Here is a 57,671-nt window from a genome sequence, read left to right as displayed (position 1 = left end):
AGGAAGTTCAGGCCGCAAAGTATGCGAAGGCCGTTGCAGGCGATGATTTCATCTTGTATGCAACTCCGTGGACTTCTCCTTATGCAGGTGCCAACCAGCACATGTCTTCGTCTAACTACCAGAAGTACGTGGACCACCTGAACAGCTTTACTGCCTACATGAAGAACCAGGGTGTTCCTTTGTATGCAATTTCCATCAGTAACGAACCGGACTGGTGCGGTGAATGGGCTTGCTGGAGCGCTGACGAAATATACAACTTCACCAAGGGCTATGCCGATCAGATGCGCAAGAACGGCACCAAGGTGATTTCGACGGAATCCTTCCGCTATGCAAAGAATCTTTACGACAAAGTCTTGAACGATGCGAATGCTCTCAAGAACTGGGATATTCTCGGGGCTCACTTCTACGCTTCCGAAGCGAGTACAGGCGACGACTTCTTCAAGTACAGCCTTGCCGACCAGAAGAATGTGGAACGCTGGATGACGGAACACTACACCGAAAGCCAGGGCAGCGGTAATGACTGGCGAGTGGTCCGCAATACGGGTGACCAGGCGAACCAGAACAAGAAAGATACGGTGCGCGCCATGGACGTGGCCTACGACATTCATCGTGGTCTTGCCATTGGTAACTTTAGCCAGTACACTTGGTGGTATATTCGCCGCTGCTACGGCCTGATTATGGAAAAGGATTTTGGCAACAAGCTCACCATTCCGAATAACGAAATCGGCAAGGTCTCGAAGCGCGGTTATGTGATGAGTCAGTTCGCTCGCTTTATCCGTCCGGGTGCTGTCCGCGTGGGTGCAACCATAAAGCCCGAAGCGAACGTGTTCGCATCCGCTTATAAGAGCGCCGGTGGCGACTCCGTGATCGTGGTGCTTCTGAACCGTGACTTCAAGAACAGCAAGAGCATTACCGTGAAGGTACCGGGTGTGTCGAAACTCGAATCTTTCCACATGTATACCACTAGCGAAACGAAAAATGCGAAGGATGAAGGATTTGTCGACGTGAAGAACGGCGCCGTAACCATTACCATGGAATCGGGGACGACCAATAAGGACTGCATCGTGACGCTCGTGGGTGAAATCGGGGATGTCGTCAAGACTCCGCGTGAACCGTTCGGCGGCAAGGCCGTGGATCTTCCGGGTAAGATCGAGGCCGAAAACTTCGATGTTCCGGGTTCCGGCAGGGAAAACAAGACCTATAGCGACGCTGATTCGGACAACCATTCTTGCACCGACGAAGGCAAGGAAGCGGAATGCACCGATTACCGCGAAGGAACGGGTGTCGATATTTACAAGAAGGCGACGGGCTACATCGTGGGCCACAACCAGGCTGACGAATGGCTTGAATACACCGTGAACGTGAAGGAAGCCGGTGAATATACGATGACCGCTTCTGTTGCGACGGGCAATTCGGATCCGGGCTTTACGCTTTCTGTCGACGGAAAGGTCGTTGCCGAAATTCCTGTTTCGGGTACGAGCTGGGACGACTTCAAGGATGTAACGGCCAAGGTCGAGCTCCCGGCAGGGGAACACATTCTCCGCTTGACGGTGACGACTTCCTGGTTCGATATTGACTACCTCAAGTTTGAAAAGCCTTGCGATGACTGCAACACGGGTATTGCAAGTGCCCGGCTGAACATGCCGACCGAAGCCGAAAACTTCCGCATTTTCGATATGAACGGCGGATACCTCGGAATGGTCCGTGCCACGGGTGCTCAGGAACTCCGCTCGAATGCGGCAAGGGTCGTGAAGCGTGGTGGCTCCTACATTGCAAAGTCTGCCTCGGGGACGACGCTGCGTCTCCAGGTGACAAAGTAAAGGGTGCCTTTAACGCATGAATCTTTCCCCGGCGTATGTCCGGGGATATTTTGTTTTATAAAAAAGTTGACGGGCGGCGGGCATCTTTTTAATTTTGCGGTATAATGAAGGATTTTTCCCCTGAAAAAAAGGAATACAGGTCTCCGGCAATGCGTATTATTGGCTTTCAGTCGCCGATAAACTTGCTGGGGGCAAGCGATACCCCGCCTTACGGGACTATACCGGTAATTATTATCTCTCGCAAGAATCCGTAGCGAATGTAAAAAAATGTTATTTCTAGGCCCTGGATTTGTATCCGGGGCTTTGCGTTTGTTGACTATTTATCCATAAATTATGGGCTTTTTAGCGTGATTTTGGCGTTTTTTAGGATAATTTTAGGGTAAAGCATAAGGAGTGTGTTATGGATTTCAAAAAGGTTTCGGAATTTCTGACTCCGGCCCTGTGGCTGGTAGGCGGACTTTTGATGCTCGTGACGCTTGCAAATGCGGCACCTAACCCCAATTTCCACATTTACATTGCATACGGCCAGTCCAACATGGCGGGTAACGGCGAGATTGATGTCGCTTTGGACCAGAATCAGTATTCTGCAAATTTTCTGATGTTGGCTTCCCATACGGCAAACGCTAGCCAGCGCAGTGGTCGCACCTCCCAGTCTATCAAGACTGGCGAATGGTATACGGCAATTCCTCCGATGTTCCATGCCTTCGAGAACCTTTCCCCGGCTGACTGGTTCGGTCGCTATATGGTGGATTCCCTGCCGGGCGTTACTGTGGGTGTTATTCCGGTGGCTGTCGGTGGTGTTAGCATTAGGGCGTTCCTTCCGGATCAGTACCAGTCTTATTTTGCTGGCGATGGCAAAAGCTTTGCGGGCTGGGCAAATGACTACGGTGGAAACCCGATGGGCCGCATTCTGGAACTCGGCAAAAAGGCCAAGGAAGTGGGCGTGATCAAGGGCGTTATTTTCCATCAGGGCGAAAGCGACGGCACCGACGACAACTGGCGCAACAACGTTTACAAGTCTTACAAGACCATTATCGATGAACTCGGCCTGGACGAAAACGAAGTCCCGTTTGTGGCGGGCGAAATGCTCCAGTCTCAGGGTGCTTGCTGCGCTAGTAAGAACTCGGGCATTGCCCTGCTCAAGAGTAAGTTTAAGAAATTCGGTTTGGCCTCTTCGCAGGGCCTGCAGGGTAATGGCAAGGATCCCTACCACTTTGGCCGCTCCGGTGTTGTTGAACTCGGCAGGCGTTACTGTGCTGAAATGCTCAAGTTGATTGACAGAACGATTGATCCTGATGCTCCGGCAGTAAACCTGGTAGACCCGAGCCAGTCCACGGTTCCCGACGAACCGCCTGAGGAATATGGCCCTTATGATGAAAACCCGATTGCGATTCCGGGCATGGTTCAGGCGGAAAACTACAACAAGGGCGGTGCAGGCAAGGCCTATAACGATTTGAACAAAGGTAACGAAGGTGGAAAGTTCCGCAAGGACGACGTGGACATTTACCAGCCGAACATGGGCCTTTCTGTGGGATATTGCCAGAAGGGCGAATGGCTCAAGTACACCGTGAATGTGGCCGCCGAGGGCGAATACGAAATTTCGGCCAACGTGGCGGGTGAAAACGGTACGGGCGGATTTGTTCTTTATATGGATGACGAACAGATTGGTTCTGAAATCACCAATCTGGGAAATGGCTTTGACACGTATGATGTTGTGAGTGGTGGCAAGGCTATCTTGAAAGCGGGTGAACACGAACTGAAACTCGAAATCACAAGCGACTGGATCGATATCGACTATGTGGAATTCAAGGCGGCGGGAACGACGGGCGGAATAGCGAATGTCCGCTTGAATATGACCGAGGCCGAAAGCAGCTTTAACGTGTTTGATTTGCAGGGAAAGCATGTGGCATCCTTCAGGGCATCCGGTATGGACGCTGCGGTGCGCATGGTCAAGGGCGGAATGAAGGGAATGCGTCAGGGAGTGTATCTGGTGCGCTCGGCGGGTTCTGCCGGCATAAAGCAGAAGGTGGTTGTCTATGAAAAGTAACGAAATCACTGTCGTCAAGCAGATTGTGGTATTTTCGATTCTCGCAATCGTGCTCGGTTTCCTTTACGGGTAGTTCTTTTTTCTCTCTCTTTGAATCACCCCTGATGATGATCAGGGGTTTTTGATTTGTCTACGGTTTCGTCATTCCCGAATTCATATTGTCATTCCCGCAAAGGCGGGAATATTGACGCCTTTGGCGGCTGCGGCTCGGTTATGTGCATTCAAGCAAGCTTGATGCCCGCAACTCTCGCCTTGCTCGCTTTTGACAATTTGTCAAAGGAGATTGATGCGCTAATGTGTCTTTTGGGTTGTTTTTAGGGTAATTTTAGGTTGTAAGATTATGCATGGGCGGTGGTGCGCCCGGTAAAGGAGTATAATATGGGATGGCTTAAAGGTTTGGGCGTTGCCCTTGTCAGTTCTTGCGCTGTGTATGCCGCAACTGTCAATAACCCGATCATGTATGTCGATAGTCCGGACCCTTCCATTGTCCGCGTTGACGACGCTTACTATATGGTGACGACGACGATGCATTTTGCGCCGGGTGTTCCCGTTTTCAAGAGTACGGATTTGGCCCAATGGCGCACGGTGGGGTATGCCTACCAGATTCTCACCAACAACGACCAGCAGAACTTGAATGGCGGCAAGGACGCCTACGGTAAGGGCTCTTGGGCTTCGAGCATCCGTTACCACAAGGGATTCTTCTACGTGCTGACCCCGTCCTACACGACAGGCAAGACGCATTTGTACAAAACCGCCGACGTGGAAAGCGGCCAGTGGAGCGAAGTGCAGCTCCCGTTCTATCACGATCCGTCCCTCTTCTTCGATGACGACGGCACCGTTTGGGTGTTCTACGGCAGCGGCGACCAGATTAGCTACGTGCAGTTGAACGACGACGCAAGCGGTGTAAAGGCCGGCGGCAAGAGCGGCAAGCTCGGCGGCGTTAGCATCAACCAGGTGACCGGCACCAGCAACTACTACGTGCAGCAGGAAGGCTCGCACATGGAAAAGGTGAACGGCGAATACTACCTGTTCACGATTTCCTGGCCGGCGGGCAAGAGCCGTAGCGAAATTGTTTACCGTTCCAAGAGCCTGCTCTCCGGATTTAGCGGAAGGTATTTCCTCTCCGATAACGGTGTTGCGCAGGGTGGCATCTTTGATACTCCCGATGGCAAGTGGTATGCCCTCCTGTTCCGCGATTCCGGCCCGGTCGGCCGTATGTCGCACTTGGTCCCGATGGAATGGAAAGACGGCTGGCCGGTTCCGACCAGTGGCTCCAAGGCCCCTTCTACAATTGACTTGCCGGAATCTCCGCTGCCGGGCTACGGCATGGTGACCTCTGACGATTTTGAATCTAGCGAACTTGCTCTCGAATGGCAGTTCAACCATAACCCCGATAACAAGAACTGGAGCCTCTCCGCAAATCCGGGTTATTACCGCATTACCACAAGCCGCACGGATTCTCGCGTAGTGACGGCGAAGAATACCTTGACACAGCGTTCCTTTGGCCCCAAGAGTTCTGGCCGTACGCTTGTTGATGGCACCGGCATGAAGGATGGCGACATGGCAGGCCTTGTTGCCCTGCAAGATGATAAGGGTTTTGTGGCACTTGCAAAGGAAAGCGGCAGCTACAAGGTGGTGATGTACACCGGTAACAAGGACGGCGAAAGCCTGAAGGATAGCAAGGCGATTTCGGGTTCCAAGGTTTACTTGCGTATCGATTTTGATTTGCCGATTGACCGCGGTACCGCATACTTCTATTACAGTACCGATGGCAATACCTGGATAAAGATCGGTAGCGACGTGAAACTCAATTACGACCTGCACATGTTCGTGGGCGTGCGTTGGGGCCTCTTCAACTTCGCGACCAAGCAGGCCGGTGGTTACGCAGACTTTGACTGGTTCAAGGTCGGTACCGACTACAAGGATGAAATTTACATGGACATGCTCCAGGATACGACTCCGCCGACTCCGTACAAGGAAGTCGCTGCAAAGCTCCCGGGTAGGGTGGAAGCCGAAAATTACGACGTGGGTCGCGTGGGCAAGGCCTACTATGACAGCGATAGCGAAAACCGTGGCGGCGCCTACCGTGAAGAAGGCGTGGATGTTGTCGGCTTTGACTGCTCCGATGAAGCAAATACCAAGGACTGCAAGGGATATGCTCTTGGTTATACGGTAGAGGGCGAATGGATGCGTTACACCGTGAACTTTGACGAAGCGGGCGAATACAACGTGCGCGTGAATATGGCGACTCCTTCTGAAAATGCGGGCGTCAAGCTCTACATTGACGGCAAGGCGGTTACGGACGAAATTATCGCCAAGCAGAACTCGGAAAATGACTGGAGCACCTATTCGACGGTGACGGCGAAGACGTCTGAAATCGCTGCTGGCGAACACGCCCTCAAGGTGGAAATTGTCGGTAACAATGTGAACGTCGACTGGATTGAACTTTGCAAGGGCGACTGTTCGACGACGGGCCTTGTGCAGAAGGTGCGTTTCGATGCGCAAAAGTCGCAGGCTTATCGCGTGTATAGCCTGAACGGAGCTTTCGTGGGCGCAGTGGAGGCTGTAAGTGCTCACGAGGCCCAGGCGAAGGTGCGCTCGATGGTTTCTGAAAAGGGCGTTTACTTCTTGAAATCTCGCGCCGGGATTCACCGCGTGATGGTGACGAAGTAGCGCCATTCTGGAGGGGTAAGGTTGGTGAGCTCGGTTGGTGAGCCTGCCGAACCAAGCCCTGATAGGATCCCATGCGAAATTATATAAGGAGTTAGAGTGATGTTTGGTTTCAAAAAGATGGGCGGGGTGGTGCTTGCCCTCACAAGTGTTGCGTTGCTTGCGGGCAATGCGTTTGCGGACAACATCAATGTGAACGGGAAGTCTCGTAGCATGAATGTGTACGCCCCTAAGAATATCGAAAAGGACCGCCCGCTCATCATTCAGATGCACGGCATGAATCAGGATGCAAATTACCAGCAGAATGCCGCCAAGTGGGAAGGCATTGCCGACACGGCGCGCATTGTCGTGGTGTTCCCGAATGGCGAAAACAAGGCCTGGGATATTTCCGGCGACAAGGATATCAATTTCCTGAAGGCAATCATCAATGAAATGTATACAAGATACGAAATCGATAAAAATCGTGTATATGTTTCGGGCTTTTCGATGGGCGGCATGATGAGCTACCATGCGGCAAACAAGATGGGCGACATGATTGCGGCCATCGCTCCTGTTTCGGGTGGCGGTGGCGTGAATTCGCCCAAGCGTGCGATGCCGATTATGCATACGCACGGCACGAGCGACGATGTGGTGAATTACAATAGCACCGTGAATACGGTCAAGAGCTGGGTTTCTGCTCAGAAGTGTTCCAGCAATTCTCAGAAGATTAAGCCGTATCCGACGACTAAGTCGGGCTCTGCCGCGTCTCTTGAAATTTGGAGCGGTTGCACCGACAATGTAGAAGTGCGCCTGCTGACAATCGAAGGAAAGGGCCACTGGTATTCCATGGACGAGGCCGTGAGCGTGAACACGAGCGTGGAAATCTGGAACTTTGTGAAGAACTATTCGCTGGATGGTTCGAGCATTACGCCTCCGGCCCCTGCGATTGTGGTGCCGACCAATCGCGATGAAATCTTTAATGGTGGATTTGATTCGAGCGCCGTGGCTTGGGACTTGCAATTGCATGGTGACGGCAAGGCAACGGGTGACGCTAAGGATGGTAAGTACGCTCTCGATATTTCTGCTATCGGTACGCAGAATTACCAGGTGCAGCTGATCCAGCATGACTTGCACCTCGAAAAGGACCAGTGGTACGAAATCAGCTTTGACGCAAGCGCAAGTGCTGCCCGTACGCTTGAAGTCAACGTGGAACAGCATACCGATCCGTGGGCGAGCTACCTCAAGGAAAAGCTGAATTTTGACATCGGAACGGAATCGAATACGTATACGCTCAAGTTCCAGATGACGGCTGCAACCGATACGAATGGCCGCCTGAGCTTTAATGCGGGCGCTGCCACGGGTACGCTCACCTTGGATAACGTGATGCTGAAAAAGATTGATGCTCCCGAAGATGAAACGGATGGCTTTGTAAAACCGCTCCGCATGAATGTTGACGGTGTTGCACAGTACAGTGTGTTTAGCATGAACGGAACATTCCTGGGCAGCGTTTCTGCTGACAGGGTCGGGCTGCATGATGCGACGAAAACGTTGGTGAAACATCCTGGAATGTATTTGGTGAAATCCCACAATGGGAATGTGTTGCGTTTGAAAGTTAAATAGGAGTCAGTATGAAAAAGTTCTTAATTGCCACCGCAGCGTTTGCTGCCTGCACCGCGACGGCTTTCGCCAGTGCCGACACTTTGGTGCTTACACCTCCGCTGGGGTGGAACAGCTGGAATGTGTTCCACGAAAACATCAATGAAAATCAGATTAAGGAAGTCGCCGATGCGATGGTCGAATCCGGCTTGAAGGATGCGGGCTACGTTTTCCTTAACCTGGACGACAACTGGATGGATACCAAGCGCGATGCCAATGGCGACCTTACGCACAACCCGAAGACTTTCCCGAGCGGCATGAAGGCGCTCGCCGATTATGTTCACGCGAAGGGCCTGAAGTTCGGTCTTTACGGTGACCGCGGTAAACGTACCTGCCACCATTACAATAGCAATTGGCAAAGCGAAAGCGGTTCCAATGGCCACGAAGTTCAGGATGCCAAGAAGCTTGCCGAATGGGGCGTTGACTACTGGAAGTACGATAACTGCGACTCTGATCCTACGACCCAGGAAAAAGATTACACCGCGATGTCCAACGCGCTCCGCAATTCCGGACGCGACATTGTGTTCAGCATTTGCATGTGGGAATACAAGGACTGGATGCCCAAAATCGCAAACCTCTGGCGTACCACTTTCGATATCGGCCCCGCATGGATTTCTAAATCCTGGTATCGCGGCGTCTATGAAATTATCGATGCGAACAACAAGTATTGGCAGATTGCAAAGCCAGGTCATTGGAATGACCCGGACATGCTCGAAGTGGGCAACAATGGCCTCTCTTACGAAGAACAGCGCTCTCAGATGACGATGTGGTCAATTATGGCCGCTCCCATCATGATTAGTTCCGATATCCGCAAGATGAGCAACGAAACCAAGGAACTCTACCTGAACAAGGACATGATTGCTATTAATCAGGACTCCTTGGGCGTTCAGGGACACCGTATTTCCGACGTGAACGGCAAACAGGTTTGGACTAAGCCCTTGCAGAATGGTGATATTGCTGTGGCGCTTCTCAACAACAATTCTTCTACTCAGACGGTGGAATGCAACTTTGCTGACATTGGCGTAGAGGGCGAAGTGGAAGTCCGCGATGCCTGGAAAAAGAAGGACCTGGGCGCGCTCTCCCATGTTTCTGTGGAACTCCCGGCACATGGTTCTGCGCTGCTCCGCTTGATTGTCAAGCCGGTTCCTCGCGGACTGTTCAAGGGCGAAGCTTTCGCTATTCCGGGTAAGATTGAGATGGAAGATTTCGACATTAGCGGCATAGGCCAGGGAAACACCAGCTACAATGAGCTTGATTCCGAAAACCATTCCTGCACCGACGAAGGCAAGGAAGCGGAATGCACCAATTACCGCGAAGGTACGGGTGTCGATTTGTATAAGAAGGCATCCGGCAATATTGTGGTGGGGCACAATCGCGCGGGCGAATGGCTCGAATACACCGTGAACGTGAAAAAGGAAGGCGACTACGTGATGCTTGCCTCTGTCGCGACGGATAATTCGACCGCTGGCTTCACGCTTTCTGTCGATGGCAAGTCGGTGGCTGAAGTTCCTGTTTCCGGTGAAAGCTGGAGTGACTTTGTTGACGTAAAGTCGAAAGTGAATCTCCCCGAAGGTGAACACATTCTCCGCTTTACCGTCACCGGCGACTGGTTCGATATCGACTACATCAAGTTCTGCGAAACGGAAACCTGCGAAGACCCGACTGCAATCAGCAAGGTAATTCCCGCTATGCGTACGGGAGCCTCTGCGACGCGCCTTGTCAAGAAGGGCAACACGCTTTTCATCGAGAAAAACGGCAATCGCTTCGACCTGACGGGACATCGCATCAAATAAACATCGCCGCACTAAAGTCATTACCCCAAGTTGGAGAACAAGGGTGAACAGGGAAAGGCCTTGCCTTTCCCTGTTTTAAATTTTTTTTCAAAATCTTCTTGACATTTGACACGTAAATGTCGATAAAAAAAGGTAACTTTTTGAAAAAAGAGGCTTTTGACTATGAAATTCATCCATACTTCGGACTGGCATCTGGGTAATACGATGCACGACATTGACCGCACCAACGAGGCTTCCGCTTTCCTCGATTGGCTCAAGAATGAAATCGATGCGGCCGGTGCGCAGGCGCTTGTGGTGGCGGGCGATATTTTCGATGTCGTGAACCCTTCGAACGTGGCGAAATCTCAGTATTACAGGTTCTTGGCGTCTCTTTTGAATACGCGCTGCAAGAATGTCGTCGTGGTGGGGGGTAACCATGACTCCGGTGCACTTCTCGATGCTCCGTCCGAAATATTGGAAGCCCTGAATATCAAGGTGGTCGGTAGCATCAACAACCGCAAAATCGAAGATATGGTGTTCGAACTGAAGGGTTCTGACGGAGAACCGATCGGTATTTGCTGCGCCGTTCCCTTCATGCGCGACATGGAGCTGGAACTGTTCTATAAGTCCGAGGAAAATGGCGAGTCCTCTGCCGATGAAAGCCTGCTGAAACGCCTTTATTCGGATGTGTACCAGAGGGCACTCGAACTGCGTGGAAGTAGAAACATTCCGATTATTGCGACGGGTCACCTGTATGCATGCGGGCTTTCGGGTCGTGAAAACGAGGAAGCGCAGGAATCTTTGACAGTGGGTTCGGATGGTGCCACCGACGACGGTGTTCGCGAAGTGGTGGGAACGCTGGGTAACGTCGACGTCAGCGTGTTCCCGGCCGACTTGGATTACGTGGCGCTTGGCCATATCCATTATGCGACCAAGGTTGCCGATAATCCGAAAGTATGGTATTCGGGCTCTCCGTTCGTGATGGGTTTTGACGAGGCAAATTACAAGCGTTACGTGTTTGCGGTCGATTCGGAGGCGGGAAACCTTCCGTCTATCCAGAAGGTGGTTGTTCCGCGGACGATCCGCTTTGAACAGTACAAGGGCGACCTCGATACGCTCAAGAAAAAGCTGCGGAACCTGGAAACGGAACTGCTTGTTTCGGGAGAAGAAACCTATGTGGATCTTCTTTTGACGAGCGGGGAGTTCGTCAACCTGACCGCGGCTCTCGAAGTCGAGGAAAAGGACAAGCACTTTGTCGTCAAGCGTCACCGTCTTGCCAGGGAAATTCTCAGAAAGGGGGTAGCGGGAATCGACGATGCCGTGGAATCGACAAAGCAATACACCAAGGAAGACTATTTCAGGATGCTGATAGCGAAGAATATGAATGAATGCAGTGATTCTGAACAGGTCAAGGCTCAGTACGAAAAGTTTATCGGACTTTTCAATGAAGCAGTGAACAAGGCTCACGAAAACGTATAAGGGGGAGAAAATATGAAAATCAAGAAACTCGAATTCAGCAATATCAATTCACTTGCCGGCGAATGGACTATCGACTTTGAAAGCCCGGCATTTGCGAACAAGGGCATGTTCTGCATTTCTGGTGCGACAGGTTCCGGGAAGACATCCATTCTCGATGCCATTTGCCTTGGACTTTACGGTGCGACGCCCCGACTGGACGCCATCAAGGGAACGTCCAATGAATTGATGACGTACGGGACGATGAGTTGCTACTCCAAGGTGACTTTCGAATGTGGTGGCGTGGTGTATACCGCTCACTGGTCACAGCACCGTGCCCCGAGAACGGGAAGGCTCCAGAACTACAACTGGGTGCTCAGAAACGAGACCGCGGGTACGCAGGTGTACACTTCTTCGAATCAGTCCGAATTCAAGAACGTGATTGCGGGGGTGATTGGCCTTGATTTCGATCAGTTTACCAAGTCGATGATGCTTGCCCAGGGCGAATTCAACAAGTTCCTGAAGTGTAAGGAAAGCGAGCGTGCAGCGATCCTCGAAAAGCTTACCGGCGACAGTATCTACCGCAAGATTGCCGTGGCCGTTCATGAACTGTACGAGGCTGCTGACGATGCGGTCACGAATATCGAAAACAAGATGGAAGGCGTTCATCTGCTGAGCGAAGAGGAACTTGCGGAGCTGAATGCGAAAATTGAAGCCGCCCAGACGTTGCGAAAAGAATTGAACGCCTCGTTGGAACGCTGGGGTAAGATTTGCTCGTGGTATGAATCTTCGCGTGACATCGAAAAGCTCTTGAACGAAGCGAAAAATTCGCTTGCTCTGGCTGAACACCGAAGGGATGAATTTGAACCGAAGCGTGAACGGCTTTCGCGTGCACTCTTGGCACACGACATTGAAACGCTGTTTACCGAATTTGATTCTATCCGCAAGACCCTTGCCGAAATGGAAAGCAAACTCGGGGAAAATGAAAAGAACCTTCCGGATGTCCTGTCGAAGCTAGAAAAGGCGACAGAGGATAGCCGTCAAAAACAGCAGGCTCTCGAAAAGCTCAAGACGGAATATTCCGAAAATGAAGCGCTGTGGGAGAAAGTGTCTGCCCTTGACGGCGATATCCGAAACGCACACCAGAAGGTGGACGAAACGAAAAAGAGCGTGACGGGAATCCAAAATGAGGTGAAGGGCTTTAAGGCTGCTATCGACGCTTCGGAAGCGAAAATCGCGGAATTTAGTCGCCTGCTGAAAGAGGCCGAAGACTATATCGCGGCCCACCAGAAGGAAGAATCCATTGATGCCGAGCTTTCGCTCCTGAAATCGCAGGTATCCGACTGGAAGTCGAAAAATGGAAACAAAGCCACGCTGAGTCAGAAAGTGGGCACGGCAAAGGACGAACTGCAAGAATTTGATGCGGCGCAGCTCGAACAGAACAAGAACCTGCAGGCTGTGCAGGGGTATCTGGCCGCACACCAAGCCGATGCGGACTTGGTGAATGTCTTGCCCGAAATGAATGGCTGTATTTCCGATGCGGAGCGCCATCACGGTGAACTTACGCGGTTGCAGCAAGAAATTGGTGAAAAACAGAAGAGTATCGAAACGACCGCGAAAACTCTCGGCGAAATTCGTGAGAACCTCTCGACCTTGCAAAAGGAAAAGGAGACTATTATCCAGAAGGATATTCCGGTCGTTGTCGAGGAGTTGCGCCGTAACCTGAAACCGGGCGAAGCATGCCCTGTCTGCGGCTCGTTGGAACATCGTTCCTGCGAAAAAAATGTCGAGGTGGCAAACGGTGCGAATAGCCTGAACGATTTTGCGGCCAAGTTGCGTAAGATCAATGCCGAAATGGAAAAAGTCCAGCGGAATTTGGATAATCTTGAGGGCGAACGTCGTCATGACGAAGAAATCGTTCGTGAAAATACGCTGAAGGCCGAAGATGAGGCTAAGGCAGAGGCTCAATCGCTTGAGACTCTGAATGCGAAACTGGAACCCTGGAAAAAGTCGGTGACTCTTGAGACGGCCCGTACCGTTTTGCAGGAATTGCTGAAATCGAAGGATGCTTATCAGCAGAACAAGACCCAGGCGGAAACCTTGCAGAACGAAGTCAACCAGGCGGCGGTTCGTCGTGCGACTCTTGAGTCGGCGGTGAATACGGCGCAAGCTGAAGCCGAGAAGGCAACGGCGGAAGTTGATGAACTTTCTCGAAAAATCGAAAAGGCGCTTTCGACCTGGTTCTCGAATGTCCGTATGGAAGATGTAGATGCCTTGCTTCTGCAACTCGAAGGAAAACGTGCCGACTGGAAAAAGGCGAAGGATTCGCAGGCGGAAAACGCCAAGAATCTGGATGTGGAGAATTCGACTAAATCGCAGAATCAGAAAAGTCTGGACCAGGCAACTCAAAAGCTGAACGAGGCGGAAAACCTGCAGAAGACCCAACAGGACGAATGGAATAGGCTTATTGCGGAACGCGCAAAGCTTTTCGGCGAAAAGTCCGTAGAAGAGGAACGCAAAAAGGCCCGCGAACAGCGCAATTCCGCTGAAAAACTGGCTGAAACGGCGAGAGGCGAAGAACAGAAGCGTCGCGAAGAAAAGAATGCGCTGGATGTTTCTATCGCAGATTTGAACGACCGTATTGCGAAGGCGAAACCGGAGATGTCGCAGAAACAGGATGCCTTTACGGAGGGGCTTGCTTCTAAGGGCTTCGCTAGCGAAAATGAATTTGCCGCAGCTCGAATCCCCGAAGCGGAACGCAAGAGTCTTCAAGACGAACAGAAAAAGGTCGAAAGTGATTTGACTGCCGCAGAGACCGCTGTCAAGAGCTATGGCGACCAGCAGAAGGCGCTACAGGATAAACGCGATTTCGAAGAATCCGAAGAGGTCGCGAAACAGAAGAGCGAAACTTCGAAGGCGCGTCTTGAAGAATGTAACCAGAATCTTGGTACCTGGACGCAGCAGAAAAAGACCGACGAAAAGGATCGCGAACGTTTCAAGACGTTGCAGGCGGAACGCGACCAGCTCAAGGAAAAGCGGACCGACTGGGAACAGATGCAGCACTGGTTTAACGGTAACAGGCTCGACACGGGTAACGGTGACGTGTTTGTCAAGTTCATCCAGACCATTACCCTGCGCAACCTGCTGAAAATCGCGAACGGCTATCTGCACGATATGTTCCCGCGCTACGAAATGATTGCGGAAAGGGATACGCTGAATATCCAGCTGATCGACCATGACAACAGCGATGCCGTGCGCCCGATCGACAACATTTCCGGCGGTGAAGGTTTCTTGGTGAGTCTTTCGCTTGCGCTGGGCATTTCGACGCTTGCAAGCCGGAACGTGAGAATCGATTCCATGTTCCTGGACGAAGGCTTCGGGACGCTCGACTCCAAGATGTTGCAAGAAACGGTGCTTGTGCTCCAGAAAATGCAACAGGAACGCGGCAAGCTGCTGGGAGTCATTACGCACTTGGACGTTGTTAAGGGCGAACTGGGTGCGCGCATCGATGTGACCCCTCGTGGCGGGCGCAGTGTCCTCAGCGGAGCGGGCGTAAGCTGATTTTCGGTGCGATTTTGGGCCGTGGGGCGTATAAAAGTGGGGCAAGGCCTTCTTTTATATGCCCTTTTTTTTGTTTCCGCCCGCCCCATGTCATCCTGGCGACATGAATGTCGCCGGGATCCATAATTGTTGTCATTGACATTTTTTCAAAGGAATTTTTGGTATAGACGGTTTTTACGGGGGAGGAAAGTATATTTTATAGACTGGAAGTCTTTTCGAGAACGCGCCTATGCTGAATATCAACGAAATTAGCGACTACAGGGATCTGCTCAAGAATTACTATACCCAGCGCAAGCTGGATATGCCGCTGTATTCCTATAAGATGATGGGGCAGAAGCTGGGGCTCGATACGAGTCAGATTTTCCGCGTGCTGAACAAGGAACTTCACCTGCCGAACCATAGTATTCCCCTGGCGAAGGACCTGCTGGACCTGAAGGGGCGTAGCGGCGAAATTTTTGAAATCTTGGTGGCGGCGGCAAAGGCGAAGTCGCAGTCGAAAAAGGAAAAGCTCTATAAGATGGCGCTTTCGCTGCAGGACGTGGACTTGCGCAAGTTTAGCGCGAGCGAGTACCTGTTTTTGAGCAAGTGGTGGATTCCGGTGGTGCGTGCGCTGATCGAGATGAACGGGGGCCATGCCGAGGTTTCTCGCCTGGTCAAGCAGATTACGCCTACTGTCTCGGAAGACCAGGTGCGCGAAGCCATCACGGTGCTTAAGGACTTGAAGCTGATTACGCCGCTTGCTTCGGAGCGTTATGCCGCGACAACGGCGAACTTTACATCGGCGGGGTCGGCTACAAAGACTGCGGCCATACGCAGTTATCAGAATCAGCTTTTGACGCTTGCGCAGAATGCGCTGATTGCGGTGGAGCCTGCGAAGCGGAATATCTCTTCGCTGCTGGTGGGTGTAGACGATGAATGTTTTGATGACCTGAACGAGATGACTTTGGAATTTAGACGACAGGTGCAAAAGAGAGTGGCCGAGGTGAAGGACGTGAATCGCGCGATGCAGTTTGTGTTCGCCTTTTACCCGGTCGCCGAAGTGGCTAAGGAATCTAAGGGTACGCAGACTAAAAAAGTGGGGGCGAAACGATGAAAAAGTTGCTTTTACTCCTCGCTGTTTTTGCGCCGTTTGCGTTCTGGGCCTGCTCCAACGATAAGGTGGCGGGCATCAGTACCGTTGAAACGGAAAATGCCTTCTTGATTCAGGTCGTCCGCGAAGATTCTTTGCCAGCTGTGAATGTGTTGGCGCGTATGCGCTCGGTGGAATTCGTTCGGAATGTCGAAGAGGGGGGCGCTGTGGGTGCCGTCGCTGAAAATTCTGAAAAAAGCGCCGATGGAAATTCCGCGAAGCGCGGCTTCTATAATGAATTCGTGACGGATTCCCTTGGTCGTATTCGCATTGATTCCCTTGCCGTTGATGTGGCGACGCTTGAAATTGTGGACGATGGTGAAGGCCTGTTCCGTAAGATTTCTTCGGAGGATGTGAAGGAAGGCGATTCCGTGAAGTTTGTCATGGAAAAGACGGGTGGCCTACGTGGAAAAGTGTATTTGCCCGAAGGTGTCGAATACGCCTGGGTGCAAGTGTACGGCACCGATCGCCTGGTGAAAACGGATACAGACGGTTTTTATGAGATGGATTCGTTGCCGCCGTTTGATTATGAGTTGCGCTACATTGTGGGCGATAGCGTTGTCGAGAACTCGGCGACGGTTGATGCTGGCGAAGAGGCTACGGCGTTTGTTTATAATTTTGAACCGGATTCCGTCAAGATTCTGGATTTTGAATCGGAAAACGAAAAATTTTTTATTACCGATTTGGGCTATAGCGTGACCGGCTATATGGCGGCCACTGACACCAATACGAAAACGGTGCCCGATATCAATGAAGAGGTTGCAAAATTTATCGACGAGGCGGGCGCAGGTCGCGAAGGTAAGGTGCTGCACTGGAAATCTTCGGCCTCGTTTGGCAAGTGGTCTTTCTTTGGAACCTGGATTTGCAAGGAAGAATCTCCCTGCGATTTGTCGGCGACGGATTCCATCGTCTTCTATGCGCGTGGAACGGGTGTCATCTCTATCGCCTTTGAAACTTTGGGCAGTTTGAATACCGAAGGTAAAACCCTGGCGTACGATACGCTTGATACGGGCAACGAATGGACGCGCCGTGTGATAACGCCTGCGGATTTCAAGCCCCGCGACGACCTTTACGGAAACCTCGGCTGGGACGTGATTAGCAAGGCGGTGACGACGATTTCAATCGCTGCCTACGACGAAACCGAATTCTGGATTGACGATATCGTTCTTTATGGAGTCAAACCAAGTAACTTCGCCGAACAATAATTCGCGGTCCCCCCCCATTGAAATTTTGACAAAACTAAATCCCCGAATAGGGGATTTTTTGCCATTATAGGATTTAATTTTATAGTGGATAATTGAGTGTTGGAAAAAAGGATGGTACACGATGTTTGGAATCAAAAAGAATCGCTTGGCCTGCATCGCCCTTGCTATTGTGGGCGGCGCCTTTACGCAGGGCTTTTCGCAGGATCTGCTTTACCCCGACATGTTTGCGCTGGGAGATGTCCAGCTGCTTGATGGTCCGCTTAAGGAGCGGCAGGATTTAAATGTCGAAACGCTGCTTGCCTACGATACGGACAAGCTGATTGCACCCTTCTACGAGGAAGCGGGCATGACGCCGAAGGCTTCCAAGTTTTCGAACTGGGCAGGCCTCGACGGACATGTGCTTGGGCATTATTTGAGTGCCTTGGCGATGCAGTATGCGGCAACGGGCGACGAACTTATCAAGGAACGCCTGGAATATGTGCTGAACGAACTCAAGACGATTCAGGACCAGAATTCCAAGGATGCAAATTTCAAGGGCTACCTGAGCGGTGTCCCGAACGGAAAGCAGATGTGGCTCAAGTTCAAGAGCGGAAATGCGGGGGCGCAGAACGGCTATTGGGTGCCGTGGTACAATATCCACAAGACTTTTGCGGGCCTCCGCGATGCCTATATCTATGGCGGCTATGAACAGGCGAAGACGATGTTCCTTGCCCTTTGCGACTGGGGTCTTACGATTACGGGCGGACTCAACGACAATGCCATGGAATCGATGCTTGGCACGGAACATGGCGGCATGGACGAAGTCTACGCCGATGCATACGCACTGACGAAAAACGAAAAGTACCTGAAGGAGGCCAAGCGCTGGTCGCACAAGTGGCTTTTGAATGCGATGGCGGCAGGGAATGATAACTTGACGAACATCCACGCGAATACGCAGGTGCCGAAAGTCGTGGGTTTTGCGCGTATTGCCGAGCTCACGGGCGACCAGACTTACGTGAAGGGTTCCGAATATTTCTGGGACCGCGTCGTGAACAAGCGTAGCATTGCGATTGGGGGCAACAGTATCTCGGAACATTTTCCGGCGCTCGACAATCACAAAAAGTACGTGGAGGAACGCGAAGGACCGGAATCCTGCAATACGTACAATATGCTCAAGTTGACGGAACGCCTGTTCAATATGGATCACAGTGCCAAGCAGGCGGATTTTTACGAACGTGCGCTCTTTAACCATATCTTATCCACAATACATCCAAAACATGGCGGGTACGTGTACTTCACTCCTGCACGTCCCCGTCATTACCGCGTGTATTCCAAGGTAAATGCGGCGATGTGGTGCTGTGTAGGTTCGGGCATGGAAAATCCGACGAAGTATTCGCAGTTTATCTATACGAAGGACGGCGACAATCTTTATGTGAATTTGTTTGCAGCGTCGCTCCTGAATTGGAAAGACAAGAAGGTGACCGTCAAGCAGGAAACCGCCTTCCCGAAGGGTGAAAGTGCGAAGTTTACGGTGACGGGTTCTGGTTCGTTCGACTTCAAGGTTCGCCATCCGTATTGGGTGAAAGAAGCTGATTTCAAGGTGATTGTGAATGGCGATACCGTCGTGAAAAAGTCCGATCCGTCGAGCTATGTTTCTGCGGGAAAATCATGGAAGTCGGGTGATGTAATTGAGGTGCTGTTCCCGATGTACACGCATACCGAAGATTTGCCCGGCGTGAGCGATTACGTGGCGCTTCTGCACGGCCCGATTGTACTTTCTGCAAAGACCGGGACCGAAAATCTGAACGGCCTTGTGGCCGATGACGGCCGCTGGAGCCATATTGCGTCGGGTGCGTTGCAGTCGCTGGATCAGGCCCCGATGCTTGCGAGCAAGAAAGAAGAAATCCCGTCGAAGGTGGAACCAGTGAAGGGCGAACCGATGCACTTTAAGGCTCCGTACCTGTTTGCGAATAAGAAAGATGCGAATCTGTTGCTGGAGCCGTTCTACGAAGTGCACGATGTACGCTACATGATGTACTGGATGGTGCTTACGGACCCCTCGATTCTCGAACGCCTGAAAAAGGAGCAGGAAGAGGCTTTGGCGCTCGACGAAAAGACTGTAGATAAAGTGGCGCCCGGCGAGCAGCAGCCCGAAGTGGATCACAAGATGAAAGTGGAAAATTCTTCGACGGGAACGCATCAGGGTGAGTTCTACCGCGACGCGGGCAAGTGCAGCGGCGGCGACGGTGGACTCATCAGCTATGAATTTGAGACGAACAGCGAAGATTCGCTGAGCCTCATGGTTCGCTACTGGGGCAATGAGGGCTGTACCCGCACCTTCGACATCATGGTCGATGACGAAAAGCTTGTGACCGAAAATATCGCGGGCAAGTGGAATAAGGACGAATTCATGAACGTGACTTACCCGATTCCGGACAACATGGTGAAGGGCAAGAAGATTGTGCGCATCTCGTTTACGGCAAGTTCGGGAATGGTGGGCGGAATCTTCGGCGTGCGCTTGCTGCGTAACAAGCCGAAGCCTGAGTCGACGACGATTGCCGCGCCCAGTGAATCGCGAGTTGCTCGCCCCGATTTGAAGGCCCGCATCATGGGCGACGAATTGCAGATTGCCACAGGTACAGCCCTTTCGCAGGGGCTAACCGCCAAGATTTTCTCGATAAACGGTCGCCTCGTCAAGTCGCAGATGTTACCTGCGGGGCAATCCGCCTTCAGCATCGGCATCGCCGATATGAAAAGCGGAATGTACATCCTAAAAATCCAACGCGACGGCATGAGCTTTGCTAGCAGTATTTTCAGAAAAGAACGTTGATAAGGCTCCTGCCTGCACTGTGGTTCGACTCGCAAGCTCGCAAACCGTATAAGGTCCCTGAGCTTGCCGAAGGGCCTATTCGCCGAAAGGCCAAGCCGCAGATGTGTCATCCTGAGCGAAGCACGAAGTGCGAAGTCGAAGGATCTCTAGCAACGTTGTCATTCCCGCGAAGGCGGGAATCTCCCTTGAAAATTATACCATTTGGTATTATACCAAATGGTATAATTTTTTTGTCGCGTTCTAGGCATTTCTCCCGTTTTTATTCCAAATTGGAATATCGTTTTTGCTCCAAAAAGGCCGATAATAAAAAAAACACTTGACTTCGTTTTTTTTTGTTTACATTAAAAGTAAGATGTTTAACAGATTGTATTTCGCGAGAAGTACGAAAAAAAGAGTCGGAGGATTACCGATATGCAAAAATCAGGACTCTTGAGGAGCGTTTCTATGAAACCTCTCTTCATTCTTTCTGTTGCGGCGGCCTTGTTTGCCGCTTGCGGTTCAGACGGAGACAATGCCGTCACACAGCCTGCGCCCTGTGAATGTAATCGTGAGAGTATGCTAGAAACAAGCAGCTCTTTGGATATGGGTGGAAATAGTTCTATTTCGTCAAATTCAAATGTTTTGATGAGCTCGAGTTCTGTCTTTATGTTAAGTGATTTTTCTGTGGTTTCTCCAGAATCTGTGGTAAGGGGGAAGATAACGGATTCTCGTGATGGAAAGACCTATAAAACAGTCACGATTGGTTCTCAAACCTGGATGGCGGAAAACCTGAATTATGAAACAGAACTAAGTTACTGTTACAACAATTCAATTGATAGCTGTGCAAAATATGGTCGACACTATACTTGGGATGCAGCGATGAATGCGTGTCCTGATGGTTGGCATTTGCCCGAAGCATATGAATGGTATATTCTCTATTTAGCTGTGGATAAAGATCCCAATGCATTGCAAGCGACCGGCTGGACAAAATGGCGCTTTGCGACCGATGCGTACGGTTTTTCTGCACTTCCTGCTGGTGCCTACTATAAGGGTTTCGGTGGCGTTGGCGATAATCAAACCTTCTTTTGGAGTGCCACTGAGTACCTTGTCGGTCAAGCAGTCCTCTTCAATCTTGGGGACAATGTGAAGCCCGAAGACATCTTCTACAAGGACCGCGGTTTTTCTGTTCGTTGCCTAAAGGACGGACCGTAGACCATCTAGTGACATCCGTTGTAGTAAAGACTAAAAGACGTTTCAACACTCAACTCTAAAAAAGGAGACTAATATGAACGGAACACTGATTGATGCAAAGAGCCTTCGCGAAAAGGCGGAACGCTCACTAGAAAGTAACTCCGGCATTTATAAGTGGTGGGCGAAAAGAACCGAATTAAAAACAATATTGGATGTATTAGGGGTTACATCAAAAGATTTTGAAAAGGAAATGGAACAAAAGTATGGCTTATATTGCATTTATGTGGGGAAAGCAGACTCTTTGGAAAAAAGGTTAAAAGATAATCATGTCAATGGTCGGGCGAAGTCGACTTTGCGCAAGAGTATTGGGGGTGTGTTGCTTGCGGAATATGGTCCCGAAAATTTGAAAGAAAGAATTGATGATTTTATAGATAAACTAAAAATAGAATATGAACTTGTTGATTTGGAAAAGTTGAAAGAATCGGAGAAAAAAGAAATAGGAAAAGAGTATCTTCGTGTTTTCAATGGAAATAGTAACGGACATAAAGAATTAAGAAAACTATATGGTGATAGATTAACTGATTTGAGAAAGAAATTTGTCGAGGTTAAAATGAAAAAATAGGAAACGTTTGGTTGTAGGTTTTACCACAAGCTGGAGGATTATCGATATGAAAAAATCAGGACTCTTGAGGCACGTTTCTATGAAACCCCTCTTCATTCTTTCTGTTGTAGCGTCGGCGTTGCTTGTCGCCTGTAGTTCTGGCGATGGCGACGAAAATGCCGTGACGCAGCCGGAAACCGGTGAAAATAATCCTGAAGGCCAACTCGAATCAAGTAGTGGCTTTGGGGAATCTTCGAATATGAATGCTAACGGAATTGAATATGGCTTGTTGACGGATTCTCGTGATGGAAAGACCTATAAAACAGTCACGATTGGTTCTCAAACCTGGATGGCGGAAAATCTGATTTATGAAGGAGGTAGTTTTTGCTTTAAAAAATCTGCAGATAGCTGTGCGAAATATGGTCAACTCTATGGCTGGTTTGCAGCGAAGAATGCGTGTCCTAGTGGTTGGCATTTACCCGATACAAGCGAATGGCGATCCCTCTATTTGGCTATGGGAAATGATCCTTATGCGATGCAAGCAACGGGCCAGGCGGATTGGCCCAAAGCGACTGATGCATACGGCTTTTCCGCGCTCCCTGCTGGTTACCACTGCACCGAGTCTTATTTCCGGTATGACGGTTCTCCCGCTAAATTCTGGAGTTCCACTAAGTGCGATAGCATTCGCCACTGCTCTCGCGGCGACATCTTCTATTGGAACTTGGATGCAAATAGTGCGAGTTTCGGTAATACCAATCAAATCTGTTCCTTACCAATTCGTTGCGTCCAGAATGCAGTGATTTCTGTGGTAAGGGGGAATATGACGGACGCTCGTGATGGAAAAACGTATAAAACAGTCGCTATTGACTCTCAGACTTGGATGGCGGAAAATTTGAATTATGAAGTGGAAAACAGCTTCTGCTATAATAATTCTGTCGATAGCTGCGCAAAGTATGGTCGGCTCTATACCTGGGCTGCGGCGGTAGGTATGTCTGAAGAAAAATGTGGCAAAGGCAATGAATGCGGACTTGCTGAATCGATTCGTGGAGTATGTCCTGAGGGGTGGCATTTACCTGATGAATATGAATGGCGAAAACTCTATTCAACTATAGAAAAAAATCCCTATGCGATGCAGGCGACTGGCTGGACTGAATGGCCCAAAGCGACCGATGCATACGGGTTCTCTGCTTTACCTGTTGGCGTCTACTATGGCTATTTCTACAACGCTGGTTTCTACGCCTGCTTTTGGAGTGCATCTGAGCGCAATAACGATTACGCCTACCGCTGGTACTTGGGTACGGCCGAAGCGTACTTTGACTTCCACACTAAGGACGATGGCTTCTCCGTTCGTTGCATCCAGGATGATCCGTAGGCCACTTGTGCCATCCATTGTCTTAAAGACTAAAAAAACGTTTCAATACTCAACTCTAAAAAAGGAGAATTCTATGAAAACAAAAAATAGACTCGAAGCGATCGTTAACGAAGATTCCGAAATCCTGATATTGGGATCGCTCCCGGGGGATAAAACTCTCGAGGTGAACGAAAAAATAAAGAGTGCCGATGAATATGGTACACCCCAATACTATTGTAGTCCAAGCAATAGGTTCTGGAAGATAATTGCGTCTTTACAGAATCAAAATAGCAAAGCGTCTTTTTCTAATGCTGAAAAGTCTGATTTGTTAAAATCGACTCGCATCGCCTTGTGGGACGTTTGTAAAACGGCAAATCGCAAAAATAGTGATGATAAAAACATAAAGAATGCGACTTTCGATTATGAATCTATAAGGGATTTTATAAAAAACAATCCTAATATTAAGACTGTCGCGTTTAATGGGAAAAAAGCCTCAAAGATTTTTTCTAAGAAATATCAAGAAAAGATGAATACGGAGCTGTTTTCTCGTCAGATAAATTTTCTCCCGTATCTACCGAGCTCTTCTGGATTGAATAAGAAAAAATCGCTGGAACAGTTGATTGAAGATTGGAAAAATGTTTTATATCAAACCAAGGAGTAAGATGATTAGTCGAATTACATTCCTTTTTATTGCCGTGAACGCATTCATAACGTTGAATGCCTGTAGCGGCTATGGTGATAGTGAAGCTGATGCCGGTTTTGGAACAAATAGCATTGAATACGGAAGAAATGGCTCAGAATGGAGTTCTCAGGAGCAGAATAATTTCGATGATGTCACTTCAGGAAAAATATGTTCCGTAAGTACGGATTACCGTACCTATCTTAGGTGGAATTCTAATAAGGTGTATGTTGAAGGCCGATTTATAGATGGATGTGGAGTTAAGTCATCTCTCCAACAAAGTGGAAATAGTGTACTGATGTCGATATCGTATATGGGATGCTCATCGAGTTATATCGATTCTGAATGCGATAAATTGAAATCTAGTGTCAAAGATTTAGAATATGAAGTTAGTATTACGTGTATGGAAAATTCAATTGAGGGGGATTATCCGAAAGAGCTTTATTTAGCGGACCTAACTTTTAGTGAAATTGCAGAATATTTAGTGGATGTTTGTAAACAAGTGAATGAAAAATTCTAAAGGGCCGAACTATTGACATCTTATCCACAGTAACTCCTTTTGGGGAGTTCCTTTTTGCATTATAAAAGGTAATTTTCATATTGGAGTGAGCGCTTAGAGTAAGGAATGGTGTTCTTATGAGGTTTGGTTTCAAGATCAGGCATATTGCCTGTGGTGTTTTGGCTGCTATGGCCATTTCGACGGTAAATTCCTTTGCCGTCACGAGTCAGTTCCGTGGCGTGAACTGGGCCGATAAACGCGACAATTTTGTTTCTGAGGTGTTGGTGCTTTCGGGCCTCAGCCTTGCCGATAATTACGAGTCCGCGTCGGTGGTGGCTGAACGTGTGATCGGGCAGTTCCAGGAATTACTGGGTACGAACAGCGTGCGTATGCCGGTGAACGAACCGACGATTTTGACCGCTTTCGAAATGTATTCGGGGGCGTTGGATGTGGCGCTGGAACATGGTCGCCTGGTGATGGGCTATTGGGGCCCTTCGCAGCCGTCCGGCCCGAAGAATATGGACGATTGGTGGAAAATGTGGAGTAGGCTCGTCGAAAAGTACGGCGACCATCCGAATGCCTACTTTGAAATTTTCAACGAACCGCACATGTACACCAAAGACCAACTGCGCAACCTTTATGCAGAGTGGCTTGAAAAGTTCCCGAATGTGCCACGCGACCATATCTTGCTCGATGGTACGGGGATGGCGCAGAACGTGCCCGACATTGCCGATGACCCGCGCTTTGAAGGTTGCCTTTTTGCGGTTCATGAATACACTTTCTGGAATATGAGCATCAATACCGAAGAAGGTTGGCGAAATAGCTTTAAGTACAAGGTGGGCAAGTATGCCGACCGCACCGTGTGTACGGAATGGGGTGGCGCGATGAGCCCTGGCGACAAGGCTGGAGTGCATTACGAAACCATGGACTATAATTCTACTCCGACGAACTACTTCATGGCCTACATTCGCGGCATGTCTGATCAGCTGCACGAATGGGAAATGGGTAGCTTCTACTGGCCGGGACTCCGCGATGGCGACTGGTACAGCATGACAAAGCGCAGCGGCGAAGGCGCGAATATCAAGCTTGAAATCGTGAACCAGTCGGGTGTTGACCGTATGCATAAGGCCTGGGCCGATACCGTCGAAACGGACCCGCCGGAACGCGAAGCTTATGAGGGAAAAATTGCCGTAATTCCGGGCAAGATCGAGGCGGAAAATTACGACGTAGGTGGAAACCGCTTTACCTTCTACGATAAGGACTCCGAAAATCAGGGCAAGGCCTACCGCGAAGATGCCGTGGATATCGAGTCGATAGACGATGCGGCTTGCGGGACGGTTTCCTGCAAAGGCTTTGCCGTGGGTTACACGCAGGCGGGCGAATGGCTGGAATACAGCGTGAATGTGGAATCTGACACTGAACTTACGTTGACGGCGAACGTCGCGACTGCTTCCGAAACGGCGGGCTTCCAGCTGTTTATGGATGGAAAGGCAATTACCGATTCTATCAAGGTGGCGAAAATTGATACGACCTGGAAAGTCTATAAGGAAATTGAAGTCGGTACCGTCAAGTTGGAGAAGGGCGAACATGTTCTCCGCATCTTGATTACGGGTGCCTATGTGAACATAGACTGGCTGCAGTTTACGGATCCGAATACGACGCGTATTGAATCACGACCCGTCTCTCGCGAAGTACATCTTTCCCGCCTGTGTTCCGAAACACTCAAGGTGTTCAGTATGACCGGCAAGTTTCTGGGGAATGTGAACTCGCAAGGGCCGGCCGCTGCATCTATCGAAGCATCCCTCAAGGCGGCAGGTTTTGCAAACGGCGTATACATGGTGCGCGGTGCGGGCGTTACCCGCCGAATCCAGGTGCGCTGAGCCATTGACAACTTGTCAACACGAACTCCCTTCCCGGGAGTTCTTTTTTTGCTTTTAAAAGATAATTTTGTAAACGGATGCGAGGTTTTTCTATGGATACAAGGATTCTTTCAATTGCTTTTGGCTGCTCCCTGGCTTTTGCCGGGGCTGCTGTGGCTGCCACCCAGGCGACTTTCTATGTGTCTCCGAGCGGAAGCGACTCTAACAAGGGTACAAAAGATGCTCCGTTCAAGACGATTACGCAGGCGCAAAAAGCCGTGCGCGCCATTAACGGCACCATGACCGGCGACATCGAAGTCATTCTTCGCGAAGGCACCTACGCGCTCCCCGCAACAATCAACTTTGACGAACGTGACGGTGGTAAGGACGGCCTCTACGTGCGTTATAAAGCGGCCGATGGCGAAAGGCCCTTGATTACCGGCGGTATGGGCATTACCGGCTGGACCATTCACGACGAGGCGAACAACATCTGGAAAGCCGAAGGTGTGGACGGTCGTTTCCGCCAGCTTTACGTGAACAACCGCAAGGCGGTTCGTGCCTGTTTCCCCAACGTGATTGCCGCAAACGAAAAGGGCAACGGCGGTTTCGACCACGACTTCGTGCGCCTCACAAAGGTAGACTCTTCGGGCCGCGCCTTCGATGTCTCCGCCGACTACATCAAGAATATCAAGAACATCGAAGATGTCGAAATCCACTTGATGATCGCCTGGTCCGAAAACATCTTGCGCTTGGAAAAGGCCCAGGTGAACGGCGGTACGGCAAAGCTCATTCCCAAGGATCCTGAACGCACCAAACTGTTCCACCGCGCATACCCGATGCTTGGCGAAGCCTTCGCGAGCAATCCTCCCAAGCAGCAGGTTTTCTATCTCGAAAATTCCTACGACTTGATTGACGCTCCGGGTGAATGGTATCTGGATGAAAAGGAACATGTGCTTTACTATAAGCCCCGTTCCGGCGAAAGCATGGCGACGGCCCACGTGGTTGCTCCCCGCCTCAATACTTTGTTCAGCGTTTTGGGTAAAGATACCAAGAACAAAGTGGGCTATATGGCTTTCGAAGGCCTGACCTTTGCCCATTCTAACTATACACGCCCGAGCGATGAAGGTTTCTTGGATTTGCAGGCAGCAAACTTCAATGTGGACGTGCTTGCGGATCCTGGTCGCGGCAACTGGGAAAAGCTGAATAGCAACAAGTTCTTGCTGTGGCGCCCCGATGCGGCGTTCCGCGTCGAAAATGCGCACCACTTCTTGGTGCAGGGCAACGTGTTCTCGCAGATTGCGGCTACGGGCCTCGACTTTGTTTCTGGTACCAATGACGACATGATCCAGGGTAACGCCTTTTTCGAAATCGGCGCTGCAGGCATTATGCTCGGCAAGTTCTATCAGGACTCCACTACCGAAATTCATATCGCCTACAATCCGTCCGACAAGGAAGAAATCAGTACCCGCGATACGGTCAAGAACAACCTGGTCACCAACGTGACGAATGAGCATCAGGGTGCTGTAGGTATTGGCGCCGGTTACCCCCGCTATGTGGTGATCGAACATAACGAAGTCTCTTACACTTATTACTCCGGTATTTCCATTGGGTTTGGCTGGACAAAGCAGCAGACTGCCATGACCAATAACCATGTGAACTGGAACGAAATTCACCATATTTCCCGTTTGCTTTGCGACTCTGGCCCGATTTACACCCTCTCTAACCAGGGGACCGGTAGCGAAATCCAGCACAACTACATCCACGATAACGGAACATCCAAGTGGGCCGACTACTGGAACGTGCCCATTTACCTGGACGAAGGCTCCAGCGGCTTTACCGTGAAGGAAAACGTGTTCAAGAATTCCCCTGCAGGCGTGGGCCAGAATCAGGCGGGGCAGAATACCATACAGCAGTCCGGTGACTATTACAGCGCTGATGTTGTGAATAACGCCGGTATCGAGAAAGATTTCCGCTATATCCGTGACATTAAGGAAATTCCGCTTGCCGACTTTAGCGGTGCCGTGGAACAGGCTCCGTATACGGTTCAGTTCAGCATTCCGGGGGCCATTCAGGCCGAAGATTACGACGAAGGTGGACAGAGTGTGTCCTTCTACGACAAGGATTTCGTGAATGAAGGTAATGTTTACCGCGAAGACGGCGTGGATGTCGTTGGCCTTGGTTGCGCCGATTCTGCCATGACCCAGGATTGCAAGGGCTATGCCATCGGTTACACCCAGGCGGGTGAATGGGTGGAATACTCCGTGAACGTGATTCTTGCTAGCAAGTACGTGTTCCGCGCCAACGTGGCGACAGGCCTCGAAGGCGGCAGCTTCCGCTTGTTCCTCGATGGTAAGGCCATTACCGATACGGTCGTGGTGCCGCAGGGCGAAGACTGGAATACTTACGGCTTTGTCCAAGGCGAAACGGCTGAACTTGAAAAGGGCGACCATGTGCTGCGAATCCAATTTACCGGCAGCTACGTGAACATGGACTGGATCCAGTTCGCACTCACCGAATCGGAACTCAGCACCACGGCTCTCCGCGCCTACAGTGTGAACTTTGTGCCGAACACGGAACGTTCCCTGAAGGTGTTCAATGCAAGTGGCCGCCTTGTGGGGATCGTAAGTAACCGCGCAGGCGTTTCGCTTACGGAAACCCTGAAGCAGGCGGGCCTTGCGAAGGGAATCTACCTGGTGCGCAGCGCAGGCAAGACCCTCCGCGTACAACTCAAGTAAAATTTACTCTTTGTTGAGCAGCCGCCCGGGAAACACCTCGGGTGGCTTTTTTTTGTAAAAAACGGCCTTTAAGAAATTTTTTTCTTAAAACTATTGACTTTTGGTAATTTTCCGTAAGCCTCACCGCCGAAGGCGAATCGCTCAAGCGCAAAGCCGCGAGCGTCCCCAAGTCCATGGCTAGCTGCGTGAACCTCTCCGACACCGAAGCAAAGACCCAGTACGCCCTGCTGTACAAGGTTTTGGAAGGGTTTGGGGCTCCTTAAAGAACTTTTGCTCAACCAATTCTACTTTATCTGCGATATGGCGTAAAGCGGACATATTTGAACGTGGCGAATTGCATTTTCCGCTTCGGAATCATGGTAGTCGAATTGCCCTAAGTTTTCAAGAGAAATACGATAAGCGTTCGAAAGATTTTTCTCGCGCATCATATTCCATAGGCTCTTCATGCCCCCCTGGGTATCTGCCTTGACCTCGATAGGCATGACATGCCCACCAAGGGAATCCACATAATCCACTTCGGACAGGCTATTCTTTTGCATCCGCGTCCAATAGAACAATTCGTGCCGCATATTTGGCGTCTTGTTCCGTAAAAGTTCAAGCCCAGCAACCATTTCTGCCAACGAGCCCTTGTTCACAAGATCCGCGGCACTTGCCGTGAGAATTGCAGAGATAGTCTCGGAAATGTCGCCAAGGGACATATTCATTAAACGTAATTGCAAACCGGAATCGAGAAGCAGGTATTTTTGATAAGACGGATTCGCTTCGCTCCCCAAAGGGAGGCCGTTTGCTGCAGAACGTGTTACGGGAGTGACAATTCCCGCAAGGGTAAGCAACTGCATGGCTTCACGGATTTTTTCTGTTTTGTAACCGTTCCCTACCTTTGCATACGTGAATTTCTTTGTGATTTGCAATGCCGCACTTCGGAATGCAGCCCTGAGTAAAGTAGGGTCGACATTCTTCTTGTATTTGGCAAAGTCATCTTTGTACGAAATCAGAATGTCGTCTTGGATAGATTGACATTGTAGATAGTCCTTGCTTTCAACCCATTTGGCGACTACTTCTGGCATTCCGCCCACCATGAGGTAGGTTCTGAAAAGTTCCACGAATTTATTATGAATCGTTTCCGGCAACGGCTTATCGCTCGATGCCTGATCGCGGATTTTTAGAAGCTCGTCAAAACCGTTTGCCTGCGCGAACTCGTCAAAGGTCATGGGGTACATGAACATGGAATGGATGCGGCCCACGCCAAAAGTCGGGAGTTCCTGTAGGGCGAATTCAAGCAGTGATCCGGCGGCAATCACATGCAAGCAGGGCAAATCCTCCTTGAAAAAACGGAGCGACATGATCGCTTCGGGGCAAAGCTGAACCTCATCTAGAAAAAGGAGCGTCCGTCCAGGAATAATAGGCCTGGCACTTATAGCGGAAATTTCAGCAACGATTCTATTCACATCCAGATTTTTGTTAAAAACCTCTTTGTATTCCGGATTCTTTTCAAAATTGATGCTGACGCAATTTTCGAAGTGCTCACCCAGGTGTTCAACAGAACTAGATTTCCCTACTTGGCGTGCCCCACGTAGCAGCAGCGGCTTGTGGCTTTTTTGCTTGGACCATTCCAACAAGAATCTGTCAATTTTTCGCTCAAAATACATTCTAGAACCGCCTTCGGACATTTTCCAAAGAAAAATATAGTCAATTTCGGATATTTTCCAAACAAATAATTCGCCGTTTTTTTGATATTTTCCAAAGAAATAATTCAAAAAAAACGCGATTTTAGCGGTTTTTCACCATTTTTCATCAAAAAAAACTCCTTTTTCACCGCCCCTCCATGCTCTCCTGGATTTTCTCGATGACTTCTGCGGGGGTAACGAAGTCCAAGACGCTGAACGCCGTCATCTCGTTGCCCATATCGTTGCTCTTTGAGCCAAAATACTTGGCCTCGGCAATGTCAATGCAAGCATTGCCGCTGCTCTCGGCCTTCGTATTTTATAAAAGAGGCTCCGAAGTGATACACCTTGTCGTCGACGAGCAAGAAGCGGTCGTGAATCGTGCGCATTGTCTTTAAATCCAGGCCGGGATACAGCTTTTTGTGCAAATCCGCAGCCGCCCTGAACTCCGGAGTGATACGCGCTGAATAAACAACTGCCTGCACGCCCTTCGCACGCATTGCAGCAAATTTCAGCACATTGCATCCTTCATGGGCAACTTGTAAATATTCCTTACAAGTTGAGTCCTTGTCCAATTCACCTTCTTTGTATATGTTCTTGAGGAGAATTGTGGACATAGCTTTTTTATTTTTTACTCTCAATCAACAGCTTCCGTCCGTCAACATTCTCAAGGACCGTCATTTGTTGAATAGCTATTTTGTTCAATTTTTCCAAGCGTTCAGATTGAGAGAGGTTGTCGTTTATAAAAACGGCATTCAGGTTTTCCATATTAGAAAGGCAAATTAGCTGGTTAATTGAAGCGTAATCGCGAATATTACCTTTCAGCAAGGGGTTTTCATCACGCCATTCCTTGGCAGTCTTTCCGAACATTGCAACATTGAGCATATCTGCTTCATCAGCATACACGAAAGATTTCTGCAGTGCAGTGAGCTTTGGAGGAATTAGATTCTGCTTGATAGCGTCGGTATGTATGCGATAATTGATTTTCGCCAGTTCCCGTTTAGCGCTCCATCCAATTTGTTTTTGCTCTTCTTCTTTAAGCCGCTGGAATTCCTCAATAAGATACAACTTAAACGATACACTTATTGCCGAGCCAAATTCAAAAGCGATGTCCTTATGGGCGTAAGTGCCGCCATAACGCCCTTTCTTTACGACTATGCCAATGGCATTCGTTTTCTCAATCCATTCACTACAACTCAGCACGAATGTGGGCAATCCGGCCTCCTTCCTAAAGTGGTCAAATTCGACCACTTTAAAACCAGGATTGTGAATAGTTTCCCAAGTACCTAAAAATTCCAATGTATAACGATTGCGAAGCCAGAACCCCCGGCATGCGACACATGCCGGAGAAAATGCAAGAAGCCCGGATTTAGTCTCCATTCGCTACACGAAATTAGAGGCACATCGCCATATAGGCGGGGATGCAGACAACGCCATCGTGAGTTATCGCAAAGTTCTTGGGATGTATGATGTAGGATTCTCCGAGACGTTCGCCGAATTTTTCTCGGAAACGTTTGAGAGACTCGTATCTGTAGCGCTTGCCCGATTTGACTTCAATCGGCATAATCTTGAAATTCAACCTGCCTCCGCTCTGTATCACGAAATCAATCTCGATATCGTTGCGGTGCTTTTCTTCGTTGTAATGCGTGTAGAAAAATAGCTTGTGTCCATTTGCCGCAAGGATTTGCGCAATGGCGTTTTCGTAAAGCATTCCCTCGTTCAAGGTCAGCTCGCCATTTAGAATCTGTTTGTAAAGTTCGTTCTCGGTAATCTCGTTTTCGTTAAAGGCGTGGCTGACGAGGAGGCCCGTATCGCCCATGTAGCACTTGATGTAGGCCCGAGTCTCGTTTAACGCCAACCCGATGTTCGGATCGGTGCAGTTGAAGCATTCGTTGACCATCCGCGCATCGCCCAGCCAAAAGAACGTCTCCGCATACTGCGAAAAATACGAGCCCTCTTCAACCTCGTTGAAAACGACTCTCTTTTCGTGTTGCGAGAGAAAAGACGGAATCTGGTCAAAAATGGACAAGACTTTCGACTGGTAGCGAACATCCATTTTCATGATGTCTTCGCGGTACATCTTCAATATGTCACGCTTTTCTTCGTCGCTCGCATTAAAGGAGCGGTTCTCCAGGAATGCATCGACGCTTTTCGGCATTCCGCCCACAAGCATGTATTGCCTAAAAATAAGCATCGCCTTTTCGTGGAGCGTGCGTTCCAGAGGTTTACGCCTGTCGAAGCAGTCCTTGATGTAGCGGACCATCTGCGCCTCTCCGAGCGCAAGGCAAAATTCCTCGAAGTCCATCGGGTGCATATCGATGGAACGCTCCTCGGATGGGATAGTTATGTCTTTGACATTTTGGCGAATAGAGATGAGAGAGCCTGTTTCCAGGTAATCGTAGCGCCCATCCTTGACAAGTTTCTTGATAGACTGGCGCGCCTTGGGGAACCGCTGCACCTCGTCAAAAATGATGATGGATTCGCGACGGAAAAGTTCCACCCCGTATTCAGTCGAAAGAATCATGAAAAACGTATCGAGATCGCCCAAGTGGTCGTTAAACGCGTTCAAGACCGCTGTCGAAACATCGTTAAAATCTATCAGGATATAGGAACGGTATTCACGTTTGGCGAACTCTTCCACAATGGTGGATTTACCGATTCGCCGAGCCCCTTCGACAAGCTGGGCTCGTTTGCCACGAGCGGAATTCTTCCATTCAAGGAGCTTGGCATATATTTTGCGTTTAAAGACCATTTTTTCACCTCTTTTAGAGAGTGCGCGAGTTTGCGGGTTGCTTAATTATAGATAGTGCGCATGTTTAAATATATATAAAACAAAGAGAGTGCGCAAGTTTCGATAAATTTTTGCCTCTTTTTCGCCATTTTTTCACTCCTTCGCTGCGGACAAGCGTAAAACCACAACTTTTTGAAATTTTGAGCACTAGAACATTTGTTCACTAAATATACATCCTCGCGCAGCCCGTGTCAAGAGTTTTTGAAAATAATTGTACCGATTTCGGTATAATTAGAATGTCATTTTCTGTCACTAGCATTATCTATCTTTTGGGGCGGAGGCACTATGGAAAACGACACGTTCGGCGGCGCGATACTCGCATGGGTCAAGAGCGCAAAGGCGTTCCTGAAAGTCCAGGCGGGCACGGGCGACAACCTGCTCGAAGAAGACATTCGGGAAGGGTTCACCGACTATTGCCTATGGTCCACGTTCCGGCCGGAAAGCATCGACACCGACGGCGAGCTTGACATGGAATGCCTGGACAGCGGCATGGTCCTGTTCAGGGAAAACTGCACCCCCGGAGAGGCGCTGGAATCGAGCTACCGGCAAGCCTTCGGCACCGACTTCGACAAGGACGACATCGCGGTACTGATGGAAGAATGACGCCGCCTTTTTACTTGGTGGGGGAAGAGTCCCCCTGCCTGCAGCCCCGGCTCGGTGGCCCTAATGTCACCCTGGAGGGAGCGCGAAGCGCAACCGATAGGGTCCATGGCCACATTCCCCGGGTCTTCCGGACACCCCCTCTCCTAGGAGCTCTGCCCCTAAAACCCTGGGAAGTCGACGTCTTCACTCAGGTTGGAATAACTTAGTTGCAGGGAATTTAACGATTGCTTTTAAAATGATTTATATTAACAACCATGGTTACTGTGGTCATTTTTTTTATTGCTTTTTTGGCTTTTTTTTCGTCCCTACATTTTAAGCGCCGCAAAAAGCTAGAGGTCGAATTCGACCAGAAAATTCCCGGTTTCCATGAACAACTTTTCGCATTCACGGTTGAACTGAAAAACTTGCTGACCCACTATGTTGAAAAAGAAGAAGAAACCGCTTTCCTTACAAAATGGAACGAACTGTACAAGCAAATCTCTAGGTTCAGCCATCTAAAGAAATTTAACGACTTCAATGATTTCAGCAAATTCTTGACGGACTACGGGGATATCCCCAACCGGGTTCTTGCTACAAATATCGAAATCAGACGGCGAGAGTCAATTCAGGCGCAAATGCCTCGTGTAACGGAATTCTTCTCAGAACTTTCTGAACTATCGAAACAATACGTCACGCACTATGATGAAATTCGTTTTACCCAGAAATGGCAGGGCATCGACAAGGATGTAGAGAAAGTCGACGTTCGCCGCGACGATGACGAATACGAAAGCTTCGCGAGTTTGAAAGCGATCTGCAGTTCGTTCCGCAATCATTTCCAACGATCAAACGCAGTATTCGTTCAAAAAGAGTCCAAACGCTGCGACGAAATGCTTTCGAATATTGACGGCAAATCTCTGGACATGCAGCAGCGCACGGCCGTCATCAACGACGAAGACCGCATCCTCGTGCTGGCTGGCGCAGGTAGCGGCAAAACGCTTACAATTGCCGCGAAGGTAAAGTACCTTTGCGAACAGAAGTCCGTCGACCCGAAAGATATCTTGCTCCTTTCGTTCACAAAAAAGAGCGCCAAGGAAATGACTGACCGTATTCAGGGCAAGCTCGGAATCCAAGTAGAGGCGGGGACATTCCACAAACTGGGGCTCGATATCATCAAACAAGCCGACGGCGCGCGCCCTGAAGTAGCTGACGAATCCGAGTTGAGTGCTTTCGTCCATGATTTCTTCGAGAAAGAACTCAACAACTATCCCGACCTGATAAAAACCCTGACGGAGTATTTTGCGTACTATCTCGAAATTCCCGAAGACATGGAAAAGTATCAATCCATCGGAGAGTTGTACGAGATCGAGAAGAATGCTGACCTTGAAACCATCAAGTCGAGATACGAACAAGAAAAGTATATCAACGAAACTGGCGCCGACAGGGCAAAAGTGCTCACCACACTGAACAACGAGAAAGTTAAGAGCCTGGAAGAAACGAAAATCGCGAATTTTCTCTTCTTGAATGGTATTAACTATGAATATGAGAAACAGTATGAACACGACGGAGGCGACCCGTTCCGAAAAGCGTACAAGCCCGACTTTTACCTTACGGATTACAAAATTTATTTGGAACACTTCGGCATCAGCAAGAACTTTACCGTTCCATGGTTGCCTCCGATAGAAGAGCAGAAATATCTAGACGGAATCAGATGGAAGCGCGAGCTACACAAACTATATGGCACCAAGCTAATTGAGACATATTCCTACTACAATTCCGAAGGCGTCCTTTTGAGCAAACTGAAGGAACTTCTGGTAGAAAACCATGTGGAATTCAAGCCTCGCGATTTTCTCGATATTTTCAATACCGTCTACAAGAGCAAAAGTAACAAGTACATCGCCGAGTTCATGAAACTCTGCTGCACCTTTATCACGTTGTTCAAGTCAAACAACTACAGGCTAGAAGACATCGAGACGCTCCGTAACAGTGTTGTCCATAATGAATACAACCCGTTCCTTTTCGAAAGGACAAACCTGTTCCTCGACATAATCAAGGTTCTTTTGACCGGATACCAGAATTTCCTCTCGTCAAAGAACGCGATAGATTTTTCTGACATGATCAACCTTGCGGCCGACAGGGTGCGTACCGGTTGCAGAATCAACAATTACCGCTATGTTATTGTTGACGAATATCAGGACATATCCAAGTCCAGGTTCAATCTTTTGCAGAGTATAGTCGAACGGACCGGAGCCAAGCTATTCTGCGTCGGTGATGACTGGCAATCCATCTACCGATTTGCCGGGAGCGACATTTCTCTATTTACTGAATTCCAGAAGTACTTCGGGTATACCGAAGTTCTGAAAATCGAGAAAACATACCGAAATTCGCAACAACTCATAGACGAAGCGTCTCGATTTATTCTTCAAAATCCGCAGCAACTTAAAAAAGACCTGCGTTCGGACAAGTCGCTTAACTACCCGCTTGTATTCTGGGGGTACAAAGAAGACCCTAGTCAGGCGCTGGATAAGGCCATCAAGAAAATTGTCTCGGAATTCGGCATGCAGGCCTCAATATTGCTTCTGGGCAGGACCAATTACGACAGGGACATGCTTGAGGAATCCGGCCTTTTCAGGATTACGCACCAGAACAAACAAGAAAAACTGAAATACCTACCCATACCCGAATTGAACATCGATTTCCTTTCTGTGCACAAGTCGAAGGGGCTGGAGGCCGACAACGTCATCTTGCTGAATTTCAAGAATGACAAGCTCGGGTTCCCGAACCAAATACAGGACGATAAGGTGCTGAACCTCGTATTGACAGATTCCGAAGACTATCGGTTTGCCGAAGAAAGGAGACTCTTTTACGTCGCCATCACCCGCACAAAGAACAGGACGTTCATCTTGACCGACAGCAACAGGCCGTCTCTGTTCTTCAAGGAATTCCCCGAATCGCAGGCTGTTTGTTACACGTCCATTACGCAGAACAGCGAATCAAGTGCCCGTTGCCCGCGTTGCCAGACCGGAACCCTATTGAAAGTTGAACATAACGGGAACCATTTTGTGGGGTGCTCCAACTTTCCGCGGTGCCGCTATACGCTGCGAGACCCGAAAATCCTGCTAAACCCGAAACCATGCCCCAACTGCGGTGGCTTCTTGGTGAAACGGAAAGGGCAGAACGGCTACTGGTTTGTCGGTTGCACGAATTACCCCATGTGTGAGTATACGGAAAAACTAATTAGAAGTTGATTGAGAACTTTTCTCGGTGTGGAATATATAACCATCTACATGCCATTCGTACGCATCGCTGCAAATTTCAACACCTTGATGGTGGCAAAAGGGTCAATGAATACTACGGAATGACTGACCGATTTCACGAGGAGCGTAATTAACACGATCTCGTCGAAACGGGTTCTTGGCGAGAATGCCGCCGGTTGGCGCCTGTGTGAGCCATACCGTTTTGTTCTCGATACGCATTTCCAACCGCATATTGAATTATTAGATGAATTTTTAATAATGTGCACTATATAGCGTGGTTAAAAACTGCACTATTTATATGTTTGAAGAGTACGGTTTTAATGATTTTTTTATATGTCTCTTCAAAATAATATTGGCAAAGCAATTCGCGCTCTGCGTTCGCAGAAAGGTGTTTCGCAGGAAAAACTTGCTCTTGAAACAGGTGTGGGCCGTCGCTATATGAGCGACATTGAAAACGGCCGCCGTAATGTTTCTCTCGAAATTATTGAAAAACTCGCCAATTTCTTCGAATTAAGTCCGAGTGATTTTGTCAAGCAAATCGAGAATGCCGATTTTCCTCCGCTCACGCTTGATTCTCTCAAGGAATATCTTTGCGAGCACGGCTATGAGGATAGCGTAGTTCTTGAAAAGCCTGATTTTGTAGATGCCGTTGTTGGCGTTAGCGAAGATGGTCGTGTCATTTATGCATATGAAAAAATGGTTCGTTCACTGATGCTGTCTGATGATATGGATTACGAAGAAGCCGTAGAATTTATCGACTACAACACTCTTGGGGCATTGCCAAGCATGGGCGAAAAAGCTCCGATTGTATTGATGGAAATCGAGGGGTAAAATTATGGCACAGCAATTAACAGAAATATTGAATTATTTTCTGGAAGATTATATTCCTGGGAAAAGTCAGATATTTGGAAAAGATGCATCAATCTACAATTCTATATGTGATGTTGCTCCTCAAAAAATATATGAAACCCAATTAGTTGATAGCAAGGAATATAAAGTTGTCGGAAGTGTTGGTCAAGGAAATTGGGCTAAGGTTCCTTGGTTGGCAATTTTTAGAAAAGACATCACTTTAAGCGCTCAAAATGGCGTGTATATCGTTTATCTGCTATCTTCAGATGGGAACTCATTGTATTTGACTCTCAATCAAGGTGTTACAGAGGCTGGGAAAAATTCCACTGCGAGTGAAACCATCAGGGCGCTTCGCGAAAATGCAGCTCGTATATCGGCTCAACTTAACAATCGTAGTTTTTTATCAGATGAAAATATCAATCTTGGAAACGATATAACCGACCTTGGAAAAAAATACCAAAAGGGTACAATTTTTTATAAGAAATATTCAAAACAAAATATTCCGTCTGAGGAGATTCTTCAAGATGACTTGAAGAACATGCTTGATATTTATCAAGAATACTATGATAAAGTTTATAAAGGAAATAGTACTCCTTCGCCAGAACCATCACCAGCAGTAGTTGAGGTTAATATGACAAAACAAAAAATCTTCTTCGGCGCTCCTGGTACGGGCAAGTCTTTTAAGGTTAATGAAGCCGTTCGAAATCAACAGGTATTCCGCACCTCGTTCCATCCTGATTACGATTATGCGCAATTCGTGGGCGCCTACAAGCCTAAAAAAGTTCAGTGCAGCGATGATGGATCGTTGTCCGAAGAACAACTTGCCAAGAAGTTATCCGAGTTCTTTTCAGATAATGAAGAATCTGATAAAACGAGTGCAATTGTATTATTCGGATTGCGATATGCTAATTCTTTGAATGGCAAAACAATAAGTGAAATTGTGAAACATTCTGGGATAGGTGAAGAACAATATAAAAAGGCAAACTTATCTGCCGCGGTAAAAGCACAATTGCAATTTTCGAAAGATGATGGTACAATCACCTATTCCTTTGTTCCGCAGGTTTTCGCAAAGGCTTACGCTGCGGCTTGGGAGCTGTATCTGCAGAGAGATTCCCGCCTTCGCGGGAATGACAACGGGAATGGCGAGAATGACAAAGAAGAAAAAGATATTCAAGTATTCCTAGTTATCGAAGAAATCAACCGCGGGAACTGCGCCCAGATTTTCGGTGATATTTTCCAGTTGCTTGACCGCGACAGTGAAGGATTCTCGCAATATTCAATTGATGCGGATTGCGATTTTGCTGAATGGCTTAAAGAAGATTCCATTCTGAAAACCATTTGGAGCGAGTACGAAACTAAAGTTGGCGATGGCAAGCTCAAGCTCCCGCCGAACTTGAACATTCTCGCCACCATGAACACCAGTGACCAGTCGCTGTTCCCCATGGACAGCGCATTCAAGCGTCGCTTTGACTGGGAGTATGTGCCTATCAATTATGACCACTCTGAGGCTGGTTTTATAATAGAAATTGGTGATTCAAAATACAAGTGGCTCGATTTCTTGAAAAAAGTTAATGCCGACATTTACGACGCCACGCAAAGCGAAGACAAGCAGATGGGCGAGTTCTTCATTAAGCCAAAGCGTGATGATCTGAAAATTTTGTTTGACGATTTCCGTTCCAAGGTCCTGTTCTATTTGTGGGATTCCGTGTATAAAGACGAGACCGAACGGCAGGCCGTGTTCCACTTCCCGTATGGGGATGGCGACGGAAAAATTAATAGCGTGACGTTCCAATCGCTTTTCGGTAAAGATGCCGAAGCTATCGTGAACAAGATTATGGAAAACCTGAAAGTTGAGAAAGTGACCGCCTAAAACTTTTTGGTTGTTCATGATTTTCCTGTTCGAAGAATTTGCCTACAGTACCGATTACCTCAAGGAGGTTATCGGTTATAGGGGCAATAGCGATTTCCAGAGCGAGAGCGGTTTTAATACCAAAGTGGCCGACACGGGTGCCAAAATAAATGGCGTCGGTTATTGCTTTTTCAACGGGAATCCTGTATTCGTGCTGCCCAAGGTCTTTCTCGACAGCAACAATACAAAGGCTTTCGGTGTGCCGATCGCTGCGAACGGCGAGGATATTTTCGGAAAGGGCGAGTCGCCCATAAAGAACGTTCAGCGCAGGTTTCTCTCGTCACTTTCGACTTGGCTCTATTCCGCTATCGACAAATACCGCACCGACAGCGATATGACCGGCGTCCGTTCCCCGGACCACATGGAACATTCCAAATTCAGGGGAGATGCCCGCTATGCGACGCTGCTCGATATCATGAGCAGCATGGAACTGTTCTACAAGAAAAACCAGAACCTGTTCGTCTTTGTCGCCAAGAACAAGCATAGCGGAAACAACCGGATTAACTGGCAGCGGACCATCGCGAAAAAGACGCCTTTTATTCAAGGCGATTCGCCAATCTACATGGAACTGGTGAACAAGAAGAAGGTTTTTGATTTGGACGACCGTCTGCTTGTTCTGTATTTCTCCGCGATGAAGTTTATCCAGGACGAGTTCGGGTTCGAAATGCCGCAGAGCGAGTTCTACGTTCCGCTCAAAGGGCGGGAGTTCGCACGCCTTCTGGAATGCGAACGCGGGCTGCGCGAACTTCGCCGTATCAAGTACAAGTATTTCGAAGACCGCCTGCTGAAACTCTACAACATAATGGAGGCGTTTTTCCGTTGGGGTGCCAGGTACACCAACAAGAACGTAAAGGCGAAGGAATACCTGATTGCAAATTCGTTCAACAATGTTTTCGAGGCGATGATAGACAGCCTCATCAGCGACCAGGACAAAGAAGTCGCGAAGTTGAAGAAAAACGAAGACGGCAAGATAATCGACCACCTGTACAAGGAAAAGTCGCTGATATTCGCCGACGGGAGCGAAAGTATTTGGCACATTGGCGATAGCAAGTATTATAAAGAAGAAAACGAGGTGCTCGGCCAGTCGGTTGCAAAGCAGTACACCTACGCCAAGAACATTGTCCAGGACTTTTTCTCTCCCGATTTTGTCGATGGCAATGACGAATGCTATAGTTCGGGCGTTCATCAAGGGGTACGTTATAGGGACTCGGTGACGGAAGGCTACAGCGTCACGCCGAACTTCTTTATCCGCGGATTTGTCCCGGAATACGAAAGCGATGGCCAGTACGACGATCCGTATTTTTCGAAGAAAGGCGAATCGAAAGACCCGATCAAGCCCGGCGATGACATGTGGGGTAAGCGCAACCGTCATTTCCGCAATCGCCTCTTTGACCGCGACACGCTCCTGCTGAAGGTGTACAACATAAACTTCTTGTACGTGCTAAAGACATACACCTCCAAGCATTCGTCCCTGCGCGACGATTTCAAGAAGAAGACCCGAAAGAGATTCCGCGATGATTTTTTGGAGCTGCTGGGCGACAATTACTACTTCTGGGCCGTATATTTGCCGGACTGGCAAAAACCCGATTATGCAGAACGGCTCCAGAATTTTGTTGACCGCCATTTCCATGCGCTAGTGGGCCGCGTGTTCCAACCCGCAGGAACGCCGCATTGCCTGATACTCGCGCTGGAACAAAGTGCCGTGAACGTTTCGCTGAAAGGCGCCTTGGATAAAGATTACGAAAAAATTCGTCAAATTGTTCAAGACGAAAAGTGCGAAATATTCCAAGTGTGGCCCCATGAAATTTGGGATAACGGTAATTCCCAGAAATGGGACGATGAAAGCCTGCAGAAAAACAAAGTCACTGAATTAGGCGTGGTTGACGCACTTGTAAAATTTTCTTAGGCCCCTTGCCAACTTTTTAGATATTAGGTACATTAAAGCTGCACGTGGTTCTCTGTCAAATGGAGAATCGCGTTTTTTTATTCCGATTTTATCGAGGTCAAAATTTTTGACCTCGGTGCAGGAATAAGGGGACGCCTCTAACATAAACAAGCCGCGTTCGCGGCTACTCGGAGGCTATATGGCTAAAAAGAATGATATGGCGGTTGCGCCAGTCAAATCGGAGTTCCCGCTTATCGATGAATCTCTGCTCAAATCGCGGATATATACTGTCCGCGGGGTCAAGGTGATGCTTGATGCCGACCTGGCCGAGATTTACGGGTATACGACAAAGAGATTTAACGAACAGGTGAAAAATAATATCGAAAAATTTGATGAAGATTTTCGTTTCCAATTAACTTTAAAGGAGGCGGAAACATGTTCAAGGTCGAAAATTTCGTCCTTGAACAACAATCGACGGGGGACTAACATAAAATATGCCCCCTACGCCTTTACCGAACAGGGTATCTACATGCTCATGACGGTGCTCAAGGGCGAACGGGCGACTGCTCAAAGCAAGGCTTTGATTCGCCTTTTCAAGCAGATGAAGGACTATATCGTTGCTGAAAACCATCAACTGCTCGGAACTGCGGGAATCGCCCAGATTGCTGCGCAGACTGCTCAAAATACACATGAAATCGCGGCCGTTTCCGCCGAAGTAAAGGAACTTTCTGGCGAAGTTCGCGATATCAGGAGCGATCTGGGGAAAATCAATGTGGACCTCCGGATGGTCATGGAAAACTTCGTTGATCCTTCGTCTTTCAGGCACTTCCTAATTCTGAACGGGCACAAGCTGGAGGCGGACGTCGCTTACGCGCAGATTTACGGCATGGCGAAGAAATCGGTGCTGATTGTAGATAACTATGTAGATGTCAAGACGCTGAATTTGCTGCGGAATGTGCGCAAAGGCGTTTCCGTCCTGATTTTCAGCGACTTGCTCGGTGGAAGCCGCATGACAGATGACATGCTTGCCGATTATCGGGCCGCCCGACCGGACGTATCGATTGACAAGAAACCCGCCATGCACAAGTTCCACGACCGCTACATTCTCGTGGATTTCAAGACCGAGAGCGAAAAGTTGTACCATTGCGGGGCGTCTTCCAAAGATGCCGGCAACAAGATTACGACCATCGTGCAACTGGACGACGTTGATGCATACCGGAACATGTTTGAGGAATTGTTGTCCCGACTAAAGCGAGAAACAATCAAATAAAGGAGAATTACTGTGAAGAAAAAAGCAGAGAACGAGAAAGAACTTGAATTGCCTAAGGAACTCTTGGAATCAATAGCTGGGCTTAATGAACTTATGAGTCAGCATCAGGATCAAGCCGCCGCAATGTTGTACAGGTTAATGTTTCGCCATGAACGGAACATCCATGTTCTGGACCGCTACTCAGATGTCGTACTTGGAGGCGTTTCTGGCATGGGCAGCGTGTTCGCGAAAGAGGATTACAGAAATTTCTTACAATACCTGTTGTATGTTGTTCCGAACGAATATGCCCCACATAAAGAAATGTACGACGAAGAATGTAGCACTGCCGAAGAGGATGAGGAGAGTTGAACATGACTTTTTTTTTCATCAGCGACTTACACGTAGATTTTTACTCGCTGCGCAGTCGGACGGTATCGTTGTTGCATCGGTATTTCGAGGAATTCTTCGAACGGTATTTTTTACCGGCGGATGTGTGCTGCATTGCGGGCGATATCGCGAACAACTACTTTACCTACGTGGAGTTTCTAAAATTCATTGCAACCAAGTACAGCGCTGTCTATGTGTGTTTTGGCAACCATGACATCATTACCGAAAAGGCTGGAGTTTTCGGTGCTGAAAAAGACTTCCCGACCTCCGAAGGCAAGATGGATTTTTTCTTGAAAGAGTCCGCAAAAATTCCGAACATTCGCCTGTTAGAAAACTGCATGCAGGATGGCATTGCCGGATGCATGGGTATGTGCGATTTCAAGTACATGCACACACCGGGAGCATCGGAAATCTTGAATCAGATGCTATGGTCAACACGCTGGTTCGACGGTCGTCATTGGAACTACATGCGTAATAATCCGGGGCGTCTGTGGGAGCACTACGATGTCGTGCTGCGTGATCTTTCTTTAAAGAAGCCCAAGATCATGATGTCTCATTTCTTGCCACTGGAATTCGGGATGGCGGAACGCTACATACATGACCCGTGTTCGAACTTCTTCTATTTTCATGGAGCCCCGTATCTTGAAAACTTGGATGACGGAAGCATTTACCAAGCTGGACATACTCATACGGCCATCAAGAAGACGTTCGTGGATTTGCAGGGCAAATGCCATCTGTTGCTTTGCAATCCCGTCGGGTATCCCGACGAGAACCCGTATGCCGAAAATGATCTTCGTAGAGAAGATTTTCTGATAGAATTAGACACAAGCATAGGCCTTGCGGCCCGTACGTGCATCCGCGGGGTCAAGGTGATGCTCGATGCATACCGCCCCATGTTTGAGGAGCTAACTCACTCCCATTGATAAAAAATCAACAAAAAGTGTATTTTGGGGCGGTTTTTAGCCTGTTTTTGGGGCTAATTTTATTGTGGTTGGAAATTTTTAGGAGTTCTTATGAGAACGCTGGGCATAGTGTTTGGTACTTTGGCGTGTGCAGCCGTGTTTGCTGTTGCTGCCGAAAATCCCCTCAAATTGTGGTACAATAGCGATGCGGGTACCGAATTTACGAATGCTTTGCCCATTGGCAACGGCTACATGGGCGGCATTGTCTACGGTGGCGTTACAAAAGACATTATCGGCCTGAACGAAAGTACCGTGTGGTCGGGCGGCCCGGGCGACAACAACAAGCAGGGGGCGGCAAGCCACTTGAAAGACGCGCGCGATGCCATGTTCCGCGGCGACTACCGCACGGCGGAATCTATCGTGTCTAACTATATGATTGGCCCAGGCCCGGCAAGTTTCCAGCCGGTGGGTGACCTGGTGATTACCACGTCGCATTCGGGCGCGACAAACTACCGCCGCGAACTCGACCTCAAAACGGCTATCGCAAAAACGACGTACACGGCCGGCGGCGTCAACTACACGCGCGAATATTTTGCAAGCTACCCGGACCACGTGATCGTGGTGCACCTCACGGCCGACAAAGGCGGCTCGGTGAGCTTTGGCGCCACCATGACGACTCCGCACCGTAGCAACAGCATGTCGAGCAGCGGCAACACGCTCGTTTACGACGTGACGGTGAATTCCATCAAGTTCCAAAATCGCCTGAACGTGGTGGCCGACGGCGGCACGGTTTCGGTCGCGAACGGCAAAATCAACGTGCAGGGCGCAAATTCTGCAATGCTCGTGCTCACCACGGCTACGAACTTCAAGTCTTATAACGATGTCTCGGGCAACCCGGGTGCAATCGCAACAGAGATTATGTCGAAGGTCGCAAAAAAGTCTTACGATGACTTGCTTGCCGCGCACCTCAAGGATTACCAGACGATTTTCAATCGCGTCTCTTTGAACTTGGGCGAACCCGACAAGAGCGCAGGCGACATTACCAGCACTCGCGTCAAGAATTTCAATTCCACGAATGACCCCTCCTTGGTGGAACTGCATTACCAGTTCGGCCGTTACTTGCTGATTTCGAGCTCGCGCAAGGGTGGCCAGCCCGCCAACTTGCAGGGCATTTGGAACAAGGATACGAACCCGGTTTGGGGCAGCAAGTACACCACGAACATTAACCTCGAAATGAACTACTGGCCGGTAGAGACGGCGAACCTCGGCGAATGCGTGTGGCCGCTCATCGACAAAATCAAGAGCATGGTGCCGCAGGGCGAAAAGACTGCCAAGGTGCACTGGGGCGTAGACGAAGGCTGGGTGGAACACCACAATACCGACCTCTGGAACCGTACCGCACCTATCGATGGCGCGTGGGGCTTGTGGCCGACGGGTGCCGGCTGGCTCAGCACGCACTTGTGGGAACATTTCTTGTTCAACCCGACTGACAAGGCTTACTTGCAAGACGTTTATTCGACCATGAAGGGGGCGGCGCTCTTCTTCGTGAATAGCCTGGTTGAAGAGCCCGAAACAGGCAACAAATACTTGGTGACTGCTCCGAGTGATTCTCCGGAAAATGACCACGGCGGCTACAATGTTTGCTTTGGCCCGACCATGGACAACCAGATTATTCGCGACGTGCTGAATTACACCATTGAGGCGTCCAAGATTCTGGGCGTCGACGAAGAGGCCCGCGCCAAGATGGAAGCGGTGGTAAAGCGCCTGCCGCCTACAAAGACGGGTAAGTACGGCCAAATTACGGAATGGCTGCAGGATTGGGATGACCCGAACAACAAGAACCGCCATATTTCGCACCTGTACGGTCTTTTCCCGAGTGCGCAGATTACGCCGGAAGAAACTCCCGACTTGATCAAGGGCGCAGGCGTTACGCTCAAGCAGCGCGGCGACGATGCGACCGGCTGGTCCTTGGCTTGGAAGATTAATTTTTGGGCCCGCATGCACGACGGCGATCACGCTTACACCATGATTCGCATGCTGCTGACGCCGAACAAGACTTACAATAATTTGTTCGATTCCCATCCGCCGTTCCAGATTGACGGTAACTTCGGTGCGGTCTCGGGCGTGAACGAAATGCTCATGCAGAGCCATAACGGCCGAATCAACTTGTTGCCGGCATTGCCTTCGCAGTGGAAAGACGGTAGCATCAAGGGCATTCGCGCCCGCGGCGGTTTCGAAATCGATTCCATGGCCTGGAAGGGTGGCAAGCTCACTTATGTGGCGGTCAAGTCCGATGTGGGCCAGACGCTGAACATTGTGAATGGTTCTAACAAGTTCACCACGACGACGGTGCCGGGCAAGGTTTACGAATTCGACGGCAACCTCAAACTCACGAATCAGCCGTTCGAGCCGGTCACGCTCCCGGGCAAGCTCGAAGCCGAAAGCTACACCGCCATGGATGGCGTGCAGATTGAACCCGACGAAGAAGGCGTGCCGAATCTCGGCTGGATTAACGATGGCGACTACAGCGAATACCTGGTGAAGGTTCCGACTGCTGGCGCCTATACGCTTACTGCCCGCGTGGCAAGCGCTGCCGAAGAAAAGTCGACCATTACGGTAAGCGATTCTACGGGCAAGGTTCTGGCAATGCTTACGGTGGACCCCGCAAGGACCAAGGGCTGGAACGACTGGTACGAAACTTCGACTCAGATCGCGCTCGACAAGGGCGAACAGACTCTCAAGTTCACTTATTCCGGTACAACCGACTTCTTGATGAATGTGGACTGGTACAACTTCGATAGTGACCCGACGGCCATTCCGACGGTGGCTCGCATGGCAAGCGCGCTCTCGGTTCGTCAAGTGTCGATGGCCCGCGCCTCGGTGGCCCTGATGGTGAATACCGACGGCGATTTCGAGGTCCGCCTGTATACGGCGAACGGCAACATGGTGGCCAAACGGCAGGGTAGCGGTAATTCCCTGGTGGAATTCGGCAAAAATGGTCGCCTGCTGCAGGGAACCTATATTGCGGTTGTCAAGAGCGGTAACCTGCAAAAAACGCTCAAAATCAAGGCATATTGATAACTTGTCCACGCGAATGTGCTTTTCGCGTGGATTTTTGCTCTTTTTTAAGGGTATCTTTATCGTGGTGAGTTATGAAAGTCGCCTTTTTTAGGCGAAAAGGGATAAGATTATGAAGTTTGCAAAGAGCGTTAAGGTGGCTGCAGCCCTTGTTGGTTTCGGGCTTTGCACGCAGGCTATGGCCGAAAACCCGCTTATCCAGACCTATTATTCTCCGGACCCGGCGCCTGTCGTGTTCGGCGATACGCTTTGCACCTATTCCGGCAACGACGAGGGCGGCAGCTTCTTCACGATGCACGGCTGGCGCGTATCGTGCACCACGGATATGGTGAACTGGACCGACATGAACACCCTCATTTTGGAAGCGGGAGACTTCAACGGTTCTGCCAAGAAAAACGGCGACTGGGCATCTCAATGTATTCGCCGCAACGACAAGTACTATTATTACGTGACCGTGGAATCCACCCGCGGCGGCCGCGCCGTCAACGTAGCCGTGTCCGACAAGAAGGAAGGCCCCTTCAAGGATGCCCTGAACGGCAAGCACTTGGCGGGCCCCAACTGGGACTACATCGACCCCACCGTATTTATTGACGACGATGGCCAGGCATGGCTCTACTGGGGTAACCCGAAGCTCTATTATTGCCCCCTCAAGGAGAACATGATCGAATGCGCAAGCGACATCAAGGTCTCCGACATGAGTACCTTTAACGGCAAGTATACCGAAGGCCCGTGGATTCACAAGCGCGGCAAGAAGTATTACATGATTTACGCCGCCGGTGGCATTCCCGAATCCATTGACTATTCCTGGAGTGATTCTCCGACGGGCCCCTGGACCTACAAGGGAGTCATTATGCCGAGTAGCGAACCGGGTTCCGCGTTCACCGTCCACTCCGGCATTGTCGACTTTAAGGGCCGTAGCTTCTTCTTCTACCATAACCAGAAAAACGTGAAGGGCGGCGGCTACAGCCGTTCTACCGCCATCGAGGAATTCACCTGGAATGCCGACGGTACCATTCCCACAATCCGCGCCACCAACAATGGCGTCGTGAAGCCCATCAAGAACCTTGACCCGTTCGTGCGCGTGGAAGCCGAAACCAAGGCTTGGGTTGGCGGCATGACTGTCAATACGTCGGGCGGTTACACCATCATCGAGCATGTCGGTGCCGAATACGGCAATGTGTTCCTCACCAAGATGAACAGCGGATTCTATACGAAGGTGCGCTCTGTGGACATGGGCGACGGTGCCGACCGCATTATCGTTTGCACCAGGGGTAACGGCGGTAAGCTTGAACTCCATGCCGGTTCCGAAAACGGCGCTCTCCTTGCGTCCATGAATATCCCTGCAAGTTCTGCTTGGGAAGAACATACCTTTGATGTGACCGATGCTGCCGGCGTCGACGATCTGTTCTTTGTGGTAAAGCAGGGCGGGTTCGATTTCGACTACTGGTATATGGAAAGCGAAAAGACTGCCGTTCCGCAGACAGCTTACAACGATAAGCCGGCGACAATTCCGGGCAAGATCGAAGCCGAAAACTACGACGTGGGCGGTCACAACAAGGCTTTCTACGATAACGACCGCGAAAATCAGGGCAAGGTCTACCGCGAAGACGAAGTCGACGTCGTAGACATTAGTGATTCCAAGTGCGGGGAAGCCGCCTGCACGGGCTACGCCATCGGTTACACGAACGATGGCGAATGGATGGAATACACCATCAACGTCACTTCCGATGCCAAGTACGACATTACGGCGAATGTGGCAACCGCATTCGAGACCTCAGCGATGCAGCTGTTCATTGACGACAAGGAAATCACAGAATCGGTTGTTGCCCCGAAGGTCGATAGCGTATGGACTACCTACAAGGTGATTGACGTGGGCTCTGTCGATCTCAAGAAGGGCGAACACGTGCTCAAGCTCTTGATTACCGGCGGTTACTTGAACGTGGACTGGATTCAGTTTGTTGATCCTAGCAATCCCACTTCTATCGGCGTTGCTCGCAATGTTCAGCTTGCCCCGCAGACAGCGTCTTACAACGTGTTCGGCGCCACCGGCAAGTTCCTCGGACGTATCGACAATGTTCAGGCAAGTCTCTCTGCAAGCCTTAAGCAGGCGGGTTACGCGAATGGCATGTACATCTTGCGCGGTGTGAACCACTCCAAGACTGTGCGCGTTCAGGTGAAATAATCCAAAGGTTCCTGCCTGCACTAAGCACGGCTGAAGTGAGCCTGCCGAAGGGCCAACGCAAAGGACCGAATAAGGTCCCTGAGCCTGTCGAAGGGCCGACGCAATCTAGGCGTTGACAACTTATCAACGAGAACTCCTTTTATAGGAGTTCTTTTTTGTTATACAAAAGATATCTTTTTATTGGTGTGGAAGATTAAGTGAGGTTATTATGAAGAACTTCTTGGTTTCGTCAGCTTTTACCTGTGCCGCCTTGTGCGGGGCACTCACAACGGTTGCGTATTCGCAACCCAACGACGAATGGAACGGCAAACCGCGTGTTTTCGCGGTGAACGTGCTTACGCCGCACGTGACTTCGATGCCGTATACAACGGTCAAAGAAGCCGTGAAGGGCGACCGCCATGCTTCTGAATGGTACCAGAGCCTTTCGGGCAAGTGGAAATTCTACCATGTAGAAAAACCTGCCCAGCGTAACAACGACTTCTACAAGGACAATTACGATGTCTCTGGCTGGGACGAAATCCCGGTGCCTTCTTCTTGGCAGTTGCTGGGTTACGACCATCCGATTTACACCAACGTGATTTATCCGTGGGCGCAGAACAACAGGGTTTCTGCTCCGGGTGCTCCGACTGATTTTAACCCGGTGGGCCATTACCGCCGTACCTTCACCGTTCCCGAAAAGTGGGCGGGCAAGCGCATCCGTCTGCATTTCGAAGGTGTGGAATCCGCTTACTATGTGTGGGTGAACGGCAACTACGTGGGTTATGCCGAAGACTCCTTCACCGACCACGAATTCGATATCAACAAGTACCTGCGCAAGGGCGAAAACAACATCTCCGTGCAGGTGTTCCGCTGGTGCGACGGTTCCTGGCTTGAAGATCAGGACTTTATCCGCCTCGCGGGCATTATGCGCGACGTCTATATCTACGCTGTTCCCGAAGTGCATATTCAGGACTTCCAGATTGACGCGACTCTTGCAAGTAACTACAAGGACGGTATCCTGAAAACCACCGCATGGATTTACAACTCTACCGGCAAGGCTTCGGGCGACTATACCGTTGAACTTTCTCTGTACAACGAGAACGGAACCGAAGTGATTGCGCCTTCTGCCCAGAAGGTTTCGGGCATCAATCCGAACGGAGGCGAAAAGAGTGTCCACTTCGAAATCCCTTACACGGCGCCCAAGCTCTGGTCTGCCGAATCGCCGAACCTCTACACGGCGGTGCTTGCCATCAAGGATGCCAGTGGCGAAATTATCCAGGTCGAAAGTAACAAGATCGGCTTTAGGAAAATCGAAATCAAGAAGGACAATGGCGCTCCCCGTCTTTACGTGAACGGTATGCCCATCAAGTTCCACGGTGTGGACCGTCACGAACTCGATCCGGATGACGGCCGCGCAGTGACCTACGAACGCATGGAAAAAGACGTGATCCTCATGAAGCGTTTCAACATCAATGCACTCCGTATGTCGCACTATCCGAACAATCCGTATATGTATGACCTTTGCGACAAGTACGGTATCTACGTGATTGACGAAGCCAACGTGGAAAGCCACGGTGCCAACAGCGAACTTCCGAAAAACAGCGACGACTGGCGCGCCCCGGCGGTGGACCGCATGAATTCCATGGTGCAACGCGACAAGAACCACCCCTGCATTATCTTGTGGTCCTTGGGTAACGAGGCCGGTAACGGTAACGTGTTCGCCTCGGAACGCGAACGTGCGCACCAGATTGACTCTACCCGATTTGTGCATTACGAAGGCGACTGGAACAATGCCGATGTGAACAGCTGGATGTATTTTGGCCCCGACGCCGTGCGCAGCTACAACGACGCCAATAAGCCGATTATGCTCTGCGAATACGAACACGCCATGGGTAACTCCGTGGGTGATCTGCAGGAATACATGGACGCCTTCTACGGCAACCCGCGTTCCTTCGGTGGCTTCATTTGGGACTTTATCGACCAGGGCCTTCGCCATCAGGGTACTCCATACTTTGAGTTCGGTGGCATGTGGGGCGACTGGCAGAACGACGACAACTTCTGCGCAAACGGCCTCGTGTTCCCCGATAGATCGCTCCAGCCGGAAATGTGGGAAGTCAAATATCAGTATGCTCAAGTTCGCGTGAAGAATGTGGATGCCGCAAAGGGCAAGATCCAGATTGAAAGCCGCTACCTGTACAAGAACCTGGGCGATTTCCTCGATGCTTACTGGTCTATCAAGGAAAATGGCAAGGTCATTAAGGAAGGCAAGCTGAACGGCACCCAGATGAACATTGGCCCGAACGAAAAGAAAGAAGTGACCATCGACATGCCGAAAATCGAAACCTCCATTGGCGCTGAATATTTCCTGGATATCGATTTCCGCCTGAAAAAGGATGAACTCTGGGCAAAGGCCGGCTTTAGCGTGGGTCATGAACAGTTCGGCATCGATTTGGGCCAACTCTGGTCTACCGAAGTGGATATCAGCTCTATGCCTAGCTACAAGGTGAACAAGACCGACGGTCTCTCGATCGAAGGAACCGATTTCAAGATTCGCTTTGACGAAAGTGCGGGTACCCTCGCCAGCTACATTCTCGATGGCGATACCATTATCAAGGATGGCGGCCGCCCGAATTTCTGGCGCGCTCCGATCGACAACGACAAGGGCTTCAACATGGAACGCGGTCATGGTGAATGGCGCAAGGCAAGCCTAAAGCGCAACGTGACTTCCGAAGTCAAGGAAGTCTCTCCGCAAGAAACCCAGGTGACCTTCAACTTCAGCTTCCCGGATGTGGGTAGCTCCAAGATGAAGATGACCTACTATGTGTACGGTAGCGGTGACATTGTGGTGAGCTACACGTTCAACCCCGATGGCTCCAAGAGCTACCTCCCGAACGTGGGTACGCTTTTCACCGTGCCGGGTGGCTACGAGAAAGTCCGCTGGTTCGGTCGCGGTCCTCATGAAAACTACCAGGGTCGTAACCGCGGAAGCTTTATGGGTCTCTATTCTACGCTCGCCGACTCTATGACGGTCAAGTATATGGAAATTGGCGAAACGGGTCAGCGCACCGACGTCAAGTGGGCAACGCTCACCAACAACGACGGCAAGGGCTTGATGATCGTGGGTAACCCGCGCATGGAATTCAGCGCCCAGCACTACACTCCGGAACAGCTTACCAACGTGAAGCTCCCGTGGGAACTCAAGCGCGACAAGGACATTACGCTCCGTGTGGACTTGCACCAGATGGGTCTTGGCGGCATCAACAGCTGGGGTGCCGAACCGCTCAATGCTTACCGCTTGCCTGCCAACCGCGAATACTCTCATACCTTCCGCCTGGCTCCGATCCGTAAAAAGCTGAACGACCCCACCGAATACTCGCTGCTCGGCTTCCGCAACTTCGGCTGGAACGACCTTCCGGCTGAAAAGTATCCGGGTGACAAGATCTACGAGAACCAGCCGACGAAGGATATCACCGAAGATGCAAATCCGGATCCGGAACAGACGACTCCTGTGCAGCCGATGGTCTTCAAGAACGCTGAATCTGCTGTTACCCGCAACTACAGCGTGTTCGACATGCAGGGCCGCCTTGTGGCGAAGTTCACGACCGTAGGCATCGAAGATCTGCAGGCAAAGACCTCTGCCGCAGTGAATCGCTCCGGAACCTACCTCGTCAAGTCTAAGTCCGGCAACGCCTTCCGCATCAACGTGCGCTAGCTCTTGTCGTCATCCCCGCGACACTTTGTCGTCATCCCCGCGAAGGCGGGGATCTAAGAAACTCCACACCCCATGCATGACGCCCCGGCCCAAGGCCGGGGCGTTTCCGTCCGCGCAAGTCGCAGTTCTCATAATCCTTCGGTTGCTTTCGTATAATGCCGAGTTGAGGCAGCGGGCCTGTCGCCCGCTGTCGAAACGAAGGGAGAACAACGGCTGACTAACCTTTTGGAGCTCGCTTTTGCCGTTGTTCTCTTTCGAATAAAGCCGAGTTGAGGCAGCGGGCCTGTCGCCCGCTGTCGAAACGAAGGGAGAACAACGGCTTGCTAGCCTTTTGGAGTTCGCGCTTTCCGTTGTTCTCTTTCGTATAATGCCAAACGAAGGCAGCGGACTTGAAGTCCGCTGTCGGAGCGCCGGGAGAACAACGGCTTGCTAACCTTTTGGAGCTCGCTTTTGCCGTTGTTCTCTTATATAAAAAGAAGCTCCCGCAAAAGCGGGAGCTCCTTTGGTTGGGTTTTTCAGGAGGTGTTTTTTTAGGAGTAAAACGTTACGGCAAGGTGAACTGCTTCAAGAACGGCCAGCCGATGTTGCCATCGCCTTGTTCGTGGCCACCCCCCTGCTTGGTGCAGAGGACAACCTTCACGCCGTCGCGGCAGGTGGAGTATTCCTGACAGCCGTCGCCGTTGGTCGTTGCGACGCCTGTACAGCCGTTCTTCTGTGCCCAGAATTGGAAGTTACCTTCTGCTCCGAGGAAGTTCAGACCGTCGTTGTAGCCGCTATCGCCACCCTGGTATCTGCAGACCGGGTCAGCCGTGCCTCGGAACATGATAACGGAAATCGGACGTTCCGGATTGCACTTGGCGCTGTTCGTGGTGTTCAGGTCCATAGCAGCAGGAGCCACTGCGGCGTAGATGTCGGACATGAAGCAGGCCACGTGGTTGCTCATACCGCCACCCATCGAGAAACCTGCTGCGTATACGCGCTTCTTGTCGATGCAGACCTTTTCTTCCACGGCGGCAATCATTTCACGGGAGAACTTGAGGTCGTCATCGTTAGAGCAGCACGGACCTACGTTCCAGCCCGGGCCCATCGTCTTGGTGGTACCTTGCGGGTACAAGGCAATAACGCCTTCCTTGTCGGTGAGTGCTCTGTACTTCGTATCTTTCTTCTGACCTTCACTGCTGCCACCAATCGGGTGGTAGTCGACAAACAGGGGTACCGGCTTATCGCCCGTGTAGGTACTCGGCACATGCATAATGAAGGTACGGTTCTTGCCGTCCACGTTCACGCTCATGTTGTGGTCGCCGGCCTGGTATGTCTTGCCGGTACAATCCACCGGGGTGTCATCCTGCTTCTTGCTGCTGGAAGAAGGAATAATCAGTTCGCCTCCGCTCGAACTCGAATTCGTGTTGGAGGGCTTTTCCATCAGGATTTCGACGCCGGTTTCGACTTCGGCCTTCATCTGGTAAACCTGGTTGGCGTACTCAGCCAACGAGAACTGGAGCATCGGGAGCATGTCACCTTCCTTCTTGAGTGCGGTTACGCCCTTGTCGGTAACCATGAAGGTGCTGTTGTTTCTGTCGGCGTTGATGCGGACGAACTTGGTGCCGCGAGCGAGCTTGCCCAGGTCGAGAGAGACAATACCCTGGACTTGTCCAACGTTGTTCTGCTTAAGAACCTTGCCCATAGCGTCAATGATGGATACATTGAGAATCTGGGCATCCGCGTTGTATATCGTGAGCATGTTGCCTTCCATATGGATGGCCATCTTAGATGCTCTTATGTCTGCGAGGGCGTCGGTGCCTTCTCCACTGAGGGAGAAAGTCCCGTCTTCGGCGGAAACCGTTTCGTAGCCCCCGATGTTAAATGTGCTGATTTTTACGCCGCCGAGCAAACGGCCGGAAATTTTGGATTTCACCACGCCATTGATGCTCCAGGCGAAAGCCGAGCTGCAAAGGGCGGAAAGCAGGATTGCGCTACTGGTTATGCTAAAAAGTCTAGGACTCCGCATAAGTGTCTCCTTTTTTGTTTAAAAGTCTTCCCAAACATTTAAATCCGAGAATAAATTTACACATTTATAGTGATTTTGCAATAGAAATTAAATAATTTTTACTATTTTCAAGAAAATTATTACACATTTCCGTGTAAAAAGCGTTTCGCTATTTTACGCTTACAGAGGGGGTGTGGATTTTTTCCTATGCAAACGTTCGTGATTTATGAGATCCATGTGCATACTGCAGGACGTTTGTTTTGTAATGTTTACTCTCTTATGGACATTTTGTCCATAGAATTGTCCATGCCCTTTGAGAAATTTCCTTTTTTAGAGGATAATTTTATTCTTGCATGGAATATTCTAAAAAAGGATGTGGTGTATGAAAAATATTTTGACTACAGTAACAAAGGTGGCAGCGCTTGCTCTTGCGGCGTCAACCTTCTCTTTCGGCGTCGGCATGGCAGAAAATGCCGCCAAGTTCGTTGGAAACATTACGACCAATGGTCAGGTTCGTGCCGATTTCGGTACATATTGGAACCAGATTACGGCCGAAAACGAATGTAAGTGGGCTTCTATCGAAGGAACCCGCGGTAACTATAACTTCTCCGGCTGTAAGCGCGCTTACGACTGGGCAAAACAGAACGGAGCCCATTTCAAGTTCCACGCCCTGGTGTGGGGCTCGCAGTACCCGAACTGGTTGGGCAGCTTGAGCGTTGACGAAACCAAGAAGGCCATTACCGCTTGGTTCGATGCCGTTCAGAGGGAATTCCCCGATCTCGAAATGATTGACGTGGTGAACGAAGCTATTCGCACGGGTCAGGGACAGTACCACTCTGGTTACACGAACACCAAGATTATTCAGGCCCTTGGTGGCGACAACAATGGCGACTACACCTTCGTGACTACGGCCTTCAAGATGGCTCGTGAACGTTGGCCGAAGGCAATCCTCATTTATAATGATTATAATACCGTTCAGTGGAACAAGGACCAGGGTATTCAGCTTATCCAGACCATTAAGAAGAACGGCGCTCCGGTGGATGGCTATGGCTTGCAGGCTCATGACATGATGAGCCAGGGCGGTGGCCAGGGCGGTACCGGTGGTGGCGGAACCTGCTTGAACATCAATACCCTGAAGAACACGGTTCAGGAAATCTATGACAAGACTCAGATTCCTCTGTTCATTTCTGAATACGACATTGCTAGCATGGACGATAACATCCAGAAGCAGTGCTACGAAGAACAAATTTCGTACTTCATGGAATCGGAATTTGTGGCTGGCATTACGATTTGGGGTTATGTCTTCGGTAGCACGTGGCTGAAGTGCGGCTCTGATCAGGAACAAGATAAGAAAGGCTGCTCTGGCATTATTCGTCAGAATGGTGAAGAACGCGCCGCTATGAAGTGGTTGAAGCAGTACCTCGCCGAGAATCAGGGCGTCAACGAAACAGGACTTCCGACGGGTGTTCTGACCCCGGTCGACCCCGAACCGCAGACTCCGTTCAAGGGTACGGCGTATGATCTCTCGAGCAAGATTGAAGCTGAAGACTTTGACGTTCCTGGTAAGGGTAAGGGCAACAACTCCTATTCAGTTAGCGGCGATTGTGACGATACTTGGAATACTACCTATCGTAAGGGAACATCTGTTAAGATTGGTGAAAAGAATGGCGGTCTTGTTCTTGGTTGCAACCCGACAGGAAACTACTTCCAGTACACCATCAACGTGGCAGAAGCCGGCGACTATACCGTGACGGCAAACGTAGCTGCTAACGGATCGGGCTCTATCCTGTTCAAGGTCGGCGACAATGTTGTTTCGGATACGCTTGCATATACCGGTGAATCCTGGACTTCCTTCGATCAGGTCAAGGGAAAAATGAAGCTCGAAGCCGGCGAACAGATCCTGACTCTCGAAATTTCCAAGGGATATATCGATGTCGACTGGTTCGAAATCTCGAAGGAAGGCACTACTTCGATTGCTCAGAAGGTTCATTTCGACAACAATGCCCGTCAGAACTACATTGTGTTCGATACGCATGGTGTTCGCTTGGGCGTGCTGTCTGCCTATGGTTTCGATGCCGCAAAGCAGATCCTCAAGTCCTCCAACGAGGTGAAGTCTTCCGGTATCTACTATCTGCGTAACCGCCTCACCGGCGAAATGCAGAGCGTCCGTATCGCGAAATAAGCCCTGTCCCGCCTCTAGCGCGGGACGCCTCTCTCTTTTAAAATACTCAATACACCAAACAACGGGTCCCGGAGCGGATGCT

34 protein-coding genes and 1 pseudogene (1 of these 35 running past the window's edge) are annotated in these 57,671 nt (G+C 49.9%); 29 read left to right on the top strand and 6 right to left on the bottom strand.

The features are described from left to right. From Q0W37_RS09805 to sbcD, 6 genes and pseudogenes are all read left to right on the top strand, one after another. Positions 1-1,820, top strand: partial view of a carbohydrate-binding protein gene (locus Q0W37_RS09805; RefSeq protein ID WP_297701119.1) — the 3' portion only. Its footprint begins 268 nt before the window's first position; the window shows 1,820 of its 2,088 coding nt (coding positions 269-2,088); the start codon falls outside the window, past its left edge; the stop codon is at positions 1,818-1,820. 400 nt (positions 1,821-2,220) lie between these two features. Beyond that, a complete protein-coding gene (locus Q0W37_RS09800; protein ID WP_297701118.1) occupies positions 2,221-3,867 on the top strand; it encodes a sialate O-acetylesterase in 1,647 nt (548 codons plus the stop codon). A gap of 378 nt (positions 3,868-4,245) precedes the next feature. After that, complete coding sequence (locus Q0W37_RS09795) at positions 4,246-6,540, top strand: family 43 glycosylhydrolase (protein ID WP_297701116.1); 2,295 nt, start codon at positions 4,246-4,248, stop codon at positions 6,538-6,540. A 99-nt stretch (positions 6,541-6,639) separates the two neighbouring features. Further along, positions 6,640-8,136: a carbohydrate binding domain-containing protein gene (locus Q0W37_RS09790; protein ID WP_297701114.1), complete on the top strand. Its 1,497-nt coding sequence runs from the start codon at positions 6,640-6,642 to the stop codon at positions 8,134-8,136. A gap of 8 nt (positions 8,137-8,144) precedes the next feature. Next, positions 8,145-9,965, top strand: a complete 1,821-nt coding sequence (locus tag Q0W37_RS09785) for a carbohydrate-binding protein (protein WP_297701112.1) — start codon at positions 8,145-8,147, stop codon at positions 9,963-9,965. Between the two features lie 162 nt (positions 9,966-10,127). After that, positions 10,128-10,946 (top strand): annotated as a pseudogene (gene sbcD / locus Q0W37_RS15420) (exonuclease subunit SbcD); the annotation flags it as partial. 286 nt (positions 10,947-11,232) lie between these two features. Here sbcD and Q0W37_RS15415 read toward each other — a convergent pair. After that, complete coding sequence (locus Q0W37_RS15415; RefSeq protein ID WP_367186268.1) at positions 11,233-11,277, bottom strand: hypothetical protein; 45 nt, start codon at positions 11,275-11,277, stop codon at positions 11,233-11,235. A gap of 158 nt (positions 11,278-11,435) precedes the next feature. On the opposite strand from Q0W37_RS15415, the gene Q0W37_RS09775 reads away from it, so the two are divergent. The 11 genes from Q0W37_RS09775 (at position 11,436) to Q0W37_RS09725 (ending at position 28,997) form a co-directional block, all read left to right on the top strand. Then, on the top strand, positions 11,436-14,960 hold the full coding sequence (locus Q0W37_RS09775) for an SbcC/MukB-like Walker B domain-containing protein (protein WP_297701108.1): 3,525 nt from the start codon (positions 11,436-11,438) through the stop codon (positions 14,958-14,960). A 229-nt stretch (positions 14,961-15,189) separates the two neighbouring features. Next, on the top strand, positions 15,190-16,053 hold the full coding sequence (locus tag Q0W37_RS09770; RefSeq protein ID WP_297701106.1) for a DUF4423 domain-containing protein: 864 nt from the start codon (positions 15,190-15,192) through the stop codon (positions 16,051-16,053). Then, positions 16,050-17,294, top strand: coding sequence for a carboxypeptidase-like regulatory domain-containing protein (locus Q0W37_RS09765; RefSeq protein WP_297701104.1), 1,245 nt, complete (start codon positions 16,050-16,052; stop codon positions 17,292-17,294). Before Q0W37_RS09770 ends, Q0W37_RS09765 begins: the two co-directional genes overlap by 4 nt. Positions 17,295-17,415: 121 nt before the next feature. Continuing rightward, the gene (locus Q0W37_RS09760) at positions 17,416-20,103 is read left to right on the top strand and encodes a beta-L-arabinofuranosidase domain-containing protein (protein WP_297701102.1); all 2,688 of its coding nucleotides are present in this window, start codon (positions 17,416-17,418) and stop codon (positions 20,101-20,103) included. A gap of 444 nt (positions 20,104-20,547) precedes the next feature. After that, positions 20,548-21,294, top strand: coding sequence for a fibrobacter succinogenes major paralogous domain-containing protein (locus Q0W37_RS09755; protein ID WP_297701100.1), 747 nt, complete (start codon positions 20,548-20,550; stop codon positions 21,292-21,294). 73 nt (positions 21,295-21,367) lie between these two features. Then, positions 21,368-21,895: a GIY-YIG nuclease family protein gene (locus Q0W37_RS09750; RefSeq protein WP_297701098.1), complete on the top strand. Its 528-nt coding sequence runs from the start codon at positions 21,368-21,370 to the stop codon at positions 21,893-21,895. 79 nt (positions 21,896-21,974) lie between these two features. Further along, positions 21,975-23,246, top strand: coding sequence for an FISUMP domain-containing protein (locus Q0W37_RS09745; RefSeq protein WP_297701096.1), 1,272 nt, complete (start codon positions 21,975-21,977; stop codon positions 23,244-23,246). A gap of 73 nt (positions 23,247-23,319) precedes the next feature. Next, positions 23,320-23,886 carry a DNA-deoxyinosine glycosylase gene (locus Q0W37_RS09740; RefSeq protein WP_297701094.1) on the top strand — a complete coding sequence of 189 codons (567 nt, stop codon included), beginning with the start codon at positions 23,320-23,322 and terminating at the stop codon, positions 23,884-23,886. 1 nt (position 23,887) lies between these two features. Next, entirely contained in the window at positions 23,888-24,424 is a 537-nt protein-coding gene (locus tag Q0W37_RS09735; RefSeq protein WP_297701092.1) for a hypothetical protein, read from the top strand. Between the two features lie 116 nt (positions 24,425-24,540). Beyond that, on the top strand, positions 24,541-26,283 hold the full coding sequence (locus Q0W37_RS09730) for a cellulase family glycosylhydrolase (RefSeq protein WP_297701090.1): 1,743 nt from the start codon (positions 24,541-24,543) through the stop codon (positions 26,281-26,283). A gap of 92 nt (positions 26,284-26,375) precedes the next feature. Further along, positions 26,376-28,997 (top strand): carbohydrate-binding protein, encoded by a 2,622-nt coding sequence (locus tag Q0W37_RS09725; protein WP_297701088.1) that lies wholly within the window; start codon positions 26,376-26,378, stop codon positions 28,995-28,997. A 284-nt stretch (positions 28,998-29,281) separates the two neighbouring features. On the opposite strand, the gene Q0W37_RS09720 is transcribed toward Q0W37_RS09725, so the two are convergent. The 4 genes from Q0W37_RS09720 to Q0W37_RS09705 form a co-directional block, all read right to left on the bottom strand. Then, complete coding sequence (locus Q0W37_RS09720) at positions 29,282-30,646, bottom strand: ATP-binding protein (protein ID WP_367186267.1); 1,365 nt, start codon at positions 30,644-30,646, stop codon at positions 29,282-29,284. Between the two features lie 296 nt (positions 30,647-30,942). After that, positions 30,943-31,278 (bottom strand): hypothetical protein, encoded by a 336-nt coding sequence (locus Q0W37_RS09715; RefSeq protein WP_297701084.1) that lies wholly within the window; start codon positions 31,276-31,278, stop codon positions 30,943-30,945. Between the two features lie 7 nt (positions 31,279-31,285). Further along, on the bottom strand, positions 31,286-32,041 hold the full coding sequence (locus Q0W37_RS09710) for a KilA-N domain-containing protein (protein WP_297701082.1): 756 nt from the start codon (positions 32,039-32,041) through the stop codon (positions 31,286-31,288). Positions 32,042-32,054: 13 nt separating this feature from the next. Continuing rightward, on the bottom strand, positions 32,055-33,413 hold the full coding sequence (locus Q0W37_RS09705; protein ID WP_297701080.1) for an AAA family ATPase: 1,359 nt from the start codon (positions 33,411-33,413) through the stop codon (positions 32,055-32,057). A 324-nt stretch (positions 33,414-33,737) separates the two neighbouring features. On the opposite strand from Q0W37_RS09705, the gene Q0W37_RS09700 reads away from it, so the two are divergent. The 11 genes from Q0W37_RS09700 (at position 33,738) to Q0W37_RS09650 (ending at position 53,420) form a co-directional block, all read left to right on the top strand. After that, positions 33,738-34,055, top strand: coding sequence for a hypothetical protein (locus Q0W37_RS09700; protein ID WP_073114132.1), 318 nt, complete (start codon positions 33,738-33,740; stop codon positions 34,053-34,055). A 287-nt stretch (positions 34,056-34,342) separates the two neighbouring features. After that, positions 34,343-37,279, top strand: coding sequence for a UvrD-helicase domain-containing protein (locus Q0W37_RS09695; protein ID WP_297701077.1), 2,937 nt, complete (start codon positions 34,343-34,345; stop codon positions 37,277-37,279). Between the two features lie 342 nt (positions 37,280-37,621). Beyond that, positions 37,622-38,119 (top strand): helix-turn-helix domain-containing protein, encoded by a 498-nt coding sequence (locus Q0W37_RS09690; protein ID WP_297701075.1) that lies wholly within the window; start codon positions 37,622-37,624, stop codon positions 38,117-38,119. Between the two features lie 4 nt (positions 38,120-38,123). Continuing rightward, a complete protein-coding gene (locus Q0W37_RS09685) occupies positions 38,124-40,007 on the top strand; it encodes a DUF3578 domain-containing protein (protein ID WP_297701073.1) in 1,884 nt (627 codons plus the stop codon). A gap of 16 nt (positions 40,008-40,023) precedes the next feature. Continuing rightward, on the top strand, positions 40,024-41,952 hold the full coding sequence (locus tag Q0W37_RS09680) for an LlaJI family restriction endonuclease (RefSeq protein WP_297700997.1): 1,929 nt from the start codon (positions 40,024-40,026) through the stop codon (positions 41,950-41,952). Positions 41,953-42,130: 178 nt separating this feature from the next. Continuing rightward, positions 42,131-43,201 (top strand): ORF6N domain-containing protein, encoded by a 1,071-nt coding sequence (locus Q0W37_RS09675; protein WP_297700995.1) that lies wholly within the window; start codon positions 42,131-42,133, stop codon positions 43,199-43,201. Between the two features lie 12 nt (positions 43,202-43,213). Further along, a complete protein-coding gene (locus Q0W37_RS09670) occupies positions 43,214-43,549 on the top strand; it encodes a hypothetical protein (RefSeq protein WP_297700992.1) in 336 nt (111 codons plus the stop codon). A gap of 2 nt (positions 43,550-43,551) precedes the next feature. Continuing rightward, positions 43,552-44,490, top strand: a complete 939-nt coding sequence (locus tag Q0W37_RS09665; protein WP_297700990.1) for a metallophosphoesterase — start codon at positions 43,552-43,554, stop codon at positions 44,488-44,490. 90 nt (positions 44,491-44,580) lie between these two features. Then, the gene (locus tag Q0W37_RS09660) at positions 44,581-47,547 is read left to right on the top strand and encodes a glycoside hydrolase N-terminal domain-containing protein (RefSeq protein ID WP_297700987.1); all 2,967 of its coding nucleotides are present in this window, start codon (positions 44,581-44,583) and stop codon (positions 47,545-47,547) included. Positions 47,548-47,659: 112 nt separating this feature from the next. After that, positions 47,660-49,729: a family 43 glycosylhydrolase gene (locus Q0W37_RS09655; RefSeq protein WP_297700985.1), complete on the top strand. Its 2,070-nt coding sequence runs from the start codon at positions 47,660-47,662 to the stop codon at positions 49,727-49,729. Between the two features lie 208 nt (positions 49,730-49,937). After that, on the top strand, positions 49,938-53,420 hold the full coding sequence (locus Q0W37_RS09650) for a glycoside hydrolase family 2 TIM barrel-domain containing protein (protein WP_297700983.1): 3,483 nt from the start codon (positions 49,938-49,940) through the stop codon (positions 53,418-53,420). Between the two features lie 544 nt (positions 53,421-53,964). On the opposite strand, the gene Q0W37_RS09645 is transcribed toward Q0W37_RS09650, so the two are convergent. After that, on the bottom strand, positions 53,965-55,428 hold the full coding sequence (locus Q0W37_RS09645) for a PHB depolymerase family esterase (RefSeq protein ID WP_297700980.1): 1,464 nt from the start codon (positions 55,426-55,428) through the stop codon (positions 53,965-53,967). Positions 55,429-55,789: 361 nt separating this feature from the next. Here Q0W37_RS09645 and Q0W37_RS09640 point away from each other — a divergent pair, with 361 nt between their 5' ends. Beyond that, positions 55,790-57,589 (top strand): endo-1,4-beta-xylanase, encoded by a 1,800-nt coding sequence (locus Q0W37_RS09640; RefSeq protein ID WP_297700978.1) that lies wholly within the window; start codon positions 55,790-55,792, stop codon positions 57,587-57,589. The last annotated feature ends 82 nt before the right edge of the window (positions 57,590-57,671 follow it).

The sequence above is a fragment of the uncultured Fibrobacter sp. genome (assembly GCF_947166265.1).
In the GTDB taxonomy this organism is placed as follows: domain Bacteria; phylum Fibrobacterota; class Fibrobacteria; order Fibrobacterales; family Fibrobacteraceae; genus Fibrobacter.
This window is presented reverse-complemented; position numbering and strand designations above follow the sequence as displayed.

Bases quoted from the DNA above. Each gene is read 5' to 3' on its own strand.
- Q0W37_RS09800 (WP_297701118.1), top strand. From the start codon at position 2,221: ATGGATTTCAAAAAGGTTTCGGAATTTCTGACTCCGGCCCTGTGGCTG.
- Q0W37_RS09795 (WP_297701116.1), top strand. From the start codon at position 4,246: ATGGGATGGCTTAAAGGTTTGGGCGTTGCCCTTGTCAGTTCTTGCGCT.
- Q0W37_RS09790 (WP_297701114.1), top strand. From the start codon at position 6,640: ATGTTTGGTTTCAAAAAGATGGGCGGGGTGGTGCTTGCCCTCACAAGT.
- Q0W37_RS09785 (WP_297701112.1), top strand. From the start codon at position 8,145: ATGAAAAAGTTCTTAATTGCCACCGCAGCGTTTGCTGCCTGCACCGCG.
- Q0W37_RS09775 (WP_297701108.1), top strand. From the start codon at position 11,436: ATGAAAATCAAGAAACTCGAATTCAGCAATATCAATTCACTTGCCGGC.
- Q0W37_RS09770 (WP_297701106.1), top strand. From the start codon at position 15,190: ATGCTGAATATCAACGAAATTAGCGACTACAGGGATCTGCTCAAGAAT.
- Q0W37_RS09765 (WP_297701104.1), top strand. From the start codon at position 16,050: ATGAAAAAGTTGCTTTTACTCCTCGCTGTTTTTGCGCCGTTTGCGTTC.
- Q0W37_RS09760 (WP_297701102.1), top strand. From the start codon at position 17,416: ATGTTTGGAATCAAAAAGAATCGCTTGGCCTGCATCGCCCTTGCTATT.
- Q0W37_RS09755 (WP_297701100.1), top strand. From the start codon at position 20,548: ATGAAACCTCTCTTCATTCTTTCTGTTGCGGCGGCCTTGTTTGCCGCT.
- Q0W37_RS09750 (WP_297701098.1), top strand. From the start codon at position 21,368: ATGAACGGAACACTGATTGATGCAAAGAGCCTTCGCGAAAAGGCGGAA.
- Q0W37_RS09745 (WP_297701096.1), top strand. From the start codon at position 21,975: ATGAAACCCCTCTTCATTCTTTCTGTTGTAGCGTCGGCGTTGCTTGTC.
- Q0W37_RS09740 (WP_297701094.1), top strand. From the start codon at position 23,320: ATGAAAACAAAAAATAGACTCGAAGCGATCGTTAACGAAGATTCCGAA.
- Q0W37_RS09735 (WP_297701092.1), top strand. From the start codon at position 23,888: ATGATTAGTCGAATTACATTCCTTTTTATTGCCGTGAACGCATTCATA.
- Q0W37_RS09730 (WP_297701090.1), top strand. From the start codon at position 24,541: ATGAGGTTTGGTTTCAAGATCAGGCATATTGCCTGTGGTGTTTTGGCT.
- Q0W37_RS09725 (WP_297701088.1), top strand. From the start codon at position 26,376: ATGGATACAAGGATTCTTTCAATTGCTTTTGGCTGCTCCCTGGCTTTT.
- Q0W37_RS09720 (WP_367186267.1), bottom strand. From the start codon at position 30,646: ATGTATTTTGAGCGAAAAATTGACAGATTCTTGTTGGAATGGTCCAAG.
- Q0W37_RS09715 (WP_297701084.1), bottom strand. From the start codon at position 31,278: ATGTCCACAATTCTCCTCAAGAACATATACAAAGAAGGTGAATTGGAC.
- Q0W37_RS09710 (WP_297701082.1), bottom strand. From the start codon at position 32,041: ATGGAGACTAAATCCGGGCTTCTTGCATTTTCTCCGGCATGTGTCGCA.
- Q0W37_RS09705 (WP_297701080.1), bottom strand. From the start codon at position 33,413: ATGGTCTTTAAACGCAAAATATATGCCAAGCTCCTTGAATGGAAGAAT.
- Q0W37_RS09700 (WP_073114132.1), top strand. From the start codon at position 33,738: ATGGAAAACGACACGTTCGGCGGCGCGATACTCGCATGGGTCAAGAGC.
- Q0W37_RS09690 (WP_297701075.1), top strand. From the start codon at position 37,622: ATGTCTCTTCAAAATAATATTGGCAAAGCAATTCGCGCTCTGCGTTCG.
- Q0W37_RS09685 (WP_297701073.1), top strand. From the start codon at position 38,124: ATGGCACAGCAATTAACAGAAATATTGAATTATTTTCTGGAAGATTAT.
- Q0W37_RS09680 (WP_297700997.1), top strand. From the start codon at position 40,024: ATGATTTTCCTGTTCGAAGAATTTGCCTACAGTACCGATTACCTCAAG.
- Q0W37_RS09675 (WP_297700995.1), top strand. From the start codon at position 42,131: ATGGCTAAAAAGAATGATATGGCGGTTGCGCCAGTCAAATCGGAGTTC.
- Q0W37_RS09665 (WP_297700990.1), top strand. From the start codon at position 43,552: ATGACTTTTTTTTTCATCAGCGACTTACACGTAGATTTTTACTCGCTG.
- Q0W37_RS09660 (WP_297700987.1), top strand. From the start codon at position 44,581: ATGAGAACGCTGGGCATAGTGTTTGGTACTTTGGCGTGTGCAGCCGTG.
- Q0W37_RS09655 (WP_297700985.1), top strand. From the start codon at position 47,660: ATGAAGTTTGCAAAGAGCGTTAAGGTGGCTGCAGCCCTTGTTGGTTTC.
- Q0W37_RS09650 (WP_297700983.1), top strand. From the start codon at position 49,938: ATGAAGAACTTCTTGGTTTCGTCAGCTTTTACCTGTGCCGCCTTGTGC.
- Q0W37_RS09645 (WP_297700980.1), bottom strand. From the start codon at position 55,428: ATGCGGAGTCCTAGACTTTTTAGCATAACCAGTAGCGCAATCCTGCTT.
- Q0W37_RS09640 (WP_297700978.1), top strand. From the start codon at position 55,790: ATGAAAAATATTTTGACTACAGTAACAAAGGTGGCAGCGCTTGCTCTT.